Genomic DNA, 57,671 nt, shown 5'->3' with positions numbered 1-57,671 from the left:
ATCGAGCAAATGGACTTATGGGAGAAAACGTTTACACACATTTTCATTTTGATGGAGCGGTTTTAATAATTGAAAGCCTTAAAAGGAGATAAGCCATGCGTTGTTTAAGTTGTGGTGGAGAATTTAAAGAAAATAAAGGTTCTCTTTTGTTAGACAATACAATTATTGGTGGATTTAGTGTTCATGGCATTGAATATAAAAAATGTAACCAATGTAATAAACTTCGTTTTTCAGCTAAAGCGGCAAAACTAATTGAAGAAACTAAGAAGAAAATAGAAAGAAAATTAATAGGAAATTTACCGATATCTGATTTTATTGGTGCAACTGCGGCAGCAAAAATTCTTAACATATCCCGACAGGCAATGCACAAGCACCGTCGAATAAGAAGAGGCTTTATATATTATGTAAAACTTGAAGGAAAAATTTTATATAATATAAAATCGGTAAAACTGTTTAAAGAAAATGGAGATGGCCGTTTTCAGTTACACAAACAAACAACAAAAAAAGAAGTGAAATATCTTTTTGTTCAGAAAGGGCCACATAAAGACCTGCTCTGGGATATCCATCGAGACAAATCCTATGATAGGTTTTCCAATATTCTTCCTTCTGTTAAAACAAAAAAAATCAAGAGAACTTTACGAATTTATGGAGATAGAAATGGCTGAAAAAAAAGAAAATGATCAAAAAGAAGAAGTACAAGAATTAATAATTAATCCAAAACTACCACCCATATGGATAGACCTTATTGACCCATCTATTAGGACTGATGGGATTAGCCTTATTCGATTTGCAACCACATTACCAGAAGGAACAATAGAGCAAGCCAGAATAATAACGAATGAAGATGTACTTAAAGAATTTGTTGATAACATCTGTTTCGCATTGGATCATTATCCCAAAAAGCCAAAAGGAAAAACGATTAAAAAACTTTCTAAGAAATAACATATCGAACTTTTTATAGTAGGGGAGAAACTCCCCTACTTAATATCCTTATATTCAATTAACATTTTAGACTAATTTCACTTTGGACCATTCCCACTTTTGCCTTGCCCATGCCCATGGGAAAAGCCCTTTCAAAACCCCACCAAAACACAAACTCGCTAACTTATACATAATAGTTAGCGAGTTTTATATCCAATAAAATACATCTAAAGCCTTTATTCACAATGGTTTCCAGCATTACAGAAAAATAAGCTCTTGATTTGCACAAAATATCATGCTAAGTTTTAATTTCATACCATTAAAACTTAACAAGATCCAGGGAGGAACCACATGGCAGGCCAGAACCCAAACCACCCAGAGAAGGGCACCACCATTTCAGTCGAACCGATACGGAAAATAAAAGATGTGAATTTGATTAAGACCATGCTGAAAGATAAGCCCAGGGATTACGCTTTGTTTATTACCGGGGTCAATACCAACTTGAGGGCCAGTGATATCTTGAATATCAAAGTCCATCAGGTGCATGGAGCTAAACCAGGCGATGAACTGACCCTGAATGAGATCAAGACAAAGAAGCCAAGGCGTATCAACTTAAATAAAGCCGTTATTGATGCCATACAACCCCTTTTAAAACACATGCGGGACAATGGCACCCTTGAACTGGATGGGCCACTATTCAGGGGGCAAAGAGGTAATACTTTGTCTGTGCCGTCATTGTCCCGGTTGGTAAAGAAGTGGTGCCAGGATGCAAACTTAAAAGGGAATTTTGCATCTCATAGCTTAAGAAAGACCTGGGGTTATCATCAGCGGGTGACGTTTGGCGTGGGCTTGCCTGAACTCATGGTATGTTTTAATCATTCTTCTCAGCGGCAGACATTGGATTATTTATGCATCCAGCCGGAAGAGATTAAAAGCGTTTATGAGAATGAATTATAATGGTGGTTAATAATATTAGCATTTATCATATATCGCTTAATATAGATTTGATTTCCCTTTGTGCCGGAACATCCAAATATCGAAAATAAGGAACGGTGCCTGCCTGGCTTTCACTGTCCGCAATTTTACGGGCAGTGAAAGTCGTCCTACGGCCAACGCCAGTCATTGGATTATTTATGTAGCACTTTTCGTTTAGAATAAAAGAACATAGCTTCATCAAAATTACAAATTTCATCCGGTGTTTTTGGTGGACGAAGTTCTGAGGTGAATTGTTCTATTGATCTTCGTATTAGTTTTCTTGTCTCTGGATTTGGAAGATCTTCTATGGCTGGGACAATATGTTCATTTATATATTCAGCACAAGCCTTACGTTCACAAATGTCAGGATCAGACAGTCTTTTGATTAAATCCATAGTAAAGTCTTTCTGGGCCTTATCGAGCATTAAGGCGATTTTTTCCATCACGGCAACTTTCTTTTTCTTGCGGTTTTTGAAAAACGAAAACATTAGAACCTCCTTGGAAAAAGTGTGCAAATTGGAGTAGAAAATAAACTGAATACTGAATTGTTTATGCCTGCCTTATTAAAATTGCAACAATAAATATTTTTTGGCCAAAACCACCCACGCTTCTATTACTTACAGACTTTCATTACTTATCATAACGTTAGATTTTGAGTATTAAAGGCGCCGTTTTAGCCCGATACATATACAACCATATCAAAGAAAGGCTTATAGCTCTTAAACAGGCTAAAAAGTGTCTTAAATTGGATGCATGCTATTTGCGTGGAGGGTTTTGGGAAATGTTCCTTTTTTTTATTAAATCGGCGGAGTTTTTGGCGAAGCTTTTGGCGGAACTGTTCCCAAGAATTTTTCCAATTTGAGGTGTGATTCTGAATTGAGAAGGGAATACTCGGCCACAGGTTGGAAAGTAAGTGGCCGAGTAGGGCAGGGTGTTTAAGAATATCGCCGCAATGTCTGGGCTAACATTGCGGCGCTGTATGGTTTGCCTTTCGCATTAACCACGCCATCATTTTTTAATATTTCGGCAATTTGGGGAAAGGTCATCTTTTCAGCACGCATATTTTCCATTCTTGCAACCATAAGAATTTTGACGGCTTTTTCTGGGTATGGGTGATATAATGGAGTTCTTACCATATCCAATCCAGTGCCAGAAATCATTTCATCAAACTTATCTGCTTCCGGATCGGTGCCGGTTGAATCTGATAAAATATAATATCCAAAAAAGGGAGAGTACCCTATTTCCTTAAAAACCCCACTATGGAAATTGATACAAAATGCTCGACTATCCTTACCTTCTCCATTTATGCCAAGGGGATAAACGTCTATACTTTCCACAAGCAATTGAATTTTATGTCTCAGCTTATGTCGAATATGCTCTTTGTCGCCGTCAAGTAGCATCTCATAGAGCCCTTTTATATCTGAAATGTGCTGCCGAGTATCGGCACCCTGGGTTTCCAGTTTGAAAAGTTCGCTTTCAATCTGGGCAAGCTCTTTATTCAACCCTGTAATTTCAACGTCTGTCTGCGCCATTTTTTCCGTGAATCTATCAGCCAGGGCAGGGGTTTTTCCCATTTGATCATACAGGGTATTAAAGAAGATTTCCTTTTTATCAATTTGAGCCGTTATGACCTGTTTTTCTGCTCTTTTCCCTTCAATCAAGGCGTTTGTGTCACTATCAGGATTGATAATTGCAAAGAGATCTAATTCTTTGCAATATGCAAGGAAGGCATGTTCAAGTTCTTTTAAATTAAAGGACGCGTATGGCTGATTACATTTTCCTGTTTTAAAATATAAATTAGTGCAAACCAGACTTCTATATGTTCCGGTTTTCTTTCCGGTAGTATTGATAACCAATGAGCCACCGCAGTATGGGCATTTTACCAAACCGGTAAAAAGGTTTCTGTTTTTGCTTCCAGGTTTTGCCGTTGATTTGGCACGCATAGACCTAATTCTTTGAACCCGGTCAAATTGTTCTTTTGAAATAACGACAGGATAATAATTCGGTATTGTTTCCTTTTGTGGAACTCTTTTACCGTTAATCAATTTTGATGGAGTGTATTCGCCATAAACAGACTTGTTTTTAAATAATTTTGTAATATAACCTCTGTACCAATCGCCTTTACCCCATGGTTTAATTTTATTTATATTAAGGTGTCTTACTATGGCAGTTTCTCCATAGCCATCCTCTGAAAGCTGGAATATTTGTTGAACCACTTTCATCCTTTCAGGAATTGGTTCAATGATATCATTTTCAACTTTAAGCCACATTGGAACGAGACTTGTCATTAATTTACCATCCTTAGCTCTTTCTCTTTTATTATGCCAGGCGGCATTGGCCAATTCAGTTTTCCGTTTACTTTCTTGATTGGCCCTGGATATTTCACCGGTAAATACATAAAAAGTTCCCATGTTGTCATCAATATTTTTTTTTGAAAATGTGAAGTCCTGAGACGTTACGTGAATGTTAATACCAGATCTAATAATATCTAAAAATTGGCTTGTCGCATCAGTGACTTTCTGTCTTGATAATCGGTCAATATTTTCTACAACAATGACACTACCCACCGGTATATCACCATTCTCTATACGAGCAAGTAAGCGGCCTAAAGCACCCTTTTTAACATGATCGCCCTTAAAGCCGGAAAAACCTCTATCAATTATTGTTTCATCAAATTCAAGGCCATGCTTATCAGCAAATTTTCTGGCTACATTTGTTTGCCGTCTAAGAGAATCGCCCTTTGCCTGTTTTGCTGAACTGAACCGGGAGTATGAGATGCAAAGCTTTTTCATGGTATCGACCTCCGTGTTATTCAAATATGTTGAGGCTTTTGAATAACACGGAAAACAAAAAGCGTCAATGGTTATACATAATGTAATTTATAGTGAGGTGGATGACACGTGTCCCTGTGATTCGGATATTTGTATCATTAAGGAATGAAGGTGAGGGATCTGGGGAAGGGTACCCTTATTCAGGATGGGGTTTGTTCAGCAGCTTGTCCAGATAAAAGCCGGTGTAGGATCGTTTGTTTTCAGCGATTTGTTCAGGCGTACCCAACGCAACAATTTCACCGCCTTTATCTCCGCCTTCCGGTCCAAGATCAATAATATAATCTGCGCATTTTATAACATCCAGATTGTGCTCTATGACAACGACGGTATTTTCGGCATCCACCAGCCGATTCAAAACAAATAATAATTTTTTGATATCATCTGAATGGAGTCCTGTGGTGGGCTCATCCAATATATAAATGGTTTTTCCGGTGCCTTTTTTTGACAATTCCTTGGCCAGTTTTATTCGCTGGGCCTCTCCCCCTGATAAGGTTGTGGCCGCTTGCCCCAGCTTTATATACCCAAGTCCCACATCCACGAGGGTTGCCAGTTTGGTTCGGATGGATGAAATGTTTTCAAAAAACCGCATGGATTGATTGATGGTCATATCCAGAATCTGGGCAATATTTTTACCTTTATATTTGATATCCAAAGTTTCCCGGTTATATCGTTTCCCTTTGCACACATCACAGGCCACATAGACATCGGGCAGAAAATGCATCTCAATTTTAATGATCCCGTCACCCGAGCAGGCTTCACACCTGCCGCCTTTAACATTGAAACTGAACCGCCCGGGCTTGTAGCCCCTTGCTTTTGATTCCCGGGTTTTGGAAAATAATTCCCGGATCGGGTTAAAGACCTGGGTATACGTTCCCGGATTGCTTCGGGGCGTTTTTCCAATGGGGGATTGATCAATGTGAACCACTTTATCCAGGTGTTCAAGACCTTTGATGGATTTGTGGCTGCCGGCCGTTTTCCTGGACCGGTTGATATGGTTTGCAAGAATCTGATACAGGGTATTTAATACAAGGGTTGATTTTCCAGATCCCGACACACCGGTTACACATGTAAAACAGCCCAGGGGGAAAGAGACATCAATGTTTTTAAGGTTATTTGAGCTGGCCTGGAAAATCGTTAATGTATTTCCCATTCCTTTTCTTCTCTTTTCAGGGAGGGGAATCCTTTTTTTTCCGGACAGATAAAGACCGGTTAATGACGTGTCATTTTTGATCAGGTCTTCGGGTGGGCCGGAAAAAATCACTTGACCCCCGTTCACCCCGGCTCCGGGTCCAATATCAATGACATGATCGGAGGCAAGGATGGTTTCTTCATCATGCTCGACCAGCAATACGGTATTGCCAAGATTTCTCAGCTTCATTAACGTGGTCAACAACCTGGCGTTATCTCTTTGATGAAGCCCGATGCTGGGCTCATCCAGGACATAAAGAACCCCGGTCAGTTTAGATCCGATCTGGGTGGCCAACCTGATCCTCTGGCTCTCTCCTCCGGACAGGGTTGCCGCGGACCGGTGGAGGGTAAGGTATTCAAGGCCGACATTTTGTAAAAATCCCAACCGTTCCGTTAATTCTTTGGTAATTGCTGCGGCAATCAATTTGTCTTTATCTTTAAGGGTTAACGAAGCAATATATTGACTTGAGTGCAGCACGGAAAGACAGGTGATCTCCCAAATGGTTTTATCGCCTACCCGCACAGAACCGGACGCTTTATTCAGCCGGGTACCATTGCATGCCAGGCAGGTTTTATAATTCATGAATTTTTTTATGTCGTCTCTCACGTAAGTGGAGTCGGTTTCATGGTACCGTCGTTTCAGGTTTGGAATCACGCCTTCAAATGGTTTTTTATAAACGATTTTTTTTTCCATTTTTTCAATATAAAAGGGGATCTCTTCTTTGTTGGATCCAAACAGTAACACCTGTTGAAATTTAGGCGTAAGGTTTTTGAAAGGCGTATAAATATCGGCTTTATAATGGGTCACCAGTGCATCAAGAAATTCCATAAATTGGACCGAATCCCTGTTTTGCCAGGGAACGATGGCACCCTGTCTTAACGAAAGCGTTTTATCCGGGACAATCAGGTCCGGGTCAAACTGGGTGATGGATCCTAATCCGTCACATTTAGGGCAGGCCCCCTGGGGCGAGTTAAATGAGAAAGACGCCGGGGTAAATTCCGGGTAGCTGATACCACAGTTAACACAGGAGGCTTTTTCACTGAACAGGGTTTCCTGATTTTCAGTGAGGTCCATCAGGGTGACAAGTCCCTCGGATAAAGAGAGCGCAAGTTCCAATGAGTCTGCCAGGCGTTTTTCAATGCCGTCTTTAATGATCAGGCGATCAACGACTGCAGCAATGGTGTGTTTTTTGTTTTTTTCCAATTTGGGAAGATCGTCCATTAAGTGGATCTTCCCATCGACCCTGATCCTGGCAAACCCTTCCTTTTTTATTCTTGCAAACAGGTTTTCGTGGGCGCCTTTCTGACCGGTTATCAAAGGGGCCAGAATCATTATTTTAGACTGGTCCTTCAGCGCCATCACCCGGTCCGTAATTTGATCAATGGACATGGAGGAAATCGGTAACCCGCATTTATAACAATAGGGTTTGCCAATTCTTGCAAATAATAACCGAAGATAATCATAAATTTCCGTGACCGTACCCACCGTTGATCTGGGATTATGGCTGGCGGTCTTCTGTTCAATGGCAATGGCAGGACTCAGCCCGATGATGGCATCCACATCCGGCTTGTCCATCTGGCCTAAAAATTGCCTGGCATAGGTGGAAAGGGACTCAACATAGCGTCGCTGACCTTCGGCATAGAGGGTGTCAAAGGCCAGGGTGGATTTCCCTGAACCCGAAAGCCCTGTAATGACCGTTAAACTGTTTCTGGGGATTTCAACATTGATATTTTTCAGGTTATGTTCCCGGGCACCTTCAATGATGATTTTATCGATATCCATGGATCAAATTTGTTTTTTAAGGTCTTTTTTATTATGGGCCTGGAATGCGGCCATGCGAATGGCTTCTATCAGGCTTGAAGGATCTGCAATTCCCTTCCAGGCAATATCATAGGCAGTGCCGTGATCCACAGAGGTTCTGATAATGGGAAGGCCCAGAGTGGTGTTTACCCCATCCTTAAAATGGATGAGCTTAAACGGAATCAGACCCTGATCATGATACATGCAAATAACAGCATCATACTTTCCCTTGACAGCCTGGTAAAAAACAGTATCCGGTGGCCGGGGGCCGTCTACCATTATGCCTTCCATTTTTGCCATCCTGACAGCCGGTGCGATGATGTCTTGTTCTTCGTTCCCAAACATGGCGTCCTCGCCGGAATGGGGATTGAGTCCTGCAACGGCTATCCCGGGGGTCTTAATATTGAACCGTTCTTTTAAAGCGGTATGGGCCAGTCGTATTTTTTTAAGAATTCCTTCCCGGGTAAGATGGGCAGATACCTGGGATAATGGAATATGAATCGTTACCAGGATAACCTTGAGCCTGTCGCCCGTCAGCATCATGGCATACTCTTTGGCATTTGTCCGGTGTGCCAGCAATTCTGTATGACCATGAAATTGAGATCCCGCAAGTTTCATGGCCGTTTTTGTGATGGGGCAGGTGACAAGACCGGAAATACGGTTCGTTAGGGCAAGATCAATTCCGGTAATGATATAGTCCTGCATGGCAGTACCGGTTTCAATGGTTGGCCCTGAAAGAGCGGCGGCATTTATATCCAGATGGGAGATATCCATGATATCCAGTGTACGGAACTGGTAATGACCCTGTGCCGGGTCCTCTATTATATGGATAGGAGGGGTGACAGGTAACAGGGATAATGCCTGCTTGATAATGTGTGCATCCCCAATGATCAGGGGCTTGCATACGTCATAAAGCTGGGGATCGGTTAATGCTTTTACCAGTACTTCCGGGCCGATCCCCACAGGATCTCCCATGGTAATGCCGACAATTGGAAGCTCGTTTGATTGTTTCATGTGAATATCTATAACATTAAGGTTAATGGATATAAAATAAAGTGCAATATACTATTGGAAAATGAAAGTGTAAATATAATTTGTGTCATGGTATTGTGAAACTACTGTAAATGTCAGGTTTACAAAAAAAGCAAAAATTTATGTTAAATTCAGAGTAATGAAGCGTAAAAATGAATAAATAAGAGTAAATTTTTTTTTAAGGGAGTTAAAAATATGGCTTAAAAGGGTAGAATCTCTTGAAAAAAGAGTTGGTTGTCGAACTGATTGTAATGTTTGGAAAAAATTCTGTTCCACAAAAAAAAAATAATAAAATCAGATAATTAAAAAATTATGCCAAACAAAAAAATAATATTGAGCTAACACTTCTCATTCGATTTGACCAATAAAAGAGATTCCCATAAAAAAAGCATATTATTTTTTGATATCAATTTTATCCGTCATCAATTATTGAATTTGTGCTATAAACCTGTATTTCAACTCGCCATTGGAAGAAAGAGGACCTTTATTGAAAAACATCGAATCATTCTGGAAAGAAGTAAAACACCAAATCAAAAGGACACTACCCGATCACAGCTATCGGATGTGGATAGACCCGGTCGAGCTTCTTGAGGTGGATCATGATTATATTAAACTGTCCAGCCCGAATGATTATTTTCTCAAACGATTAAAAGAGAATTACCTTCCTGTATTTAAACAGGAATTTTCAAAATTAGGCCATAATGATATCCGTATTGAATTCAAAGTATCATCCAAAACCACATCCGATTCAGGGGAAAAAGACAAACCAGCCGGCGCATATCCGGGTATTCCTTTAACTTCAAAGCCGTCAAAGCAAATGAATCTTCCCGGACTGGACGTAAGATTCAACAATGGACGAATGTTCAAAAAAGGATATACCTTTGATGATTTTGTCGTGGGAGACAATTCGAATTTTGCCTATTCTGCATCCCTGTCCCTTGCCCAGGGAAAGAATAATGGCTCAAGCATTCTCTATCTCCTGGCTAAAACCGGTCTTGGGAAAACACATTTGTCCCAGGCCGTTGGATACCATATCATCAACAATAACCTTTCCCAAAGGGTCTATTATGTAACGGCTGAAGACTTTACCAATGAAATGATTTTTTCCTTGAAAAACAATACTATAGATAAGTTCAAAGAACGATACAGGAAAAAATGTGATGTTTTGATTTTAGAAGATATTCATTTTTTATCCGGAAAGGAAGCCACACAAAAAGAACTTGCTCTGACATTGGATTATCTGCTTGACGCCGATAAAAAAATTATTTTTTCAGGGTGTGCGCTTCCCGATGATATCCCCAAACTCAATGATCAGTTAAGATCTCGGTTAACCCTTGGACTTGTCACTGAAATTGATGCGCCGGATTATGCAACACGGGTCAGGATTTTAAAAAAGAAATCAAAAGCGTTTGGCTATAAAATTCCCGATCCCGTCACCGAGTATATTGCTCAGGAATTGTGTGACGATGTTCGACAGCTTGAAAGTGGGCTGTTTGGTGTGGCGGCAAAAGGGCAGTTATTGGGGTATAACATTGATATTGAGCTGGCAAAAAGTGTTTTGGCCAACATTACAAATATAAAGAAAAGAATTACCGTTGAATCGATTAAAAAATTGATTTGCAAAGAGTTTTCAATTTCTGAAAAAGATATTGTATCGCCTTCCAGGAAAAAAAGAATTGTTAAACCACGGCAAATGGCCATTTTTCTTTCCAGAAAATATACGGATCAACCCATAAAAAAGATTGGGTCCAGTTTTAATCGATACCATGCAACGGCCATATATTCCATCAACGCAGTGGAACGGGAGTTGAAGCAAAAAGGGGTTCTTTTTGAACAAATGACTTATCTTTCCCGAAAAATTGAAACAGGAAAACTCTAAATGGGATTTTCCGGTTCTATTTACAGGCAGCTGCAACAGATATCAGGAAAACAAAACCTGACCAGGGAACGAGAAGAATGCCTGTGTTATGCCTATGATGCTACGGGAACGTGTTTCCTTCCGGATGCCGTTATTTTCCCCGGTTCGGAAAAAGAAGTTTCCCTGATTTTGAAACTGGCATCAACAGAAAACTTCATCGTGGTTCCCCGGGGGGCAGGTTCCGGAATGACCGGCGGCTCTGTGCCGGTTAACGGCGGGTTGGTGCTGGTGACAACCCGTATGAATCAAATCCTGGATATTGATGAAAATAATTTTATCGCAAGGGTTCAACCCGGTGTTATTGTCTCTGATATCCACAACCGCGTTGAGGAAAAAGACTTGTTTTACCCGCCGGATCCTTCAAGTTCCTCGGTTTGTACCATCGGCGGGAATATTGGGGAATGTGCAGGCGGGCCCAGGGCTGTAAAGTATGGCGTAACCCGGGATTATGTCTTGGGATTACGAGCGGTACTGCCGTCCGGTAAAGTGATTCAAACAGGTGTTCGCACTGCAAAAGGGGTTGCCGGATATGATCTGACGCGTTTGATTGTGGGCTCTGAAGGGACATTGGCAGTGGTCACGGAAATTACACTAAAGCTTTTGCCAAAGCCTCAAACCGTTAAAACAATGGCTGTTTTTTTTGACAGCATGCAGAAGGCCGCCGAAACCGTCTCCCACACGATGCGACAGGCCGTTGTACCAAGATGTATTGAATATTTGGATGACGCCAGTCTTCATCTGGTAGAATCGTCCCTCAGCTTTGCGTTGCCCGAAGGTGTGAAAGCCCTGTTGATCATCGAACTGGATGGCGATGGTGATAAAGTTGAAAAAGATGCAAAAAATATACAAAATCTGTGTTTTTCCCATGATGCGTTAGAGGTGATGATTGCAAAAGATCAAGCAGAGGCGCAAAAATTATGGAATGCCAGAAAAGCGTTGTCTCCGGTGATGTATAAAATCGCCACCAATAAGATGAATGAAGATATTGTCGTGCCCATTGATAAAATTCCTGACATGGTCCGGGTAACCCAGGAAATACAGAAGACATCCGGGTTAAAGGTGGTCAGTTTTGGCCATGCAGGGGATGGAAATATTCATTGTAATATCATGTATCACAAAGCAGATAAAGATGAGTTTGAAAGGGCAGAAAAGGCTGTAGATGATCTTTTCGCAGCTACGCTGAAGCTCGGGGGAACGATTACCGGTGAACATGGCGTCGGTATGACCAAAGTAAAATACCTGCCCCAGGAGATCGGTGGCACACAAATTGAGTTGATGAAAGGGATTAAACGGGTATTTGATCCCCAGAATATATTAAACCCGGGTAAGATTTTTCACTGAAGGTTAAAAAAAGTATCGCCTGACGTTTCAAGTTCGCATAGTTTAAACACAAATTTAATGGGGTTTTGTGGCATAATGGTTATGGATTAATAGTTTTTCCAATATATCAATCTTTGGATTTTTATTGTGCAGAACGCAGCATCGGATACAGACGGAACAATAGTTTAAGCAAAGTTTGTTTTTTTTATTGTATTCTCCAAAACAATCGGGTATGTCGATGGAGTCCTTTTTAATCGAATCATTGATCAGTATCTGGTCCAGCTGTTTTATTTCCATAATTATTCCATATCCATTCCATAGATAACTTATTTTTTGTTTTATTTAGTGCAAAAAAACCGATTGGTCAATATCTAATTTTTTATAAAGTAACCATGGATTCCAGTTTTTCAACCAGGGGCGCCAGGCTTTGTTTCTGGGTTGCAGAAACGAGAACGCCCTGGTTTAACAACCATTTGTCCTCAAAGGAATCCAGATCAACCCGATCCATTTTGTTAAATATATAGAGGGTCGGGATATGGTCCAATTCCAAGCGTTTCAGAATTTTTTCAACCGATTCTTTTTGCTGCTGGTAACGGGGGTTGCTGATGTCGACCACATGAAGGATGATATCGGCCTCGGTCAGTTCTTCCAAAGTGGCATGGAATGCTTCCATTAGTTCTTTGGGAAGGTCCTGTATAAACCCTACGGTATCCGTGATGATGACCTCCGTATCCCGGGGAAATCGTAATCGTCTGCTGGAGGGGTCCAGGGTGGCAAACAGCCGGTTGGCTGCCACTATATTGCTCTGGGTCAAGGTATTCAAAAGGGTTGATTTCCCGGCATTTGTATATCCGACGATGGAAACAATCGGCAACGCCTTTCGTTTACGTTTGGATTTTTGCTGTAGGCGCTGTTTGCGGATTTTAGAGATCTCTTTTTTCAATCGGGTTATCTTTTCCCTGACCCGTCTTCGGTTGAGTTCAAGTTTTGTCTCCCCCGGTCCCCTGCCGCCAATTCCCCCTGTCAACCGAGACATGGCGGTGTTTTTAGTGATCAATCGCGGCAGAAGATATTCCATCTGCGCCAGTTCAACCTGATACTTGCCTTCCCTTGATTTTGCCTGCTTGGCGAAAATATCAAGGATCAACTGGGTGCGGTCAATGACTTTTATTTCAACAAAATCAGTAATTGAACGAATCTGGGATGATGACAATTCCCGGTCAAACACCAGCAGGGTGGCATATTTTTGAATTGCCTGGATAATCAGGTCGGAGAGTTTGCCCTTACCCACGACAAATTTTGGATCAATGGTTTTTCTTCTTTGGACGGCCGTCCCAATCACATTGATCAGACTGGTTTTACACAGTTCTTTGAGTTCTTCAATAGAGGCATAGGCGTCTTTGGGGTCTGCGGTCGTTGCATTGATTAAAAACGCGTTTTCTCTGCCGGTTTCAGGTTTGTACAAAGAATTTTTCCGGGTCAGTTCCGATTCCAGGGCCAGGATCTGGGACAGGCAGTCCACATCCGTTTCATCCAGGGTAGTTGGATCAAGAACCTGGTATGGGAAGGCATCTTCATCCGGCAGGATATGGCCGGAATAAACGGTTCCCGGCTGTCCATCGGTTGTGATGCAGATGGCCGTGATATAGTCCAGGCGTAACAGCGCAAGGTCAGTTAGATCATCCCTTGTCAAGGGTTCGTCTTTTAAATGGGTATGCACCAGGCGAAGCCCCTTTAGTTTGCCGGGAATGGCCATATATTCAGGGGTTACCGGGATGACAATCTTTTGGGGTTCACCGACAATGACATAGATGATCTTTCCGCTCCGGTCGATGAGCAGACCGATCTGTCGCCTGATCTCATGGGAGAGGTCGACCAAAAGGCTTGCCAGTTCAGGGTCGGTAATATATTCGGGCGGTGTGCTGTGGTTGTAAAGTGTTTCGATTCGTTTGATCTGAGTGTTTCTCAGGCCAGCGGTGTTGCCGTGCAATTTTTTCTTCATTCAAATTCCTGGTATGACTCCGGTGCCAGCTCTTCAAACCGGGTATATTGACCCATAAAATGCATAAAAGCCGTACCGGTTGCACCATTTCTGTTTTTGGCGACAATGATTTCCGCCGTGCCTTTCTTGGGATTGTCAGGTTCTTTATTATAAACCTCATCCCTGTAGATGAAGGCAACAATATCTGCATCCTGCTCCAGGGCACCGGACTCACGCAAGTCAGACAGCATGGGACGTTTATCAGCACGTTGTTCCAGCATTCGGTTCAGCTGGGATAACGCAATGACCGGCACCTCAAGTTCCTTGGCAAGCGCTTTTAATGACCTGGAGATTTCAGCAATTTCCAGGTCTCTTCGATCGGTCCTGAACGGGGGCCGCATCAACTGGAGATAATCCACGATAATCAGGCCGATGTCATTGTGCTGTTGATACAATTTTCTTGCTTTTGCCCTGACTTCCATTGCAGTAATATTGGGTGTGTCATCAATGAAAATGGGCAGTTCATTTAAAACACCGGCGGCATCCGTTGCATTTTGCCAATCTTCCTGGCTGATAAAACCGGTGCGAAGCCGGTTTGAGTCAATGCGGGCCTCAGAGGTCAAAAGCCTCATGGAAAGCTGTTCATTGGACATTTCAAGGGAGAATACGGCAACGGGTTTGCGCTCTTCAATGGCTACATTCCTGGCCATATTCAGCGCAAAGGCGGTTTTTCCCATGCTGGGTCTTGCCGCCAGGATAATTAAATCAGACTTTTGCAATCCCGATATAATATTGTTTAATTTGGTATACCCGGTGGAGAGACCTGAAAGCCCGCCGTCTTTTCCCTGTTGTTCTTCAAGTTTATCAATATTTAAATTGATCAATTCCCCTAAACTTTGAAAGGCTTTTTGTGATTTTTTTTCTGAAATATTAAAAATAGAGCTTTCGGCAAAATCAATAATATCTTCAAAGTCACCTTTGTCTTTCAGGCATCTTTCAATAATGCTGGAAGAGGCGGTTATCAATTGTCTTAAAGACGCCTTACCTTTGATGATGTTGGCATAATGAACAGCATTTACAGCAATTGGGGCTGCATCTGAAATAGCCGCAAGATAGGCCACCCCACCGATACTTTCAAGTTCTTCTTTCTCTTTAAGCCGATTGGCCACCGTAATAAGGTCAGCGGGTTCGTCTTTAAGGGCAAGTTCGATAATGACCTGGAATATTTTTTTATGGGCTCCTTTGTAGAAGTCATCCGGCGATAGAATATCGATAATATCAAGAAGGCTGTCATTGTTTATAAATATGGCACTGATGATGGATTCTTCCGCATCAATGTCATGGGGAGGCGTTTTGTTAAGAAGGGGGTCTGTGGCTATTTTTGTTTTAATGGGCACCATGGGATTTTATAACCCATCATCCGGGAAAATTAAATCCTTCCCGGATGATGGGTAACTATTATTTTTCTTTTTCTTCAGGAACAACGTTTACTGTAATTTCAGGTTCAACATCCTTGTACAGCCGAATGGGCACTTTGTACTCACCGATTTCTTTTATGGGCTCGGCAAGAAGGATGGAACGTCGTTCCAGTGTGATGTTCTGATTGTTTAAAGAATCTTTGATGTCATGGGTCGTTACGGATCCATACAGGCGGATATCTTCGTGAACTTTTGCTTTAATTGTACATACAACATTTTTGATTTTTTCAGCCATTTCCTGAGCGATTTTTCTCTCTTTGGCAATCTGAAGTTCAAGCTTCGCTTTTGCCTGTTCCATGATTTTTCTGTTCTGGGGTGTCGCAAGAATGGCTTTCCCCTGGGACAAAAGATAATTGCGGCCATAACCGGCTGCCACATCACATTCTGTTCCAGCGATGCCGAGCGTGTCAATGGTTTCTTTTAATATAACTCTCATTTAAACCTCCAAAAAGGTTCAGCCACTTTTTTCAATGCAGCCGACTTTTAGTTTATTTTTTATCACGTAGCCGTATCAAGTTTCCTAAAATTGATCCAGGTATCAAACAATCCAAATCCGATGACAAGGAACATAAAAAGCGGTTGGACTGCAATTAAGACGTAAAGAAAAAATCTTAATGCAAAAGGAGCGCTCTTTTTTTGAAAAAAAAATGATACCACTGCAATTCCCTGGAAAAAATATACAAACATTAAAATGATCAGGCAGTTTACAGCAAGTAATTTTAACACGCCAAGGGGTAAGAAAATGACAATAGATGCTGCAATTACACCAAATACGAGATAATCGGGTGCTTTCCATTGATTTAAATTTTCAATACTTTTAATGAGGATCCCTTTTTTCAACAACAACTTTTTAATTAATAAAATGTTCAACCATACCATGGTCAGGTATGAGTTGATAAATATTCCCGGGAAAACACCGACAAACAATGAACTGGCCCTTTCAAGCATTTGCGGGTCCATTTTCATTTCCGGATACAATTGGGCAGATTCTGAAAAAAGTTGGGATGACAAGGCCTGATACCTGGAAACATAATTTGAAATTATATATTCAATGCCCTGGTCTTGCGTGGCAGTATAAACAAACAAAACAACGACACCTGTTCCAAAAACGGCAACGATTGTGTATAGCATAATTCTTTCAATGCTTAAGTGTTGTTCGATAAATTCACCAAGGAAAAAACCTGTCATCAATAAGGAACCAAAGTAAAGCGTATTAAACGCAACGTTACGGGTCAATACAACCAGCAGAAACAAACTGGCAACCATGATAATACCACCGCCGTTTCTTCCTGTCTTCAGTCTGTAAAACAGAACCGGCAACGGAAGGAACATCCAGGCAAAGATACCGATCAATGGTATGATATATATGATGGCAATGATCAGCACACATAAAAGGATACCGGTTAGAATATCCTTTATCGCCCTCGGTTGTATGAGTGTACCCATCACCTGCGTTACTCCTGAAAAACGGTTTTAATACATGGGTCTGCCAACAAACGGTAATAACGCAAGCTGGCGAGATTGTTTGATGGCAACCGTAAGTTGACGCTGATGTTTGGCACAGGTGCCTGTGATTCTTCTGGGAATTATTTTACCGCGTTCTGTAATGAATTGTCTGAGTGCTTTCGGAGTTTTATAGTCTATTTCAAGATCTTTGTCCACACAGAATCTGCATACTTTACGGCGTTGATAAAATTTATTTTTACCGCCACCTCTTTGATTTTTACGGTCATACATGGTTATTATCCTTCCATCTTAATTATTCTGTTTTTTCTTCGGTTTCCTCAACTTTTTTATCTTCCCCGGAAGTCTCTTCCTCAACTATTGATTCTTCAGCAGGTGATTCCTCAACAGGCGTTTCTTCAGCAGGCGCTTCTTCTACGGGCGCTTCTTCTACGGGCGCTTCTTCTACGGGCGCTTCCTCTGCAGGCGCTTCTTTTGCCGCAGCGATCTGTTTGGCCAGCTCTTCTGCTTCCTGGACTTCTTTTTCAAGTTGTTCCGCCGTCACATCATCAGAAAGAAGGATTGTCATGAATTTCATCACAGCATCACTCAGTCGGAAATTTCTTTCAAGTTCTTTGACAAGATCGCCTGTTCCACCGTAGGTGGCGCATACATAATGACCTCGCAATTTTTTTTTGATTTCATAGGCCAGTTTTTTGTTGCCCCATTCATCAAAATTTAAAAGAATTCCCCCTTCTTTGGCAATGATATTTCTGACTTTCTCAAACAGATCTTTTCGTGTTTGATCCTGAAGGTCAGGGTCAGAAATAAAAATTGTTTCATACTTCCTCATAGGTTCTCCTTACGGATATAAAGCCCTGATAATAAATCAGAGCAAGGATTATTTCTAAGTACAACACCTGCCTTTCAAGCATTGTACAAAACCATTGTGTATATCATTTAAATCTATTTGGGTCAATATTAATCTTGCTCAATTGGCAGGGCTGCTGTCTTGGACGGAACGATATCCCCCCGGGGACGGCCGGGGGACGTTTGCTAGTTAAAGATCCAATAATTCGGGCAGATCAGAAATCGAATCAATGATGGCATCCGGATTTTTTGTCAGCAGATCCTGACGCGTTTCAAATCCTGTCAAAACACCGATGGTTTTCATTCCGGCAGCCCTGCCCGCTGCAATATCAATTCCCATGTCGCCCACGTAGACACATTGATCGGATTGAAGCCCCATTCGTTGCCTGCAACGGATCAACGGATCTGGAAACGGTTTTTTCCGTTCCCCGTCTCCGGCCGAAATCACCACATCAATGAGATCTAACAGCCCTGTTCGATCCAGGATTTTTAGCTTGTCGTGGATGCTTTTTTTTGGCGTTGATGTCACAATCCCGATCCTGATATCGTGTGCATGGAGCAGGCGGAGCACTGCCTCTGTATCCGGGAAGGGGGTGACATTTTTCAGGAACATCTCCGGATATATATTTTCTATTATCTGCCAGGCTTCCCTGATAAGTTCTTCCCTGGATCGGTCCGGGAGATCCGGCAGGATCATGTCCCAGTTAAACTCATCATTTTTGGCTGCGGCTAAGATGGTCTGCCGTGGAACCTTTGGTAAGCTCATTTTATCAAGGGTGGTTTCCACAATGCGGTAATAGGAGTCAATGGAATCGATCAGTGTGCCGTCAAGATCAAACAGAACGGCATCCACAAGCAGTTTCTGCGCCCGGGCGGCCATGGGCTCACCCATAGTAACCGTTACCATATCCCCGTCGGCTAAGCCCAATGCATTTCTCAGTTTTACCGGTGCCAGGATTTCGATCACCTGTTTGCCATGTATATTTACGTCTGACCCGGGCAGAATCAGTGCCCCTTTGATATGCCCGATGGAGACGGGCAAGACTTTTGATGAGCAGAAAGTTTTATCCGGCGGGACCAGCTCTTCCCATTTTCCATCACCCATGCTTTCCAGGAATTGAAGCCCTGAAGGGGTTATTTCAAGGTTAAGGGTTCCAGGGAAAGGGACAAATCCGAGTTTTTCATGGCACTGAAGTTTTACCCAATCCAGTCCTGTGAAAAAAGCGGCTTTCTGAGCCCCTTGAATCATTTTTCCGGTTATTTTTGACGGGTTATTCGGCTTCATGTTTTTGAAACCATTTCTTTTTTTGAAAATCATCCGGGGAACAGTCTTTTTTACTGCTGATCATTGCGTTGATCCTTTCCAGGAATTCATGGTCTTTTTCCAGGATTGCCGTCAAAGAACTGATCGCCCGATTTAAGGTCAGATCAAGGGAGGGCTGAACCTTTTCTAATATGTCGGATGGCAGATTCTCATAGGCATCAACCAGATTGCCGGTCCAGACATTAAGGGCTTTCATGTCCATTTCATCCACACTTTTTTTGTGATACACATACCCTTCAAGGGCACCTACGGATGCGGCAAATTCATAGAGTTGAGTATACAAATGCATTGGGGTCTCCTTTATCGGGTTTGACGATTAAATAGTGTTTGAACGAAAACTCACCCATCTGCTGCGTTGCTGCAAAATGCTGAAATCCTCATGTACATTAGTACACTCCGGTTTCAGCGTTTTTTGCGCCTTGCATATGGGCAACTTTTCGTCCAAACACGGGTTTCCGTTCAGGCATTAAATTGCCGTTGTTGTGCACACCTGTTTAAAAATATAGAATAAAAGAATACACAAATTTGAGAAATCGGTCTACGTTAAATTTTTTTTACCCTGGGATCATTTTTTTCACAATTCGTTCAACGCCGTTATTAAAGTCTTGTTATTGGCGAGAAGTTTTATTAATTTATACAAATACAACTGTAAAAAAAATTTGATAACCGCCAGACTGGAGAAAAATGGGGCCAGGCAGAGAAAAAATATTAAACCTTGAAAAGCGGATGACAACCTTGGGAATCAGAAAAGAGGATATTGAAGAAAAATTTATCAAGTCCTCGGGCAGGGGAGGGCAAAAGGTGAATAAATCCAACTCTGCTGTATTCCTTCGACATAAGCGAACAAATTTGTGGGTAAAGTGCGGAAAAGCAAGGTCCCAGCATTTAAACCGCTTCCTTGCCCTTAGAATGCTCATTGAAAAAATTGAAGTCCACATGACCGGAACAGCGGATAAAGCACATGAAAAAATAGAAAAAATAAGAAAGCAAAAACAAAGAAGAAAGCGAAAAGCCCAAAAGAAGCTGACTACACATGAATAATTTCAATCTGGGTGTCTGCTATCATGGCAAGTCCCAAATCATCGGCCATATTGATAACTTTATCCAATTTTGAGTTCACAAGCCGGGCATCATTTCCCGTAATTGAGAAACCGATTTCCGCCCAGTCATGGCTGTCATTCAAATCAGTTTCAGCAATCGAAATATTAAATTTATTCTGTATTCGATGAACCATTGATTTAACAATTTTACGTTTTGCTTTCAAAGAATGGATATCGTATAATCGAAATTTGATTTTGCCAGCACCAACTATCATGTTCAAGACGCTTTGGCTGTTTAAAATGCACCCAATTGACAGGGTTTTATTTTAAGGTTTTTTTTCTCACATGCAGAGCTGACATCTATCCGTTTGCATTTTAAATTCTTTGCAATATTCCAGCATTCCAAACACGATATCCTGCCGTCCTTGCTTGTTTTGTCCAGGTGTTCATTTAAGTCCGGTGTCAGTTCAATATCCGGGTCAATCCTTTTTTTCCCATCGCTGAACCCGTACAACCCCATCTGACATTCTATGATTTGATATTCCAATAGATCAATCTGGATACCGATTTCAGAAGGGGATACCTCAAATAATTTCCCGATCCGGTGGGCTGACGCACAGGTTATACCCTGATTAACGGCCTGGGCGCGTATCTTTTCAGCAATGCCTTTATTTATTTTTTTTCCCGTATGCTTTGCTGCAAAATGTCCTTTGTCCTCATGTCCCATAATACCATCCTGTTTGACTCTTGTTATCGGTTACTATATCTGTAATATATAAACGAATTTTGCACCATAATAAAGCATATTTATATCATTGCCTGGTGATTTTTCGGTGAAATCAACATTAAGGACGATTATTTGGATAGACGAAAAAAAATTGATTTGTGGGCCAGGGGGTTGTTTTTCCTGAATATCCTGGCAGGGATTATAGTGGTTTTTATGTTGCTTGCATTTCATTTTGCCCAACCTGAATTTGAAACCCTGTTTGATCGATTCTACCATTTGAAATTAAGGACGCAGTGGGATATGCAATATTTGTATTATCTCATTTGTCTGGTGATACTGGGAATCTGTATCAGTCTGAGCGGGCTGTTATTAGGCGCTTATCGGGGCAGAAGAGAAGATGATCCTAAAAAGGCATTAATAATAACCGGGATTATTTCCTTGATATTGCTGGGGGTTTCAATCATTGTGCGTTAAAAGGTCAAGATTGTTTCGGGAGTTGTCGATATCTCTTTTATATGAAACAATCCTTTACATATGGGGGGGGGATGAAAAAGTTGTTTGTCATCTGTTTGGTATTGACGGGTTTGGCCACGCCGGTTTTGGCCAGGGATTTTATTGTTGAATTTGTTGAAGAAAATTACAAGGAAACCCAGGTACCATATTCATATCAGCCGTTGATTTATCACTCCATCCAGGTCAATTCCAGTGCGGGTCCGAAACTATTAATCCTGACAGGGACGGATTACACCTATCGCAAATGGTTGCGACATTATATTGCCCAAGATAAAAAATTTATCACAAAAATTCCCGATGCGCAGTCAGATGAATTTATTTCCGCAAAAGCCTATGAGATTGACGTGACATCACTCCACCCCTTTAATGGAGAAAAATGGAAAACAAATCATTCAAAGGTTGCTGAAAAAATTACCCTTCAAGGGAATAACCATATTTTAATCGTTGATTTAAATGAAAAAAGAACGCATCTGATTGAAACGATCATCAAAGAAATGGGATATCGTGCCACCATTTTCAAAACAGAAGAACAGGCCCTGGATTTTTTTACATTACAGCCTGATAAATTTAAAATGGTCATTGCCCAGTATTCTGTTCAGGGAATGCCATCTGATCAGTTTGTTCAACAGGTATTAACCATTAACCCCATGATTCCGATTGTCGTTGATACCGGTTATAGAAATAACCTCATTAAAAACGACTTTTTATTGAAGTTTTCAGATGTCAGATCCGTGCATCTTCAACCGGTGATATTAAGAGAGTTACAAAAAACCATTGAGACCATCATTAAAAAGAATGCTTAGGCCTGTGATCAAGATTATCCCGCCATGGGTGATCCTCTTTTTGATTGTTTTTTTATCTGACGGGGTGATGGCCGATGAGGGTGACTTTAACCGACTGGAAATGAGTTTTAAAAATTTTTTAACCTGTGAATTGACCCGACTGGAAGCAACGGATCATTTTAACGGTCAGCCTTTGAAAATTACCATGATTGATATGTTTGATGTTCAAAATGAATCTGACCTGAAAATTATTACCGGTGCCGTTGGATGCTTTGCCGGAGATAAATTTTTGACCCTTTATGCGGCTGTTGGTATTAAAACCATTCTGGACAAGGAGCAGGTGGCATATTATGTCATCCGGGATAAAGATTTTTCCATTCTGGCCACCGAACTTTTCAAATTCCCCTACAAAGAAAGATGTAAATGGACTCAATACTGGATAGATGTTCAGTAATCAATGGCCTTTCATCTTGCTTATTATTTTCGGATATCGGCATAATACGAACTGCTGTTTATGCGATAAATCGATTTACAATACCCCCTGGCTTTGGTATATTTAATCATTGCTAACTCGTCTGGGTTCATTTTTTTCTGATTTCACTTATTTTTTTATATTCTGCTGGTTTTATTCGTAATTCTTTTTTCCATTGTCTGAAAATTAAGTTTTTATGAGATGAAAGGAGGAGATTATGACAGTTAAAATACTGATACCCTATAATTTTACCCCAAATGATGAAAAGGCCATTGAATTTGTCGGTCGGCGATATGGCAAACGAAAACACGTTGAAATTACTCTGTTTCACGCCTTTACGCCTGTCCCCGAGATCGATAATCGCAATAATCCCATCATGGATAAAGTCGTTCACAACACCACCTACCTTCATCGCCAGCAGGATGAACAAAAAAATGCCCTGGAAGTTGCCAGGCAAAAATTGATAAATTATGGGTTTGACGGCAATGACATAAAATGCCGTTACCTGCCGGTCAAAAAGGATGTTGCTGATGACATCATTCGGCTCTGGAAAACCGAGGCATTTGACGCGGTGGTACTCAATCGAAATCCAGGCAATATTATCAATTATTTTACAAGAAGTATTTCAAAAAGAGTTGCTCAGCAGGTACATGGAGGAATAGGGGTCCATATCGTTAATTAAAACCAACGCAGCGATCATGGCATGATACGATCAGGACAGGTCGTATGCCATCCATCAGCCAAAGGAGGAGTTTATGTCAAATAATGATAAGATAGACCTTGAACGCTATAAATTGATAATAGAAACCGTATTTGATGCGACCAATCCCACCATACTCGGGTCCCAGGTGACCCATCTACTGGTCTCTACCATGGGGGTGAAGGGTGCGAGCATTTTTGTGGTCAACCCGGGAACGGAATCTCTAGAGATCCTTGCCACAGAAGGATTGAGTATCGCATACCGTAACAAGGGACCCATCCTGGTTGATAAAAGTCTTAAACTGCAGTCAAATCTAAAGCCGGTTATCATTGCCGATACAAAGGGTAGTGATCGCCTGCAATATCCTGAAAAAGCGGCAAAGGAAGGTATACGATCCATTGTATCCCTGCCGGTTAATCTCCGGGGAAAAATTATCGGTGCCATGCGAATTTATCATTCAGAGCCCTGGGAAGTGTCAGAACTTGAGTTGTCTTATTTAAGACTGCTCACCTTGAATATCGGAATGGCATTGCGGTATTTCAGACTGTCCGCTGTTGTCCAGTGCACAAAAGATACCCTGGATGAAATTCATCCCATATGGCTCTAAGAAAAGTACTGATTTTTAAAGTCCTTGAGGTTTTGGTGACTTTTTTATCCTTACAAAAAAAGAAGTAATGGGTCTCAATACAGGTTGGATGTTTGTAACCCATCATTCATAGATTGAAATCTTCCTGAAAATAAAATATAAACTATCAGGCTCACCGGCTATGGTCTTGATGCGCCCATGCGGATACTTTGATACGATAAAAATAGAAAAAACAGCCGGGGGTATTCTTATGGTTTATAATTTATTGACACAATGGTATGGTATCGTGGTTAGACATAAAAAAGGAAACTGAACAATTAACAGATAAACGAATATTATGCTGAATATAGAGGATATCTCAAAAGGATTTGGAAACCATGTCTTGTTAGACCATACTGGTTTTCAGATCAATTCTGGTGAACGGGTCGGACTTGTCGGTAGAAATGGCCATGGTAAAACCACCCTGTTAAACATGATTTCAGGCAAAGATCATCCGGATGAAGGAAGTATTTCTTGTCCGTCAGGATACCGGATTGGTTTTTTATCCCAAAAAATAGTCTTCTCCAAATCCCGGGTCATTGACGAGGCCATGCTGGGACTTTTAGAACATGAAAAAGATCATTCCTGGAAGGCTGAAAAAATTCTGGCCGGGCTTGGATTTTCCCTGGATGATCTGACAAAAGACCCCATGGCATTTTCCGGTGGCTTCCAGGTCAGGCTCAATCTTGCCAAAGTATTGGTTTCTGAGCCGGATCTGTTGATACTGGATGAACCGACAAATTATCTTGATATTACCTCCATTCGATGGATTTCACGGTTTCTGGTCTCATGGCCCAGAGAAGTTCTACTGGTTACGCATGACCGGGGATTCATGGACAGTGTTGTGACACATATTGCGGGGATTCACAGGCGTAAAATAAAAAAAATCAAGGGGGATACCGCTAAGTACTATTTACAGGTTGCCCAGGATGAGGAAGTCTATGAAAAAACGCGGCAGAATGAAGAAAAACGAAAAAAAGAAATCGAGTTGTTTATCTCAAAATTCCGTGCCAAAGCCCGATTGGCAAACATGGTCCAATCTCGGATAAAAACCCTGGAAAAATCGAAAACAAAAGACAAGCTCCAACAATTGAAACAGCTTGAATTTTCTTTTAACAGCCTTCCTTTTTCCGGTAAGCAGGTATTATCCATAGAAAATGTATCCTTTGGCTGGAAAACGGATATGCCCTTGATAAAAAACTTTTCTGTTACCGTTTATCCGGATGATCGTATTGCCGTTATCGGTAAAAATGGTAAAGGAAAAACAACCCTGCTCAAACTGATAAGTGGAGCCCTTACCCCAGTTTCAGGTCGTATCCATATCAATCCGGGCGTAATACCGGGCTACTTTGAACAGACAAATGTGCAATCCTTGAATGATAATTTTACCATAGAAGATGAGTTGATGTATTCTTCACCCGATTCTGACCGACAGATTGCCCGGAATATCTGCGGGGCCATGATGTTTGAGCAGGATGCCGCCTTAAAAAAAATATCCGTATTGTCCGGTGGAGAAAAATCACGGGTCATGTTAGGTAAACTGCTCATGTCCCCCTTGAATTTATTGCTGCTTGATGAACCCAGCAATCATCTGGATATTGAAGCCTGCGATTCCTTTATCTGCGCACTGGACAATTTCGAAGGGGCTGTGGTCCTGGTGACGCATAATGAAATGTTTCTTCATTCCCTTGCCAACAGGCTTATTATTTTTAAAAATAATACCGTCCAGGTCTTTGAAGGAACCTACCAGGATTTTTTGGATAAAGAAGGGTGGGAGGATGAAGAGGAGGTGGTGGAGAAAAAATCCAAACCATCGGTTTTGTCAAAAAAAGAGCTTCGTCAAAAAAAATCAGAAATTATTACGCAAAAATCCAAGCAACTTAGCCCGGTAAAGAAAAAAATTGAACAATTGGAAAATGATATTGAAAAAAATGAACACTTGACTGCAAAAATCAATGATCTCTTGCTGGAAGCCTCTCAAAATAAGGAGGGTCAGAAAATTCCGGCGTTGGCAAAAGAACTTTCAGACCTTGAAAATTTAAATGACCGGTTGTTTGAAGATCTTGAGACCCAGATGGAATTGTTTGAGAAAATAGAGACCCTGTTTAATAACCAGTTGGAAGAAGTGGAAAGGTAATCGTATAAGATGGAGAAAAAAAAGAATTTTGGATTTTATTATGGTATCCTTCTGGTGGCGGTGGGCTTGGGTGTTTTTTACCGTATTCCCGAAGTCCTGCTGCAAGTAGAAACCATTGAATTTTTTCGACAAAAACTGTTTCTTGTCAGGCTAAGTTTTTATGTTCTAGGTGGACTTTTAATTTTAGCCGGTGGCATTAGAATCTATAGGAACTATAAATAAGTTAAGGGTTTACACATGCAAAAATCATCCAGCCTGAAATCAACCATAAAGGATCAATCCGGCGCAGGAAAGACAAGAATCGGTGAAATTCTTTCAAAAGAAGGGCAAATTACCAGTATGCAGCTGGATGAGGCATTAAGTATTCATAAGAAAACCCATGAACGACTGAGCAGCATCCTCTTAAATAAGGGGTATATTGATCCCGATACCATCGTCAACGTCCTGGGGCGAATCTATAATTACAATGTGATCAAATTTTCCGACATCAAACCTGACCCTAAAGTGCTGGCGCTCCTGCCCTATGAAATGGCCAAGCCCGCAATGGTGATTCCCCTTGCATTAAAGGGAGAAAATTTATCCATTGCCATGGTTGAGCCAACAGATACCACTATTGTTGAGGATCTTCAAAAGAAAATCGGAAAAACGCTTCAGGTTTTTGTATCAACTGAAAATGATGTGATTCAAGCCTTTCGTGATTTTTATAAAATCAGTGACCAGGAGTATAAAACCTTTCTTCATTTTGACGAGGATGTTGAAGATGAGGAACCGGTTACGTCGGTTGAAGATTTTGGTTCCCTGGTCTCGGAAGCGGCAGGAGAAATTGAAATCGGATCTGATGCCGAGGATGACTACCAGGACGAATTCATGGCCTCTGACGCACCGATCATCAAGCTTGTAAATGGTATTCTTACCAAGGCCATTAATGATGGTGTCAGTGATATTCATATTGAACCCTTTGAGAAGACCTTCCAGGTGCGATACCGGTTGGACGGCAGCATGTATAAAGCCATGAATCTTCCCATCACCATAAAAAATGCTGTGATTTCAAGAATCAAAATTCTGGCGGAACTTGATATTGCAGAAAGAAGAGTTCCCCAGGACGGCAGAATAAAACTTCGATTGGGGAAAAAAAAATCCATTGATTTCCGGGTGTCCACCTTGCCCACTTTGTTTGGTGAAAGTATTGTCATGCGGATCCTTGATCAAAGTGCCCTGAGCATTGATTTGACCAAGCTGGGGTTTGAAGCGTCCACCTTTGACAGCCTGAAACGGTGTATTTCCAGACCCTATGGTCTGTTATTGGTAACAGGTCCCACCGGCAGCGGAAAAACAACCACACTGTATTCCGTACTGAACCGGTTGAATAAAGATGATATCAAGATATTAACCGCAGAAGACCCGGTTGAATTCAACTTTAAAGGGATCAACCAGGTGCCGGTCAAAGAGGGCATTGGCATGACCTATGCCGCAGCACTGAAAGCATTTTTAAGACAGGACCCGGATATCATCATGGTGGGTGAAATCCGGGATATGGATACGGCTGAAATTGCCATTAAGGCTGCGATGACAGGTCACCTCGTCTTTGCAACCCTTCATACCAATGACTGTCCTTCAACCATCGGACGACTTGTTGATATCGGGATTCCCCCCTATATGCTGGCATCGGCTGTTACCCTGGTCTTATCCCAACGCCTTGCCCGAAGGCTTTGTCCTGAATGTAAACAGGTGGTTACCGGTTATAATCCCAAAGATCTGGAATTTCATGGGTTTTTAAAAGATGAAATTCCGGACTTGAAAATATATGGCCCCAAAGGGTGTACCCATTGCAATGGGACCGGTTACAAGGGGCGGGTCGGACTCTATGAATTAATGGAAGTGACGGATGATGTGGGAAAAGCCATCAGTGCGAAGGTTGCGGAAGATCAGCTCAGAAAAGTTGCTGTGCAGGAGGGGATGGTAACCCTTAGAGACGCGGGCCTTGAAAAAATCAGAACCGGAGAAACCTCTCTTGACGAAGTGCTAAAAAAGACGACCATTACCAAAGAGTCGTTGCCAGCCTATCTGATTAATCCGGATGTTGAACGCTATGAGGACAAAGACGTCATTATCCGGGAAGGCAATACCGACATTGATTTTTTTAAGCTGGTTCAAGGCGGGTTATATGTTGTGAAAGGCGGAAAGAAAATTGCTGAAATCGTACAGCCGGGCGATTATTTTGGTGAAATGTCTGCCATTACCGGTGAACCGCGATCGGCCTCCATCATATCCAAAGGACGCTCAATGGTTAAACGGTTTCCAGGAGACAAATTGTTTGAGGTCATTGAAAAATATCCTGAGGTGTCAAAACACTTGTTTGGGATTCTTGCTGCAAGACTGGACACTACCAACAAGCACTTCGTGAAAATGCTCAAGCAGATTAAAAGAACCCAACCCAAATAGTGTTGTGGGGGTGTGGTTGTGTCACCTTTGTTTTTTAAAATACCGCTCTTTTTCACTGTAGATGCAGCCACAATACTGTTGACGGTAAAGGCCAAGCTGCCTGGATGTTTCAATCCCCGATTTCCAACCTTCTCTGAAATCATGGTAGAAAAATTTTATATCGTATTTCCGGGCAATGGCTTCCCCGGTTTTTATAATGCGATCATGGTTCTGGAATTTACTGTATAACAGCGTGGTGGAAAAGGCATCGAATTTCCCTTTTCTGGCGACCTGTGCCGTTGCTTTAAGTCTGTCGTAATAGCAGTACCGGCAACGATCCTTTTCCCGGAAAACAACGGATTGAAGAAATTCTTCCATTTTGTAATCCTGTTGGTAAATCACCTTTAGCTCAATGGATTGTGCATATTGTTTTAATGTCTCTTCCCTTTTTTGACACTCTTGAAAGGGATGGATATTATGCCGATAAAAAAATCCCATGACATCCATATCCATCTGCCGTAAAATTTTTACAGGATAAATAGAGCAGGGGGCACAGCAGGTATGGAGTAGCAGTTTCACTCTCTTGCCCCGAATATGGATGTGCCGATCCGCACCATGGTGGACCCTTCTTCTATGGCCACTTGAAAATCATTGCTCATTCCCATGGACAGGCATTCCATGGATACATTCTCCAATTGAAGCGCCATGATTTGGCCTTTTATCTGTACCATTTGTTTAAAATAGATCCTGGCCTGTTCCGGTTCTGAAAAATAGGGCGGCAGGCACATCAATCCGTGTAAGGATACATTTTCAAATGTACTGATCTGCTCGGCCAGCTCCACCGCCTCTTTGATACCGGTTCCGGACTTCGTATCTTCTTGCCCAATATTGATTTGCATAAGGATGTTTTGAATTTTATTGATTTTCTTTGCCTGTCGATGGATTTCCTTTGCCAGTTTTAATGTGTCAACCGTATGAATATAATCAAAATACTGCACGGCAAATTTTGCTTTGTTGGATTGAAGATGCCCGATAAAATGCCAGCAGGCGCGGTCTTTTCCAATGGCATCAATTTTTTCAATGGCCTCCTGAATATAATTTTCTCCCAGATGGCCGGCACCGGACTTAATCCCTTCCAGCACAGTTTCGATCGATTTTTTTTTGCTCACGGCAATCAATTGAACGGAATCAGGCTTGCGGCCGCAGGACACTGCCGTATCCATAATTTCTTTGTTTATTCTATCGATATTATCTTTAATGGATGACATGATGAGTTATAAATCCTTAAATTGAATGATATTAAGATGCTTCAATGTTTCAACAACCTCACAAACAGGCAGACCCACAACATTCGAATAGGAACCTGAAATTTGTTTGACAAGAAATGCCCCCACTCCCTGTATCGCATAAGCACCGGCCTTGTCAAACGGTTCCCCGGTATTGACATACCAGTGTATCTCCTCATGGCTTAACCGTTTAAAATAGACTTTTGTTTCAACCGATTGTTTAACAATGGCGTTTTTTTTCTGATTGATCACACAAAATCCAGTATAGACACTGTGTTCACAATTGTTTAATTTGGTGAGCATCTCAACGGCATCTGCTTTAGATTCCGGTTTGCCAAGGAGTTGATCGCCAACGACCACTATCGTATCCGCTCCCAGGATCCAGGACTCAGGATATGCGACGGATATGTCGGTTGCTTTTAGAAAAGAGAGTTCTTTGACATAGGCTTCCGGGTTCTTGAGAGACACAGTTGCTTCATTAATTGTTGAAGGAAACACTTTAATGTTGACCCCGATCTGTTCGAGCAGCTCTTTTCTTCTTGGAGATTGGGAGGCCAGGATTATTTTTTCAGTATTGATAAATTTCATGGTCTTGTTTTTATCAGAAATTGTTCAAAGTGACAATCTTATGGTTTTAGGCTTGCTAAATTTTAAAAAATGATATAAAAAAATCATCAATTACGCCTGGGTGGCGGAACTGGTAGACGCAAGGGACTTAAAATCCCTCGGAGATAATCTCTGTACGAGTTCAATTCTCGTCCCAGGTACCAGTAAAAATCAAGGGGTTAGCTGAATTAGCTGACCCTTTTTTTATTCATTTAGAGTCGTCTGTTTAACTGTGGAAGAGACTGGATGGGACTTACCAGATAAACAACAGGAATTGATAATGGGACCGATAGCAAAAAAAGTGATAGATGGATTAAAAAAAGCTAAGAATCAAAAAATTATAGACTTTAAAGAGCTTAAAGAAGCAAAAGCATATGCACAAGAACTGGATAAAACAGTCATTTCTGAAGATGATCTATCAAAGTATGATCCTCTCCACGCAGTTTATATTTATGCACAAAACAAGGTTTCAGTCCTTGTCGAACAATTATCAGATTTGCCTGCTTTATCAAAATTGACAAATACTCTTGAACAGGCAGATGATATTTATTTACCATCCTTCCCTCCAAAAAGCCCACATACTCAGTCTTATTTTTCATGCTGGGGATTTTTCGACCTATGTGTTGGAATTAAAAAAGAATCTTTTGGAACAGTCATTCTTGATCTGTTGAAACATTTAAAAAGCGATCCTGGATTGATCAAAATTATCGAATGTATGCAAAATTCCAGAATGGGAATCTTTGTCCATAAGGGGCACTTGGATAGATATATAATTTTAGAGGAAATGGTTACAGGCAAAGAATCTAAAGTGATTGTTCCAAGCGGTTATCAGGGGAAAAAAGATGAAATATGGTATGCCCGGGTGATGCCAGAACCATTTCCAGAACTGAACTATGGATACTCTGTTGTTTTCACAACCCCTTATATTCTGATAGACCTAAATGGCAATATAGGATCTTCAGCAAAAAGGGGTGATTGGGAAGCATTCTTTGATCGGCAGTTAAAAGCAACAGGGGGAAAAGACAAAACCAAAGCGTATGAATTCTTTATGAGATATGGGAAAAATAAACATTTTTGGAATGAATATATTTTTGAAGGTTTTGTGAATTATCAAGCTGATATGATAATGCTTGCAGGATTTCCAGATAAGCCACTGAGCATGCCCCATTCAGAAGCAAGTCAGAAAGAGCGGGGAGAGATATAAAAATGAAAACCATAAGCAGAACAGCAATTACAATCATTCCAAAACAATCTTACATCGACTGGGCCAATTTATTAATTCCTTTATCGATAAAGTCAACGAGGCCATTCAGGAATATAATCCGGATAAATGCTTAACGCACATTCAAAAAACTGGATTGGATTTTGTATCATGTCTGTTCTTATGACCAATACTCATCAGTACAAATAAAAATAAGCCCACCGAATTATATAATGAATAAACCAATAATTGGTTTATTCATTGACAATGTCCTGGTATCTTATATAAATAATACCAAAGGTAACCGGTTACAAACTCCGTTTGTGGATAAGAGCATTATTAGGTAGAAGAGGCATAAAAAATGTTAAAAAAAGTTCGCCAAGTAAAACTGTACGAAGACATTGCTAATCAAATTGAAGAGGAAATTATCTCAGGTGAATTCAAACCAGGGGATAAATTGCCTTCTGAAAGGGATTTAGAAGAGATATTTGGTGCCAGTCGGGGAACCATCAGGCAGTCATTTCGCATTTTGGAGCAAAAGGGCATAATAGAAATCAGGACCGGAGCTCAGGGTGGCGCATTTGTTCGAGAGATAACTCCGGATGAAATCTCCAAAAGCATTGCTCTACTAATCCGGTTCAATTTTGTCACTCCTGATCACATTGCAAAATTTCGTGAGGGCATAGAAGGCAGTTTGATAGCTAATTTGGCAGCCCAAAATGCCGACCAAAAGGATGTACAGGAATTAAAGGCTATGCTTGAAGGGCTAATCCGCCTATATGGCCAGAAAAATGCAGATTGGCCTGCCTTTGATTCCCAAGAACAGGAGATGCACATCCTCCTTGGAAAGATGACAAAAAATCCTCTTTATGAAGCCCTGTCCGCTACCATCATGCAGAGTGTTAAACATTTTCCGGCTTTTATGGGCAGGAACCAAGCCGTGATGGAAGAAGTGATCAAAGATTGGAAAGAAATCATTGACTGCCTTAAAAATAATAACTCAACCGAGGCTGAGAAAAATATCCAGGCTCATATCCTCAAATGGGTTGAAAGCTATAAAAAAGGCTCTTATCAGCCATAATTGGACCAAATATCCCCTGAGATAGGTTTGTATATGGTCTATTGGTTACCAAAATCAATCTGCTTCACTGACTAAGATGAGGCAGCACCCATATTAATTCTAAAATTTGAATTCGAAAATCTTATTCTTCGCTATCACTTTTATTTTTTTGCTTGACTTGCATTTTGATTTGATTTAATCCTGGTTCATTGGATGAACCATTAAATGGTTTCTTTAAATATAGTTTGGTTAAGACCCAAACCAGGCAAAAAAGAACTTGGTTGGGTCAATTAAATAATGATGAGGTATATGCATGAAAATAACAGTATGCGGAGCAGGCAATAGCGCAATGGGAATGGCTGCAGATATGGCCTTTATGGGACATGAGGTCAATATGTTTGAATTATCCAAGTTTGAGGCAAATCTTATTCCTATAAAAGAACAAGGGGGTATTATCCTAAATGGGCCATCCCAAAGTGGCAAAAATGGTTTTGCCGCGCTTGCCGAAGTGACAAGTGATCCATCGATTGCTTTTAAAGGAGTGGAACTTATCATGTTCGCCCTGCCGTGCTTTGGGCACGAGGCGTTTATGGAAGTTATTACACCTCATCTTGAAGATGGACAGATAATGGTTTTCAACACAGGCTATTGGGCTTCCATTCGCTTTCAACAATTGCTTAAAAAGCATAAAAAGAAGGTGACTTTAGCAGAAACCAGCCTTCATGTTTATTTATGCCGGAAAACCGGTCCTGCAGAAGCAACCGTGGATGCTGTAAAGCAAAAGATGCTTTTCTGTGCGATGCCGTCAAACAAGACAGAAGCGGTTCTGGCCAAACTTAAGCCAATTTATCCTCAGTTCGTGGCCGCAAAACAATTTTTTGAAATTCATTTCAATAATTTTAACCACATGGTTCATGGGCCGATTGCTCTGCTCAACACCGGTCAGATTGAAAACCTGAATGAAAAACCGTATTATTTTTATCGAGACGGGGCTACCCCAAGGGTATGTAAGGTTGCAGAAGCGATAGACAAAGAACGACTGGCCGTGGCAGAGGCGGCAAAGGTTGAAACCAAGTCGATACTGGAAGTCCAAACTGAAATGTACGGCCACATGGGAGCAGTGGGCGATACCATATACGAAGCCATAAAAGGCAACAAAGCGGATCATTCATTCAATTTCGATCCGGCAAGTTTTGTTTTTGGTCTGGCCAAAGAAGATGTTCCTTATGGATTCATTCCCCTCATTTCTATAGGAGAGAAGCTCGGTGTTGACTGTACCATGATGAAATCCATCGTTAACCTCCAGTGTGCTGTTTGTGACACTGATTTCTGGACACAGGGAATGACCATGGAAAAATTGGGTTTTAATGGAATGAGCATAGATCAGATAAAGGAATATCTGGAAACAGGTGAGAAGTAAAATTAAGTTTTTTATTAATCTCCAGGTAGAGGATCAACTATCCAGATTATTATCATTAATTTTTAAGCTTTTTTAACATCTTAAAGAGGAGAAGTAAAATGGGGAAAAAATTTTTAAAAGTAATCTCTCTTACAATTATGGTCACACTATTCGCAATATCTCTTGCCTCTGCGAAAATGACGGTTAAATTTTCGGCCATGACACCTCCGGATCATCCAGAGACACTTCGGATTCAAAATATTGCCAAATATATCAACGACAAGACGAATGGTGAGATAAATGTCAGGGTTTTCCTTTCTAATCAGCTTGGCGACTATGTAACCGTCTATGATGAACTTATCAGGGGCTCTATTGAAATGGCGTGCATCAGCGTTCCCAGCCACTTGGATCCGAAGCTGCAGATATTATATGTCCCCTTTATGACAACCGATTACAAACAAAATATCGATTTCTATGCAAAAGGCAACTGGCTCTTTACTAAGTTTGAACAAATCAATAATGTCAAGGGTATCAAGGTGTTAGGGTTTGATACCGACGGATTAGGTGGTTTAGGATTGGCTAAGCAACCGGCCAAAGTCCTTGACCCAACAGCAAAACAGAACATCCTCATCAGGGTTCCCGGTATGGAAATAGCTAAAACCATCATGGAGGGTATGGGCTACAACACAGTTTCTGTTCCATGGGCTGATCTTTATTCTGCGCTACAGACAGGGGTAGCAGATGGTTGGTACGGAGGTACACCCACTATCAACTACCTGGCTTTTCGGGATGCAATCAAATACTACTACCAGCTCAATATTTATAATGAAGCCCATCTGTATGCCATGAGCAATAAATTTTGGAATAAGTTGACAGACGAACAGAAAAAAATTTTTGAAGTTGCTGTTGCAGCGGCTCAAAAGGAGGCTTTCGAAACCTGTGAAGCTGCCGATGCAGAATATTTGAAAAAAATGACTGACGAGGGCGGAGTTCAGGTATTCACATATACTGCTGAGGATCTGGCGCCGATGGCGGACTATATCCGTAAAAACACTTGGCCGAAATTGGCCAAAATGATTGGTGAGGACCTTTTTGAAGAGCTTAAAGAAAACTTAGGGATCAAGTAATTGATAAGGGTAAGGTAACGCAGATAGGGGAGAATACCCCCTCCTCTATCTTTACTCTAAAGTATGATTTAGGTGTTAAAATATGAAAAAAATATTTTCCGCTTTACTGATCTTTGAACGAGCTACTGTTGTCCTGTGCGGACTGACAATAGCAGCACTTATAAATATTACAGTTTTCCTAAGATATTTTCTTGAAACAGATCTCTATGGTATCGAAGAGTTGGAACTGGTTTTAGCTTTTTGGCTTTATTTTATCGGAACTGCCTATGCAAGCGCCACCCGGAAACAGGTAACCGTTAATTTTTTGGATGTAATGATAAAAAGTCTGACAATTAAAAAAGCACTTAAGATTACGAGTGCATTTATCACCATGGCGGTTTGCACTTTTTATGCCTGGTGGAGTTTTGATATGATCGGTTTTGCCCTGGAAAATTCACCAAAATCAAGTGTCTGGAAAATTCCCACGCTCATTAATTACGCGGCAGTGGTAGTGGGTTTTCTCCTAATGACACTTTATTGTGTCAGAGATCTGGTTGAAGCAATTCAAGGACGGGTAGTAACTTTGATCACTACCAAAACAGGAGCATAAAAATGATTTATCTTTCTCTTGCAATTCTTTTCATTACCATGCTCAGCGGCGTTCCCACAGGGTTCGCCTTTCTTGCCGCGTGTAGTGTTTTTCTGATTGACGGAGTCTATACACCCGATTTTATGCTGCCTTACGGTGTGAGCAAGGTCAGCGCCGTTGTTATCTTCGCCGTGCCACTATTTATAATGGCGGGTAGCCTCATCGAACGTGGTAATATCGGTGATAAGCTGACCGATTTGATAAGTTCACTAGTCGGAAGGATAAGAGGAGGAATGGGTGTTGTGACAATCTTGTCTTGCGCCGTATTTGGTTCTATTACCGGGAGCGCAGCGGCAACGCTTTCCTGTATTGGCTCCATAATGTTTCCAAAGCTGGCGCAAAATGGTTTTTCCAAAGCGTATTCAGCCTCTTTGATGGCTAACGCATCTGTTCTTGGGTTGCTAATCCCACCCAGTGGGATCATGATCATTTACTCCTGGGTTGGCGGTCAGTCTGTTCTGGCCTGCTTTTTAGCGACAATAATCCCGGGAATAATACTGACGATTCTGCTTTCTGTTATTAATATTTTTTTACTCCGAAATGATAAAAACATCAAAGTTATAAGCAAAGAAGAAGCGGTAAAGGCCAGGAAAGATTTCGTGCCTAATTTTTTTAGAGCCATACCGGCTCTTCTTCTGCCTGTATTAGTTCTCGGGGGTATTTACAGCGGTGCTTTTACTCCCACCGAGGCTGCAGCAGTTTCGATTCTTTACGCGATTCCGGTAGGGTTTTTCATATATAAAGGACTCACTCTTAAAGGTCTATTCGAAGGTTTTGCCGAATCTGCCATGACCACGGGTGCAATTATCATCATGATGCTGTCCGTGGCCATTATCAGCCGTTTTTTTACCATGGAGGATTTACCAGGACAGCTTTTGAGACTCATGCAGGCAGTCTCGTCAGACAAGCTTGTGATGCTTTTAATGATAAATTGTTTCCTGGTGGTCATGGGAATGGTAATGGACGACATCAGTGCCATTTTGCTCTGCACCCCTATCCTCATACCCATCGCTATAAAAATAGGCGTAAGTCCTGTTCAATTGGCAGCCATCATGGGCGTTAACCTGGGTATGGGAAATATCACCCCTCCCTGTGCCCCGCTTCTATATATCAGCAGCAGTATCAACGATGCGCCTATCAACAAAATGATGAGGCCGGCAATGGCCATGATCACTTTTGGCTGGATCCCCACATTGATCTTGACAACCTACTTTCCTTCTGTCTCTTTGTGGCTGCCACGGCTTATCCTGGGGATTAATTAAGTAAATGAAATTTGGAATTTGATCCTTCCCGATATTTTGGGCACCAGTTAAGCCACTTTTTATATCATGTGGCAGAATTTTTCCGATTCAACGATATCGCCAATAAGGGGGGGGCGTGGTTTAATTTATTATGTTTGGTTAAATATAATTGAATATTTCTTTACGCTAATTCGAAACTCTGATGATTAATTCGGTTATCAGAATTTCAAATCATTTCGTACTGATACTATACTCTTTTTGATAATGTTCAGATCTGTATACTTCTTTGTAGGGGCGCCTTTTTTTGATTTTAAAAAAAGAAAGGAGAATTATCCTGGTACTTCAAGTCATGAAATGGGACATTTACCCTGATAAAGCAGAAGCCTATTCGGCCGGGAAAGTAATTTCATCATCAGCATTAAGACAACAGCTCCAACAAATTGAAATATAAAAAGGGCGGCCCAACAAAAAGAATGAAGCTGGTAGGAATTCGTGATCGGTTTTATTTGTTTTGTTTATCGGTGCCGCAAGTACCATTTAAAATATATTGTACTCCCTGATCCCACCCGTCAACTGTTCCGCTGATGATGCCGTTTTGTATCGTAAGGCTACCAAAGCTTCCGGGAAAATTTGGATCTGGGTAGGGACAGGTAAATGTAATCCCATCCTGCGATGTTATATCATACTGCTCGGAGTAGGGGGAAGAAAATACAGTAAGGTGGCCTTCATATTTGGTACCGGCATATACATACCCAAGACGGAAGTGTCCTGTCGCCTGGGTACTGGAATCGGTAAAGGTCCCTGTGCAGCTTGTGAGTTCTCCACCATAAGTTGTCCCGTCAATATTTGCAGCTGTCAATTCGTAAATACCACCGTTATCTTCATAGCAATAGATTTCTTTTACCACTCCAACATTTTTTGCATAATAGTACAATGAAATCCCGGATCGATCGCTACGGACCCTGCGTATTTTTAAACAACCTTGAAAGGTTCCAGCTGGCGTAGCGACGTCTTCAAGACCTAAAAACGTATATTCCCGGATAACGGGAGGGTTGCTATTATTTGTGGCGAAAGCAGTCGTAAAGGCATCTCCCACTTTCATTTGGGTGCTGCCTATTGCATATGGTGGGGAGTATGTTGTTATGGTCGGTGGGTTTTGGTAAAAATTTTCCTCTTTTATCTTAACGATCACTGAGTTAATAACGGAAAAATAGTATACCCAATCTCCCCAGTCCTGAACATAGGTTATCTGTTCGCCTGTCGATTCTGTTGTGGTCTTCACGAAATAATCAGATTCTGAACTATTGTATGTTCCATCATTACTTTTGGAGGTCCAGACTTCATGGTAAAGGTATTCAGCGCCATCAATATTAAAATATTCACTGAAATTATACGTGGGGATGTTTGTTGATAACGCACTCCTGGTTCCGGTCGAAACTTGCAGCGCACTAATGGCCTCTGGCATTCCAACAACACCATCACCGTTCACATCCCCAACAGCTTCTGCCCAGACGACAGATACAGAGACGATTATCCCGACAATGAAAATCATCATCAATACGACTTTTTTCATAGAACCTCCTCAATAAAAAAATGGATCACCTATTCTGTAACCCGGTTGTCATTCAGACCCGTGGCTTTCCATCCCCACTTCTATAAGGTCTGGTTTTGTCATGGATTTTTGATTTCTTACAATCACTTAGTAAAGCTGAAGTAGTTTGTCAATTAGGTAAACCCCTGAATTTTTAAAATATGATTTGGGCTACCCAGTCTTTAATTATAGTATAGACATTACAAAAACGAACCTTTCTCCGGACTATCTGTGAATCTAACACGTTATCGCCTTCTTCTGGATTGCACTCAAAAAATTACTTGCTAAAAATTTTAAGGATACCTTTTGAATATTTGAAGAATCCAGATTCATGTTATTTGTAATTTTTGGAGTCATAAAAACAGGACTGGTTTTTCTAAGGCTCGCCCTAAAGTATGAGTGTGAAACGCCAGCCTTGCTTCATGCCGGAAGAAAGCCTTTCAGCCACTGTGATCTTAATGCTTTTTATTCAGGGATGCCAGCATCTCGAAGTGCATCTAAAAGTAAATTTAATGCTTCTTGATCAGTCATGACTACTTTTGATCTCCTCATGGGTCAAGAGCTTATTTTCATAATTTTTCATAGAAAACCTGATTCAATATCTTTTGCTGGAAAAGGGTTAAGTCTTGAACAATCAGATTACAATATATGACCCAGGACTATGAATACAGGTCGTTTCTCAAGAGAGTAGTTTTCTGCAGTTTTATCGTCTCCATAAAGCATTTGAATGGATGTTCCATTCTTGAAATATACATCCATAGTCTAGCAGGCAATAGGGCAGAGCAGTTGCCTAATGGAAAATTTTTGTTATTGGTTTAGATAAATACTTAGGCTGCCCTTGAAATGATTTGAACTATCCCGTCTGCTCCATTTATCCGGAGGAGGTCCCCTTCATTAATAATATTCACGCCATGTAGAATCCCTGCCACAGCAGGCAGGTTATTCTCTCTTGCAATAGAAGCTGCGATGGACATGACACCACCTTTCTCAGTAACGATGCCCTGGATCAGTGAAAATACAGTTAAATAAACAGGGGATAGGTAGGGGCAAACCAGAATGGTATTCCGGTCGACTATCCCGAGATCCGCAGGTCTTTGAATGACGGCGGCAAATCCCTCTGCAATTCCCCCTGCCACTGGTAATCCCTGAAGTGACATTTCACAATCTTTTTTCATAACCTTTCCTCCTACTCTATTGGAACCTGTTGTTTTTATATCAACACGTATAAAATTTATTATAAATAAGACCATTTCAATGGTTGCGCTTAAAAAATAAGGATAGAAACAAATTTGAAAACCGGTTGTGAAGTACGTTCAAATTTTTTTTATTCGGTTATTTTTGAAAATGCTAACCATTATTTTTTTCTGATGCAGAATTAATACCCCGCTTCAATCAGCGGGGTATTAGACCCAATCCGGATCGTAGTAATCTGCGCTTTTATGTCAGTTGCAAGATTATTTCACTGCCTGGCTTTCCGTTTCATGCGTCAGTTTATCCCGCAACTTATAGCGCTGAACCTTACCGGTGACTGTTCTCGGCAATTCATCTACAAAATTGATTCTTTGAGGGTATTTGGCGTGATTTGTTCTACTCCGTACAAAGTCTGATACTTCTTTTTCCAAATCTGGTGTGGGCTTATGGCCATCTTTAAGTACAACAAAAGCGACCGGTTTATCCAGACCAGACTCGTTCCCCTCTGTAACGACTACTGCCTCACTAACATGTGAATGCTCCAGCAAAACATTTTCCATCACCAATGGGGACAGCCACAACCCACCGGGTTGATTTTTAATTAATTCATATAAATGTTCAGAAGCCAGCGTCCCAAAGGCGGGGTCATTAATGTCCATATCAACTTCGACAATTGAGTCTTCTTTTACAAATGTCTTTAGACAGTTTATGAATGCCGGGTTCATTTCGGGATCATAGTAATCTCCACCTTTTTTGCCAAAATAAGACCATGCATCTAAAGGAATTAAAAACTTTGTGTTTTTTGGATTTGTCTTTTTGTAAATATTGCCAATCCATTCCGTTGCTTTTATGACTTCCTCTTTTTTGGACATGGCGCCCCATCTAAAGTCATGATTGACGTGCTTTCTTCCTTTAAAAAAAGGAGCGTCCGGGTCATAACGTTTATTAGTCCCGGTAATGGACTCGAATCCGCCGGGACAGATGATCGTTGGAACGTCCATGGAAAAATATGACGCAACCCTGTCTTCGGTGATGTTTCCATAATCGCCACCTCCGATATGATCCATAATATCGTGGGGACTCACATCCAGGACACCTGCGAAGTAGCCCTCACGGATCATTTCCGCCATTGCCATCGTGCCCTCTCCGGTACCATGGAAAGGCACGAGATAGAAGTCTTTATCTGTCCAGAATTCATCTGCTGCTTCAACATAACCAAAACAAGCGCCGACGCTCGTTATCGCAATAGCGGGTCGATCAAATTCCGGCATTTTGTAGTGCATTGCAGCCAAAATGCCGGTGCCCACCTCAAGGACTCCCTTTACGGCCGGGTTCAAGGCGCCAGCAAAGTCAAAGGGGGTTTGAAGGTACACGATGTCTTTATAGGATTCAAATACGTGGAGACTATTGGCGATCATTGTTGATATCATAACCTTGGGCAGAAACAAGGGGAGATCCCCCATCAGACTCAGCCCCATATAGAGACCTGTTCCGCCGCCGATTGAGATCGCTCCTGAGATCGGTCTATTTGTGACAATTTCTTTTAGCTGTTCCCTGCATTTTACAATCGTTTCATCAATGACTTTCCCTCTATCATGAGATTGTATGTTCGTGCCTAGGTCAAGTTTAATGGCTTTATGTGATCTTTTTTTAAGTTCCTTGCAGATGTAATCAAGTTCCTGCTTTTTTGTATTCCACGCCCCCATAACGATAAAATCACCCATTGTACGCCTCCTGTTTTTCTTATAAGTAAACTATTATCATGAAGAAAACGATCACTTAAAGGAATCGTTTTCGATTTTATTATCTCCTTTTCATTATCTCAATTATTTTTTAAGAATGCTTTTTTTAAAGTCATTGCCAAATTTTCGCCTCTTTCCTCAGGTGAGTCTCCTTCTATGAAACTGCACTCCCTTTCCATGTTTGGCGGTGAAGTCAGAGCCAGAATTTCAAAAGGGTTTAATTCCTGGGTATCAATTTTAAGGTCGTCAGACTGCCAGACTTCTATGGGGCGCTTACGAGACTCAAGAACCGTTCTTAACGACGGAACGCGCATCTCTCCAACCTCGTTACTGATTGTAAGCAATACCGGCATGTCGCCTTTAACCCGCTCATATCCGCCAGGTATCATTCTTTTGACAGAAACGCTTCTGTCTTCAATCGTCACACCGCCGACCAGATTAACGATGGGAATCCCCAACATTTCTCCAAGGATTAAGCCCGTCTGCCCTGAATCCCAGTCACTGGCTTGCCTTCCGGTAAAGACCAGATCGTATTCTCCGATTTTTTCTATGGCCTTGGAAAGAACATCGGCAGTGGAACGGCTGTCGAGATCTTTGAAATCGGAATCATCCACAAGAACAAGGTCGTCAACGCCTACAGCCAGGGCTTTTCGTAAAATGCTCTGGGAAAGTTTTGATCCCACACTTACGACCGTAACCTTTGCCCCCGTTTTTTCTTTAATTTTCAGGGCCGCCTCAATGGCGTTCTGGTCATAGCTGTTGATTCCAGGAGGAAGACCCTTTATTTTAACCATTTTTGTATCAGAATCAATTTCAACCAAATTAGCAGGGGCTTCAGGATCTGGGACCTGTTTTGCGCAAACGATAATTTTTATTGGATTCATTATACTCCCCCCCATTTCTTTTTAAAGGCTGGTAGAATTTCCCTGTAATCACCAACTACACCGTAATCGGCTAAATTAAAGATGTTGCTATCTTCGTCTTTATTGATGGCAACGACAGTCTTGCTCTTGGACATTCCGGCGATGTGTTGGATGGCGCCGGAAATACCGACGGCGATATAGAAATCCGGTGCAACCATCTCACCGGTCAAGCCGATCTGGCGGTTGGATGAAATCCATCCGGAATCTATGGCAGGCCTGCTCGCACCTATAATAACGTTTGCAAAAGATTCTTTAAATAGAGGCACCAAAGTTGCTAACTCTTCGAATCCTTCAATACCCCCTATGCCTCTGCCGCCGGAGATGATGACATCCGCTTTATTGAGTGCTACGACGTCTTCCCGAACGACCTCCAGGGATTGAATTTTAACAATGGATTCATCGATATCCGGTTTGATGTCTATAATTTTACCCAGTTCTGCCCCTCTCTCGGCCAGCTTGTTCGCTTTTTCCCTGACCGTCGCCATCTGCGTCGCGCCTTTTTGTTTGAAGGTAGCAACGACGTTGCCACCGTATATCGCTTTGGTTTTAATGAGGCTGCCGTCATCCGGATCTATCTTCAGATCGATACAATCGGTTATGATTTCACAATCCAAACGAAATGCCAATCTTGGTGCAACCTCTATTCCTACAAAAGACTGGGACGCCAGAAAAACCCTTGGCTTTAGTTCCTTGAAGAGTTTTTCAAGAACATCGACCCATATCTCGCCATTAAACCGATTTAATAAAGGACTCTCGACCTTATAAATTTTATCAGGGCCAAAACCGGCAAGATCCTGGGCGACGGGATCAAGGTTGTCGCCCATTAAGACGATTGCAAGCTCTTCATCCAAGTCTATGGCCAGTTTTTTTCCCATGGTCAATAATTCAAGAGTCTTTACATCTAACTCTCCATCGGTTACTTCCCCATAAATCCATACATCCTTATTGGATTTTTTGCTCATACGCTTCCTCCTATACTTGGTAATAAAAACGTTTTCGGCGTGATCATTTGCGCTCATTGCTTTTTTATATTGCCCCTATTATTTAAGAGACAGACAAATTAAACAACGCAATGATCGGTTTTTATACTCACTGTCCTTGGTACATTGTTATCTGCCACTAAATTTTTGAACTCGGCAACCACTGCCTGAGCAAAGTCATTGTCATTTATATGGACGTCGTATTCTATTATATCTGTACGTCCATTAAGATGCGTTTTTAGGGCTTCCAGAAGTGCTTCATCCGCCTTTGTATCCCGGAAGGGCTTTCCCTGACTGTCAAGAGTGGAAAGGCCTTTCTCAGGCCAGAGAAGCACGACCGGGCCCTGAGATTGATTTAACTTGTCTGCTATTGTTTTGCCGAGCAGTGTATTTTCCTTCTCATTGGTTCTGACCAAAAAGGCCTGGGGGTTATGGCTATGAATCCTTCTGCCGCTATATCTGGGAGGTATGGTTTCAGGACCCAAAAAATTAATGAAGTCTGCGCTCCCCGGGACAATAACCTGTGGAATGCCACGTTTTCCAGCCGCTGTGAGACGATCAGGACCCGCAGAGGCAAGACCACCGGTAAGGTCGTTGACAATTTCATTCACTGCCAGTTCAATGACCCCCTGCACGTCATATGATTTTACATATTCCTCAAGAGCAAACCCACCGGTTCCGATGCTGTGAAAAACCAATACCGCATAACCCTCAGATTCAAGAATGTTTTTAATCGTCAATCCGCATGTGGTTACAGTCCCATTCATACTTAAAACAACAAGCGGTCTGTTCAGATCCTTGACTGGAGGAGTTTCTACCATGCCAACCATGGCCCCAGCCGCGTTGTTGAGAACCTGTCGTGTTAGCCGATTGATTCCTGCCAGATCTGCCACAGGCGGAACGATCATTACATCTTTGGCGCCGATGTAAGGCCATACGCCAGCCTGGGAAATCTTGGTAGAAATCAGCATTTTGGGTAAGCCCAAAGGTAAGGATTTAAGTGTTGGTGCGGCTATTGTCGAGCCTTGACCACCGCCGATGGCCAATATCCCTTGTATCTTTTTTCCTTTTAACATGGAACTTATCGTCTTTTTTAAACCTGCTGCCATAATTTTTTGGGCATAGGACTCATCACCTTTTTCTATAAGGCTCTGGATATCCCCACCACCAGCCAAAGCAATTTTATTTTTGCTGACATCGGCTTGGATTTGTGGCTCGTGAAGAATGCCGGTATCTATAACGATGACATGATGCCCTCTTTTTTTAATTAATGATCTCAGGAGATCCACTTCATCCCCTTTAGTATCCAGAGTCCCAACAATAACAATGGTTTTTTTCATTTGTTTTTCCTTATATCCGTGAACCAATTATTTAAACGCCTAATCGCTTGAATATTTTTAAATTTGAATATGTGAATAATTTCAGATAATTAAAAACTAGGCAAATGACTTTTTTTAATGACGTAATAAGGCAGGGTTATAGGTAAAAAAAAATGCTTAAAAATGAAAAGGTTTGACTATTATTTGTAGCATTACGAAAAAATTAAATAAGGAGTTTAAAAAGGTCAGGAGTAGGAAAAGCAACACCATATAGATAGATCCGGGGAAATTGCAATCTTGGGTAAGGCTTCAAAATCTGAAATAATTAGTTGGTTTTGCCAATCACATGAAAGGACAATCTTTAGGCCAAGACGAAGCCAAATGAGGAAAGTGGGGTGATCCTGGAGCCACTTTTGACAAAATATTGAGGAAGGCAATTGCAGGAAGAGAGAAGTGACGATCTTTTAAATATACGATATGGATAGGTAAAAAAATCTTATGTTCCTCTATGGGGATTGAAACCAATTTTCCTTCTGAAATCTCTCGGGATACTGTATATTCCACTAAAAGGGAAACGCCATGCCCTCTCTGAACCATCCGTTTGATGGATTCGGTATCACCAAGTTCAAAAAAAATATTAGGAGTGATGTGATGTTGCTTGAAGAAGTCAGCAACAACTTTCGCCGTTCCAGAGCCCGGTTCCTTCAAGATAAGTGGCTCCCTGGATAGATCCTCCAATGAAGCGACACCTTTTAAGGCCAACGGATGATCAGGATTCACTACAAGTATGACTTCCGGATTATCCAGATGAATAAAATCGACATCAGTGTACTCCTTAACCATTGGCATTATTGCAATTTCACTATGCCCCATACGCAGCATATTGATGCTGTCCTCTGATCCAATGTGATTTAACTGGACTTTTATATGGGGATATTTTTTTTTAAACTTATTTGTTAGAAATGCCATAAAGTTCGGCACATATGTTGTAGTGGATAAGCGAAGGACACCTTGTTTTAATCCTCTAATATCTTCTACCGCCATTTCGATCTCTTTTTCATAATCAAACACCTTTTTTACATAATCAAAAAGGTATTTTCCTTCCTCGGTAAGGTAAATCTTCCCCCGGGAATTTTCAAAAAGTTTCATCTCCCAAAGATTCTCAAGAACCTTTACCTGCCTTGTTATAGCGGGTTGAGTAACAAAAAGATCTTCGGCTGCTAAGGTAAAGCTGAGATTCTTTGCTACGTGATAAAAGGATCTAAGATAATTGTAATTAATCATTAAATATCTACTCCTTTAGGGTAAATCCTTTTTCGTCCGCACTGTCAATGCAAATGGTCGCATCTCCTGATATTTTTTTAAAACCGTCTAACATATTCCATGTAACACAACCTGCCTTCTTTTTATAGTATTTATTCTGAATCGTCATATGGTCAGAAGTGAGTTATCTCCCACCGACCAGCGTTAGCGCTCCGGTGGGGCACCACCTTACACATTGTGGATCGCCACGACAAAAATCACACTTTAACGGCGTCTTCCCATCCAGTTCCTTGAATACCGATTTAACCGGGCAGGAAGCCCTGCACACAACGCACTCGTCCACCTCATGACCGTTGTACATGACCATATCTCCTTTTGAATCGCATACGGCCTTATAATTCCTGGCAATGACCGGCAGACAGAACTCCTCGCCGATGAACACCCTGATTCTAGATCTCTGAACATTCACGGCGCCAGTATGGTTTAAGGAACACGCAACCTCACAGAGCTTGCACCCACTGCATTTGGTATGATCTATATTGATTTTCATTGCACCTTTACCTTCCATTCGCTTAACCCTAGTTCTTCAAGCTTTTCCGGTTTAGGAACGCCTTTATTATCCCAACCCCGAATTCTGTGATATTCTTCCAGCAAGGGAGGTAGATCCACGACGCGTCCTCCCCTGGGGGGAGCTTCGGTCAGCATCCTCTGTGGCAGCCCGTCATCCTCTGAGCTTAATCCGGCGGCAAGGTTAAACAGCCGTTCCATGTTCCAGTTTTTTTCGCCAATCATCATAAGCTTGTCCTGGGAGTAGGAGACCCCGGTCACCAGCTCAAGCCATGAGGAGGCCTTGTCTTCCCACATGGGGCCGTGATAGATAATCCAGCACAATACCCCGGCGTCCACGATGGACACATAGTCCTGATAATGTTTGGTCCAAGCGACCAGAGGAGTAAGATCGTCGGACTGGGAGTGAAATGTCATCACCGATTTTGTATGACTGGCACCGACTGGGCTGGTTGCATACTGAAGGCCGATGACCTCAAGACCTGGAAAACGTCCCTGGGGGTGCCAGGCAGGGAAACCTTGTTTTTTCACCCCCATAAAAAGCTCGGGATGCCCGGCCCGTTCCGCCACAGCGTACCCCCCATCCGCCAGCTGGTCCCCGAAATCCTTCCTGAAAGCGGTTTTTTTTAGAAGTTCCAGTATCGCTGTTCCATTACCGAAGTTTAATGGATAACCGATTGTTTTTCCGGTTAAATATCCAAGTTCATAAAGTTCCATGGCGCAGGATATTGTGGCCCCCCCGGTAATGGTGTCCATTCCTAACTCATTGCACAAATAATTGGCTTTCCATATTTCATCCAGATCGGCAACGCCGCAATTGGAACCGAAAAGCCCCAAGGTTTCATGCTCCGGTCCCTTTGCCGTTCCAGGGTAGGCAGGATCGAATATCGTACTACGCTTCCCGCATCGAAATGGACACCCGAAGCACGCTTCGTCCCTGACACGAATTTTGTCTCGAATTGTAGCCGGATCCTCGTAGGGTTTGAATCCATCAAAATCCCCCTCCTTAAAGTTCAGGGAACATAAGGTTCCTGTTTTCTGGGCACGCCCGATCAGATCCCATGTGCCCCATTTAGACCGGTTTTCAAGCTGACCCGTCTCCCTGGCCTCGCCGATAAAATCAATTATTGCTTTTTGAAATCCCTTTACATCGGCAATTCGAACTTCTCCGGTTCCTTTTACCCCAATTGCTTTCAAATTTTTGGATCCCATGACTGCCCCCAGCCCCGAACGGCCCAGCGCTCTGCCCCCATCGGACATGATAGAGGCGAAGCTCACGAGATTTTCCCCTGCCGGTCCGATCAGGAGCACGCTCGGCGTATTTCTTCCCCAGGCATCCTTTGAATCGCTTAATTCAGCCCGAATAGCGTTTTCCGTCTCGGTGGCCCATTTTCCCCAAAGATGCTCCGCAGGTTTGATGGTTACCTGATCGTTGACGATACTCAAATATGCCGGTTCAGGGGATTTGCCCTCGATGATCAGGAAGTCGTAGCCTGCATACTTTAGATTTGCGCCGAAATATCCTCCGCAGCAAGGGTTAGCGATTCCTCCTGTCAGGGGGGATTTGGAAACTGCGATAAATCTTCCCCCCGCGGGCACTCCCGTGCCCGTGAGCGGTCCTGTTGCAAAAATGAGTTTATTATCAGGGCCCAAAGGGTCGACCATGGGGTCCATCTCGTCAAGCAGTATCTTATTTCCGGCAATTCGGCCTCCGATATAGTTTAGCATCAAATCATCGGAAAGATCCTCTTCACCGATTTTTCCCCGGGTCAGGTCGACTCTTAAAATTTTTCCCTTCCAACCACATAAACCCATATTCGCTCCCCCTTAAAGATGTTCGATCATACGACAACAGCGGCTACCATCCTTTAGTCAGTGTAAACACAATCTTTGACCCTTCAGTGGTATTTTCAGCGCCAAATTCGCGTAATACCCTCAAGTTCAGCTGAAAATTCGTCGGCGGTAACCAGAGGAAGTTTATTTCCGCCCCCAGGGCAAAACTTTTTTTGCGCTCGTCGGCAATTGTACCCGGACCGTCATCGCTATCATCGTCAATCTGCCAATACGCATAGCCGGCAATCCCGGGACGCACAAGCAATTTCTTATTGACTGGAATTTGTTTACCCAAACCATACTCCACAAGAAATTCTGAACCGGGAGTGACATTTGTGTCCTCTTGCTCAGTATGAACCAGCGTTCGTGTCAATGCGCTGATTGACCATGATTTTTCCTGGTCAAGGTATAAGGTTCCCCCCAGGGTAAATAAGCCCGTCCAATAGCCAAGGCCCGGCGAAGCCGGTTTGTTCGAATCGTACTCTCCGGTGGGTGCGAGGACTGCCAGGGCCAACGACGCATCCCAGCGGGACCCATGCCAACCCAGGCCAAGAGGTTGGATACAAATGTCGCCCAGCGATAACGATTGGCTGTCGGATACGCCCAAGGCTTTTATGTTGACATTAATATCAACCACCGGCACGATCATATCGAATGCGTAGTCAGCCCCCAGGATTTTTTTCTTTGTAACCCATACGAATCGATGCGCTATTGCAAAGGCGTCTGTATTAAAACCAACATTCATTTCATCTCCATTGTCATTTTTCAGCGTCGTGGGGTTATACCAGGAGGTGTAAGCACGGTAGTAAACTCCCGGTGGCGGTAACGTGGCCGCCATGACACCCTCGCAGCCGAGCGGGTAGTGAGAGCCTGATGTAGCAGCCTCAATTGAAAGGGCACCACCCAACGAAAATAAAAAACAACCCAGAACAACCAACATCCATTTTAAGCATTTTTCCATGAGATCCTAATCCTTTCTTTAATCCGTTGATGAATCGCCCAACCCCCTAAACAAAGACCATATGCCACAAATTTTTCTTCCTTGTCGGCCCTAATTTTACCATCATGGTAAAAGAGTGTTGTTTGGAAGTCATGGACATGGAATCGTGGAGACCGGGAATGTGTTAACCGCTCACTTCACAGTATTTAAGTGTTTCTTTCCTCCTTTTGATCAATTCTTCGTTCGCTATTTTTTTAGACAAAGGTAGAAAAAACCATTTCGATATATTTGATTCAAGTTGGTGAAACAGTTCCTGGGTTGTAAAATCACACCAATCCACTAAATTTAAAAAAGACACATCGTACCGTGAAAGTTTGTCGGCATCTTTAACGATTTTATCATTCATGGATAGTGCATCTTCTCTAGTGTCGTGACCGGATATAATTTCGAGGATTTCTGATATTTTTCGATGAGAGTTTAAATGTTTTTCAAGTATGCCCTCTGCTATTTTGACGCCTTCCTCTTCATGGACCCTAACGATGCTCTCATCACCGTTGGGGCCCATTGCTTTTCTTATGTTGTCCTCGGAGATTTTAATCCAACCAACGTCGTGCAAAATGGCTGCAGGTATCACAATGTCCCTGTCGCCTTTTTCTTCCTGTAACAGCTTAAATGCAAAGTCGATTACGTTTTGTGTGTGTATTTCGTTTCTTCTTATTGATAAATATGGTTTTGCTTCGTTAAAAAGTGTTTTTTCAATCGTATTCATTTCAATCATTTTTCACGCCTCATATAAAAGCAAATCAGTTAAATGGCGGGGCTTGATCCTAACTTCGCCCACTTGTCGTAATTGATGGTTCAACGGGCTCAGGCTTGTGTTATTGGAGGCTGAATCTTTTATCAGGCTCCATGCTTTTGATAACAGACTGTAATAGCAAATAAATTCAGCAAAAGCGTCAATAACGCAAGCCTGACTCCTTCTGGGTATTGGCCGAAACGATGATCAAGCCCAAATGGCGAATGGCTCTAACCACCATCAAGAAATTTCTCCAGAACACATATACATTCCACATCCGAACTTAAATGATGAATGACTTTATTGGTTTTTCCATCGATGACGAGTCCGCCAATAGGATCTTTGTAAGTATTTTGCAAAATTTTTTGTGCTTTCTCTCGAGATACTTCTATGGTTTCGCCACTGGATAGTAATTTGACCGTTACTATTCTCTCCATATTACCCTTTTGACGTTATTAAATTGATCGTGTTTTGTTCCCTGCCGATCTCTAAAAACGATTTTTTTTGAATCGGAATCGGCAGGGACAAAACAGTGTTTCTCCCACGTTTAAGGCTACTCTTTCTCACATTACATTTATTGTGCTGTAAACCGTCTCGTTTTTCGGCTAGTGCTATTATTCCTTGGGATTTGTATAAAAAGAGGCTTCTGATACCAGATTGGGATCCAGCGCCTTTTTTATTTTTTTCATCCAAAGGTGATAATTCATTGTTTCCGGTCCTGCGGTATCGTTAATTTCGTCATTAAACCCAATTCCACCTTCAAGCGGTCCGATACCGAGTTTAGAAGCAAGTTCTCTTTTACAGGCTTCTTCGTAATGTTCCCTGGCAACTTTAACCGCCTCTTTGTCACAGGGGTCAAACCGTACGGGAATTTCTCCATGTCCGCCGATCTGGCCTTGTTCGAAGGGCTGTAACCAAATGGGGTCTCCGTCGTCAAGCAATTTACCGGTCTTTACGAATTCTTCCTTTAACTCATTGGCCATCACTTGCAAATTCAGGAGAGAGTCCATGGTCTCTTCTGCTCCCGGTCCTTCATTGAAAGTACCGCCTGCCCGGAAAGCACCTTTGTTTCCGCCGATCCCCAACAAGCCATGAGCGTATTTGCCCCCATCTCTGTGAGAATCTTCGGTAAAGTAGGCGCCATTGGTTTTTTCCACAATCTTGTTTAACACCTTTACTCTGTACTCTAAGCATTCAGGGGAGGTAGAGTCCATGATCAGAACGATTGAATTAGCGCATTTTTTCTGGTAAATCCCTTTTTTCCATAACTCCCACATTTCTTCATTTGAACCCACCAGACCGGACGCGACGGCAAAGGGTCCCCGCCTGCTGCAAACATGTGATATTTCTTCCTCACTGATTAAATAAAGGGCATCCACAACATCCTCCCGAGTGGGGAATGTCATTGTAAATACCTTAAAGTTTTCCGGTAGATCATTGCTATATGAGGGAGGATTATTGGATGTTTCCAATACTTTCGGCCCATACCATGGGGTAAGCTTTACAGCCACCTTGGTGATGACACCCAAGCCCCCATTGGCTCCGACAACGCCCCTCATGGCGCCACGAAGGCTTGGACCGGGTCCGTCTCCAGAGAACCACCCGCAGCCGGCACCGAGAGAACCCAGCCTTAATAATTTCCCATCCGGCAAGATCCATTCGACGCCTAAAACGGAACGGCCGCCGACCCCTGTAAAGATGGATGCGTTTCCAATTCCGCAATGAGACGTTGAGCTGGCAACCACGGATGCACTGGGGCCAGCGCCCAGGGAGTAGCATCGCATTCCTTTTTTTGTTGCCTCGATGGTTAGCGCGCCTATCGAAACATAAGGCTCAACAACGCCGTACATGCTATCTTCATTAATTTCTATGATCTTGTTTAATCTTCTCAAATCTATGGGAAGAAATCCTTCGGCCGCCGACAAAGCAGTCGCCTCCCAGCCCGTTGCATGCGGTCTGAATTTAACATTATATTGATTGCAGACCTTTACAACCTCTTGAACCTCCTCGGCAGATCCTGGGATGATAACTGCAATGGGTCTTGCAGCAAATTTGTCCCCGAACATGACTTCATTTCCCCACACAAAACAATAACTGTCCATGATGACAGGATCCTGGGAAATATATTCAGGCCCAACAATACCTTCCAGTGCACGGTAAGCTTCTTTTGAAATACTCATATTCTCTCCTTATACCATTGCTTTTTGAACAAGCTGGATAATGTCTAAGACCTGGATGGAATTTCCGTTTTCTTTAACGGTGTCGAGAAAATTCCTCTCGCACCATGAGCACGCAGTTACGATAGCATCCGCTCCTGTGTTTTCAGCTTCCTTCAATCTTTCTGCCGCTGTCCATTGTGCGAAATCAGGGTAAGCGTCTATCACTCCGCCGCCAGCTCCGCAACACCATGCGTATTCCCTGATTCTATCCATCTCTACCAATTTAAGACCCGGAATGCTTTTCAGAACGTTCCTGGGTGCGTCATACACGCCATTGGCGCCTCGTCTATATGTCTTAGGTGGATCATGAACAATCATCTGACCCATAACCTTTTTCTCTTCACCTTCCCAGTGGATCCAAGGTTCAGCCAACCTGCCAAGATGACAGGGATCATGATAGGTCACTGTCATTGGAACCTCATTGTCAAGCTTCAACTTGCCTTCTTCGATCAATTGTTCGATAAATTCGGTGATGTGAAGAATTTTTACGGTAGGCTTTTTGCCGATCTTATCGTAAAGAACCTTAAACGCCTGGTAACATTCAGCGCAGGAGGTTACAACAGTTTTGACTCCTGCGTTTTTCCAGACGTCCAGGTTATGCTCAGCATATTTGGTGAGTTCTCCCTGATAACCCATTTCATAGGCCCGGCCGCCGCAACAAGCCTCGTCTTTTCCCATTATGCCCACATCAACACCCGCTTTTTTGAGAATCTTGATGGCCCCTCGGGAAATATCCCAAAGCGCTTCGTCGAAACTAAGCCGGCATCCGGCGTGAAATAAAACGTCGGCCTTTTCTTTTGTCAGGTCCTTGACGTCCAGTCCTTCAGCCCATCTGCCACGATCCGCCTTTTTCTGCTGCAACATATTGTCTTCTTTTTTCAGACCGTCAATTGCAAACATATGAGCAGGATGAAGCTGACCATCCTCGACCATTTTTGCCCGCAACGAAAGCATCATTTCCAGAGGCTCCAGATCCCGCTGGTTTTTGCAGGAAACATCACAGGCACCGTCCATACAGCATTGATAAACAATGTCCATCAAAGTATCCGAATACTCAATCCGACCCCTAAGAAGCGCCAGACCGGTAATCATTTTCCCCCCGGCCGACCAACTGTGAAAGTGATATCGGCTGATACTTGGACAAACCGCAGCAGTTTCATAATTTTTCCATTTTACATGGGGCACAAATTTGCAATAGGAACACCTGCTGCAGCGAGTCATATCACGTTCATATACTTCTAAGCTCATTTCATTCTCCTTATACGCACAGTTTTCCTGGATTCAGAATACCATCGGGATCAAAAATATTTTTAAGTCTCTTTATGGCATCCACACTATCCGGAGCGGCACCATAAGCGATGTCCGCCCAAGGCCCATAAGGACGGGAAAAGAACCCCCCCATATCGGCAATGGCTCGGCTGCTCTCCTTAAAAAATGCCTTTACCTTGTCCGTTTCTTCAACATTGCCCGGATCGTAGTTAAGGTTAAATTCACAATGGCAGTTGACGCCTTGAAAGGCCGGCTGAATGTATACACCAATATCCTCGTTTGAATATTGGTAAGCCCCTGCCAGCTCTTTCACTTTTTCAACGAAACCAGCAGTTTGTTTTAGTGTCGTTATGAAGAATATATCCTGACATCCCCCTTTGTATCTAAGTTTCCAGTAGTCTTGTCCGGATGATTTTCCCAATACATTTTCAACATCTTCGGCGGTGACACCTGCAATAGATTCTTCCGGTTTGAGGTCGAACCTTTCGGCTTCTTCCAGGAATTCCTTTTCCTGATACGCTACCCGATCCTCCGGGAACAACCCTCCGCCTTCCAGAACAATTACCAGTATCCACGAAGGTAGTTCTTGAGAAAGGGCCGTTATTTCTTCTTTTGTTCCTTTCATCAGGGAAGCTAAGTTCAGGCGGTTCAATATCAAGCACTGAGCATCATGCCGATTGTATATGCTTTTCCGCGCAAGGTCATAAAGTCTGACAATATCATCTGATCCAACCAGAAATGAGCGTTTCTCATCGGGAAGTACTTTGCATTTCATCGATATCCAGGTCACCAAACCCATAGTGCCCTGAGCCCCTTGAGCTAATTTGGCATAATCTACCTGGGAAGGACCGCCGGGTCTCACCTGGGCGCGACCGACTTCTAATTGTTCTTCTATTGAGCCCGGACCTGCGGCTGAGCCGGTCCGGAAAAGATCTCCATTTCCGTATACAACCTCAAGACACAGCAAAGGGTCTTGACCATCCCAATGATGCTTCGGCATTGTTATGGGATTCCTCTCAAGCCACGTAGTGAGGACTGATTTTGTGTTTCGTGGCGTCAAGGGCATAAAGGGAGCCAATTGCTCTTTCTTTAACTCCGGAATCAGTTCATCAAAAGTGACTCCAGGCTCGATCATGGCCACACGATTTCGACGGTCTATCCTGAGAATTTTCTTCATCCCGCTCATATCCAAGATAACCGCACCTTCCACCTCCGGCAAAGTATCACCATTGAAATGAGGCGCTCCTGAGCTAACCGGCACAAGAGGTGTCTTGTTGGCGCTTGCCAGCTTGACAATTTTCTGAACATCCTCCGTACTATGTGGTTTTACCACACACCGTGGCGTTTTGACTGAAGAAAAACTATTGTCTTGAGCGTAGCTTTCGAGCACTTCAGCAACCTCAAAGACATTTTCTTTTCCTACAATGGCTTTAAGTTCTTGTTCTAGAGTCATCTCTTCCTCTCTTCCTTTCGCTTAAAAGTGGTACATTTTTTCAGGACCGGTTGATAAAAATATTTAGTCCTTACTTATTAAAAATAATTTAGTGGTATTGGGTGTATGAATCGGAGAATCTATTTTTAAGAGCAGTAACCATGGTCTTTTGTAGGAAAATAATTCCATCAACCATTTTACCGACGCTGTATCACCTCCTCACACTATTTTCGCCTTTCCATAACCAATCAGTAGGGCTTAAGTTTTATTAATCTACCCTCTTCCGCAACATGTAACGCTGGATCTTCCCAGTTGACGTTTTGGGTATTTCTTCAACAATTTCTACCCAGCGAGGGTATTTGTATGGCGCCAGTCTTTGCTTAACAAAGGCCTTCAGTTCGGCAATAAACGCTTCATTCTGTTCATATCCATTTTTAAGGTTTACAAAAGCCTTGGGTTTAATCAGGCCCATTTCGTCTTTTTGAGGTACCACGGCGCATTCCGCCACAGCCGTATGTTCCAGAAGAGCTTCTTCTACCTCCAGGGGAGATACCCAAATACCGCCTACCTTGAGTGCATCGTCGCTTCTGCCGGCGTAATAAACGTAACCCTTCTTATCGACACGTATCCGATCCCCAGTCTTCATCCATCCATCTTGAAACGTATCCGCTGTTTTGTCGGGTTTATTCCAATAGCAGCTAGCTAAAGTGTTGCTTGATACCCAAAGTTCTCCTTCCTCACCATTTGAAAGCTTATTGCCATCTTCGTCTCGTACCTCCACCTTGTAGCCTGGAAGAGGGGTACCACAGCTTTTTTTCTTGACCTTGCCGGGACGATTGGCAATGTATACCCAACCCACCTCTGAGGACCCTATACCATCAAGAATTTCTATGCCGAAGCGGTTTAACCACCTCTCATACAAAGGAGCAGGTAAGGCTTCTCCAGCGGACATGCAATGACGCAGGGAATTTAAGTCCAGGTCGATTTTTTTTTCTTCCAGATAATTCAAGAGCTGACCGTATGAGGTGGGCACTGAGAAAAACAGTGTCGGCCGGTAGCGCTTTAATATTTTTGTTATGTTTTCGGGGAGAGGACGATCCTCGGTAAGGATGACTGATCCACCGTAGTAGAGCGGAAGATATAATCCATTGTTTAACCCATATGAAAAGAATAATCTAGAGATGCAGTACACGGTATCTTCAGGCGTAAATCCAACGACATTGTGACCCCAGGGCTCTACAGCGTATGCAAGGTCCCTGTGCAAATGGACCACTCCTTTGGGTTGACCGGTTGTGCCTGAAGTGTAAAGCCAGTAGGACTGATCGTTTTGTTTGGTTGGATAGACGGACAATTTTGATGAGGCGATTTGAATCATTTCCTCAAATGAGGTATGACCTGCAGTCGAACCTTTGACCACTACTTTCTGAAGTTCAGGGCAGTCTTCAAGAATAGGTTCGAGTTTGTTCAGAAGTTCCTGCTCCACTACAACAAATGCTGCTTTGCTGTCATTGATGAAATAGGCTAAATCTTCAGATGTTGCCATGACGTTGATGGGCACCGGTACGGCACCCACTTTCATAACTCCCAAAAAGGTGGAAAAAAACGTTGGGCTGTCATGTAGTAATAATATAACTCTTTGGTGCGGCTTGAGTCCCAATTTAGTCATGCCGTTTCCAGCTTTGTTGGTGAGTTCCCCAAGTTGATGATATGTGATTTCTTCATCACCACAATATATTGCGATGTTGTTCCCTCGACCATTATCTATATGGCGCTCAAGGAGCAGGGTCTCCATGTTAAACTGGTCAGGCAGAGTGAAGTGGGATTGCCAAGGTTGAATTTCAATGTTTTTAAAAGTCATAGATTTTTCCTCCTGTTGTGTCGAAATTAATCACATAGCCTTAAGCCGTTTGCAAATAACCTTTTATCATGATGTCATAAGATTAATTTATATGCCTTTTTACATGAATGATTTTAACTATTTGAATCAGTAGTACTACCAGGCTTTTCAAGGGTGATACCGTCACCAGAAAAATAGGGCCGGTTCAGGATTATTTTAAAAAAAAGTTATGATGTGTATAAAATTCAGCAAAAAAAATGATAATATACTTGCCGCAGGTGGCTGATACATCTGTTCGTGGAAAAAAGACATACATCACCGCTAACGGCATGAAAGTTAATCGGTTCCAATTATAAAACAGGCAGGACGGGAAGAAGTAATGTTGTTGGTCCTGGCCAGAGTTCTGGAAGCGCCTTATAACGTGTTATGTTGCGAGGGTTTTAATTTCTCGGAATACCAACATGTGGTGTTGCTCATACCCTTTTCAAAACCCAGACTTTGAATACTATATGTCACCAGATTGATTTTTATTGCGGTCCCTACTACCAAAAAAATTAAACGCCCTTTAGGTAAATAGCGTTACACTATTCCTAAATTCAGAGCTCCTGACATTAGCCAAATTTAAATGCAGCTTATGCAGCCTTAAATACCAGTTTCAGTTCTGTCCCGGGGTATAAAAATTTTTCCTTATTTACTATGTCACAAAGCTCCCCCAAAGACTC

55 protein-coding genes, 1 tRNA gene and 1 riboswitch (1 of these 57 running past the window's edge) are annotated in these 57,671 nt (G+C 42.3%); of the genes, 22 read left to right on the top strand and 34 right to left on the bottom strand.

Annotated features, from left to right (window positions below):
- From Q1Q15_RS20700 to Q1Q15_RS20685, 4 genes are all read left to right on the top strand, one after another.
- On the top strand, nt 1-92 hold the 3' end of the coding sequence (locus Q1Q15_RS20700; RefSeq protein WP_300464241.1) for a type II toxin-antitoxin system MqsR family toxin. 223 nt of this gene lie to the left of the window's left edge; 92 of the gene's 315 nt are visible here — the last part of the coding sequence; its start codon lies off the left edge, out of view; the stop codon is at nt 90-92.
- A 3-nt stretch (nt 93-95) separates the two neighbouring features.
- Complete coding sequence (locus Q1Q15_RS20695; RefSeq protein WP_300464239.1) at nt 96-665, top strand: hypothetical protein; 570 nt, start codon at nt 96-98, stop codon at nt 663-665.
- Nucleotides 658-942, top strand: a complete 285-nt coding sequence (locus Q1Q15_RS20690; RefSeq protein WP_300464237.1) for a hypothetical protein — start codon at nt 658-660, stop codon at nt 940-942. Before Q1Q15_RS20695 ends, Q1Q15_RS20690 begins: the two co-directional genes overlap by 8 nt.
- Nucleotides 943-1,272: 330 nt before the next feature.
- Nucleotides 1,273-1,878, top strand: coding sequence for a tyrosine-type recombinase/integrase (locus Q1Q15_RS20685; protein WP_300464235.1), 606 nt, complete (start codon nt 1,273-1,275; stop codon nt 1,876-1,878).
- Between the two features lie 170 nt (nt 1,879-2,048).
- On the opposite strand, the gene Q1Q15_RS20680 is transcribed toward Q1Q15_RS20685, so the two are convergent.
- The 4 genes from Q1Q15_RS20680 to pdxA all read right to left on the bottom strand — a co-directional run bounded on the left by Q1Q15_RS20680 (nt 2,049) and on the right by pdxA (nt 8,730).
- The gene (locus tag Q1Q15_RS20680) at nt 2,049-2,384 is read right to left on the bottom strand and encodes a hypothetical protein (protein WP_300464233.1); all 336 of its coding nucleotides are present in this window, start codon (nt 2,382-2,384) and stop codon (nt 2,049-2,051) included.
- Between the two features lie 447 nt (nt 2,385-2,831).
- Nucleotides 2,832-4,688: a recombinase family protein gene (locus Q1Q15_RS20675; RefSeq protein ID WP_300464231.1), complete on the bottom strand. Its 1,857-nt coding sequence runs from the start codon at nt 4,686-4,688 to the stop codon at nt 2,832-2,834.
- 175 nt (nt 4,689-4,863) lie between these two features.
- On the bottom strand, nt 4,864-7,698 hold the full coding sequence (gene uvrA, locus Q1Q15_RS20670) for an excinuclease ABC subunit UvrA (protein WP_300464229.1): 2,835 nt from the start codon (nt 7,696-7,698) through the stop codon (nt 4,864-4,866).
- A 3-nt stretch (nt 7,699-7,701) separates the two neighbouring features.
- Nucleotides 7,702-8,730, bottom strand: a complete 1,029-nt coding sequence (gene pdxA, locus Q1Q15_RS20665; protein ID WP_300464227.1) for a 4-hydroxythreonine-4-phosphate dehydrogenase PdxA — start codon at nt 8,728-8,730, stop codon at nt 7,702-7,704.
- Between the two features lie 505 nt (nt 8,731-9,235).
- On the opposite strand from pdxA, the gene dnaA reads away from it, so the two are divergent.
- Together dnaA and Q1Q15_RS20655 are read left to right on the top strand one after the other, a co-directional pair.
- Complete coding sequence (gene dnaA, locus Q1Q15_RS20660) at nt 9,236-10,627, top strand: chromosomal replication initiator protein DnaA (RefSeq protein ID WP_363321023.1); 1,392 nt, start codon at nt 9,236-9,238, stop codon at nt 10,625-10,627.
- Entirely contained in the window at nt 10,628-12,007 is a 1,380-nt protein-coding gene (locus Q1Q15_RS20655) for an FAD-linked oxidase C-terminal domain-containing protein (RefSeq protein ID WP_300464225.1), read from the top strand.
- Between the two features lie 54 nt (nt 12,008-12,061).
- Here the strand turns inward: Q1Q15_RS20655 and Q1Q15_RS20650 are convergent, their stop codons facing one another.
- From Q1Q15_RS20650 to Q1Q15_RS20610, 9 genes are all read right to left on the bottom strand, one after another.
- A complete protein-coding gene (locus Q1Q15_RS20650; protein ID WP_300464223.1) occupies nt 12,062-12,283 on the bottom strand; it encodes a hypothetical protein in 222 nt (73 codons plus the stop codon).
- 82 nt (nt 12,284-12,365) lie between these two features.
- A complete protein-coding gene (gene hflX / locus Q1Q15_RS20645; protein ID WP_300464221.1) occupies nt 12,366-13,988 on the bottom strand; it encodes a GTPase HflX in 1,623 nt (540 codons plus the stop codon).
- Nucleotides 13,985-15,367: a replicative DNA helicase gene (gene dnaB, locus Q1Q15_RS20640; RefSeq protein ID WP_300464220.1), complete on the bottom strand. Its 1,383-nt coding sequence runs from the start codon at nt 15,365-15,367 to the stop codon at nt 13,985-13,987. The genes hflX and dnaB overlap by 4 nt, the downstream gene beginning before the upstream one ends.
- A 58-nt stretch (nt 15,368-15,425) precedes the next feature.
- Nucleotides 15,426-15,881, bottom strand: coding sequence for a 50S ribosomal protein L9 (gene rplI, locus Q1Q15_RS20635; RefSeq protein WP_300464218.1), 456 nt, complete (start codon nt 15,879-15,881; stop codon nt 15,426-15,428).
- A 62-nt stretch (nt 15,882-15,943) separates the two neighbouring features.
- Entirely contained in the window at nt 15,944-16,891 is a 948-nt protein-coding gene (locus Q1Q15_RS20630) for a DUF2232 domain-containing protein (protein WP_300464216.1), read from the bottom strand.
- A gap of 27 nt (nt 16,892-16,918) precedes the next feature.
- Nucleotides 16,919-17,182, bottom strand: a complete 264-nt coding sequence (gene rpsR, locus Q1Q15_RS20625) for a 30S ribosomal protein S18 (RefSeq protein ID WP_300464214.1) — start codon at nt 17,180-17,182, stop codon at nt 16,919-16,921.
- A gap of 22 nt (nt 17,183-17,204) precedes the next feature.
- Entirely contained in the window at nt 17,205-17,741 is a 537-nt protein-coding gene (gene rpsF / locus Q1Q15_RS20620) for a 30S ribosomal protein S6 (RefSeq protein ID WP_300464213.1), read from the bottom strand.
- Nucleotides 17,742-17,948: 207 nt separating this feature from the next.
- Nucleotides 17,949-19,043 carry an HAD-IA family hydrolase gene (locus Q1Q15_RS20615; RefSeq protein ID WP_300464211.1) on the bottom strand — a complete coding sequence of 365 codons (1,095 nt, stop codon included), beginning with the start codon at nt 19,041-19,043 and terminating at the stop codon, nt 17,949-17,951.
- Nucleotides 19,030-19,371 carry a hypothetical protein gene (locus tag Q1Q15_RS20610; RefSeq protein WP_300464209.1) on the bottom strand — a complete coding sequence of 114 codons (342 nt, stop codon included), beginning with the start codon at nt 19,369-19,371 and terminating at the stop codon, nt 19,030-19,032. Before Q1Q15_RS20610 ends, Q1Q15_RS20615 begins: the two co-directional genes overlap by 14 nt.
- Nucleotides 19,372-19,766: 395 nt before the next feature.
- Between Q1Q15_RS20610 and Q1Q15_RS20605 the strand changes: the two genes are divergently transcribed.
- A complete protein-coding gene (locus Q1Q15_RS20605) occupies nt 19,767-20,123 on the top strand; it encodes a peptide chain release factor-like protein (RefSeq protein WP_300464207.1) in 357 nt (118 codons plus the stop codon).
- Here the strand turns inward: Q1Q15_RS20605 and Q1Q15_RS20600 are convergent.
- Nucleotides 20,110-20,397, bottom strand: coding sequence for a DUF503 domain-containing protein (locus Q1Q15_RS20600; protein WP_300464205.1), 288 nt, complete (start codon nt 20,395-20,397; stop codon nt 20,110-20,112). The genes Q1Q15_RS20605 and Q1Q15_RS20600 overlap by 14 nt on opposite strands.
- Nucleotides 20,398-20,417: 20 nt before the next feature.
- Complete coding sequence (locus Q1Q15_RS20595; protein ID WP_300464203.1) at nt 20,418-20,849, bottom strand: hypothetical protein; 432 nt, start codon at nt 20,847-20,849, stop codon at nt 20,418-20,420.
- A gap of 132 nt (nt 20,850-20,981) precedes the next feature.
- Between Q1Q15_RS20595 and Q1Q15_RS20590 the strand changes: the two genes are divergently transcribed.
- From Q1Q15_RS20590 to pilB, 8 genes are all read left to right on the top strand, one after another.
- A complete protein-coding gene (locus tag Q1Q15_RS20590; RefSeq protein ID WP_300464202.1) occupies nt 20,982-21,323 on the top strand; it encodes a hypothetical protein in 342 nt (113 codons plus the stop codon).
- A 71-nt stretch (nt 21,324-21,394) separates the two neighbouring features.
- Nucleotides 21,395-22,165: a response regulator gene (locus tag Q1Q15_RS20585; protein ID WP_300464201.1), complete on the top strand. Its 771-nt coding sequence runs from the start codon at nt 21,395-21,397 to the stop codon at nt 22,163-22,165.
- A gap of 4 nt (nt 22,166-22,169) precedes the next feature.
- Nucleotides 22,170-22,598, top strand: coding sequence for a hypothetical protein (locus tag Q1Q15_RS20580; RefSeq protein WP_300464199.1), 429 nt, complete (start codon nt 22,170-22,172; stop codon nt 22,596-22,598).
- A gap of 235 nt (nt 22,599-22,833) precedes the next feature.
- A complete protein-coding gene (locus Q1Q15_RS20575) occupies nt 22,834-23,298 on the top strand; it encodes a hypothetical protein (protein ID WP_300464198.1) in 465 nt (154 codons plus the stop codon).
- A gap of 73 nt (nt 23,299-23,371) precedes the next feature.
- Nucleotides 23,372-23,923, top strand: coding sequence for a GAF domain-containing protein (locus Q1Q15_RS20570; RefSeq protein ID WP_300464196.1), 552 nt, complete (start codon nt 23,372-23,374; stop codon nt 23,921-23,923).
- A 316-nt stretch (nt 23,924-24,239) separates the two neighbouring features.
- Entirely contained in the window at nt 24,240-26,078 is a 1,839-nt protein-coding gene (locus Q1Q15_RS20565) for an ATP-binding cassette domain-containing protein (RefSeq protein ID WP_300464194.1), read from the top strand.
- A 9-nt stretch (nt 26,079-26,087) separates the two neighbouring features.
- Entirely contained in the window at nt 26,088-26,300 is a 213-nt protein-coding gene (locus Q1Q15_RS20560) for a hypothetical protein (RefSeq protein ID WP_300464192.1), read from the top strand.
- Nucleotides 26,301-26,315: 15 nt separating this feature from the next.
- Nucleotides 26,316-28,520 (top strand): type IV-A pilus assembly ATPase PilB, encoded by a 2,205-nt coding sequence (gene pilB, locus Q1Q15_RS20555; protein WP_300464190.1) that lies wholly within the window; start codon nt 26,316-26,318, stop codon nt 28,518-28,520.
- A gap of 21 nt (nt 28,521-28,541) precedes the next feature.
- On the opposite strand, the gene Q1Q15_RS20550 is transcribed toward pilB, so the two are convergent.
- From Q1Q15_RS20550 to Q1Q15_RS20540, 3 genes are read right to left on the bottom strand one after another with little or no spacing between them, the layout of a single operon-like run.
- Nucleotides 28,542-29,078 carry an epoxyqueuosine reductase QueH gene (locus Q1Q15_RS20550; protein ID WP_300464189.1) on the bottom strand — a complete coding sequence of 179 codons (537 nt, stop codon included), beginning with the start codon at nt 29,076-29,078 and terminating at the stop codon, nt 28,542-28,544.
- Nucleotides 29,075-29,767, bottom strand: a complete 693-nt coding sequence (locus tag Q1Q15_RS20545) for a YggS family pyridoxal phosphate-dependent enzyme (RefSeq protein WP_300464187.1) — start codon at nt 29,765-29,767, stop codon at nt 29,075-29,077. The genes Q1Q15_RS20550 and Q1Q15_RS20545 overlap by 4 nt, the downstream gene beginning before the upstream one ends.
- Nucleotides 29,768-29,773: 6 nt before the next feature.
- On the bottom strand, nt 29,774-30,373 hold the full coding sequence (locus tag Q1Q15_RS20540) for a Maf family protein (protein ID WP_300464185.1): 600 nt from the start codon (nt 30,371-30,373) through the stop codon (nt 29,774-29,776).
- A 94-nt stretch (nt 30,374-30,467) separates the two neighbouring features.
- Between Q1Q15_RS20540 and Q1Q15_RS20535 the strand changes: the two genes are divergently transcribed.
- The 7 genes from Q1Q15_RS20535 (at nt 30,468) to Q1Q15_RS20505 (ending at nt 37,068) form a co-directional block, all read left to right on the top strand.
- Nucleotides 30,468-30,555 (top strand) — tRNA-Leu (locus Q1Q15_RS20535).
- A gap of 116 nt (nt 30,556-30,671) precedes the next feature.
- Complete coding sequence (locus Q1Q15_RS20530; protein ID WP_300464183.1) at nt 30,672-31,595, top strand: hypothetical protein; 924 nt, start codon at nt 30,672-30,674, stop codon at nt 31,593-31,595.
- Between the two features lie 358 nt (nt 31,596-31,953).
- Entirely contained in the window at nt 31,954-32,673 is a 720-nt protein-coding gene (locus tag Q1Q15_RS20525) for a FadR/GntR family transcriptional regulator (RefSeq protein WP_300464181.1), read from the top strand.
- A 292-nt stretch (nt 32,674-32,965) separates the two neighbouring features.
- Nucleotides 32,966-34,072, top strand: coding sequence for an NAD/NADP octopine/nopaline dehydrogenase family protein (locus Q1Q15_RS20520; RefSeq protein ID WP_300464179.1), 1,107 nt, complete (start codon nt 32,966-32,968; stop codon nt 34,070-34,072).
- Between the two features lie 98 nt (nt 34,073-34,170).
- Nucleotides 34,171-35,178 (top strand): TRAP transporter substrate-binding protein DctP, encoded by a 1,008-nt coding sequence (dctP, locus tag Q1Q15_RS20515; protein ID WP_300464177.1) that lies wholly within the window; start codon nt 34,171-34,173, stop codon nt 35,176-35,178.
- Between the two features lie 82 nt (nt 35,179-35,260).
- Nucleotides 35,261-35,767: a TRAP transporter small permease gene (locus Q1Q15_RS20510; RefSeq protein ID WP_300464175.1), complete on the top strand. Its 507-nt coding sequence runs from the start codon at nt 35,261-35,263 to the stop codon at nt 35,765-35,767.
- Between the two features lie 2 nt (nt 35,768-35,769).
- On the top strand, nt 35,770-37,068 hold the full coding sequence (locus tag Q1Q15_RS20505) for a TRAP transporter large permease (protein ID WP_300464174.1): 1,299 nt from the start codon (nt 35,770-35,772) through the stop codon (nt 37,066-37,068).
- Between the two features lie 481 nt (nt 37,069-37,549).
- Here Q1Q15_RS20505 and Q1Q15_RS20500 read toward each other — a convergent pair whose 3' ends face one another.
- The 16 genes from Q1Q15_RS20500 to Q1Q15_RS20425 all read right to left on the bottom strand — a co-directional run bounded on the left by Q1Q15_RS20500 (nt 37,550) and on the right by Q1Q15_RS20425 (nt 56,970).
- On the bottom strand, nt 37,550-38,620 hold the full coding sequence (locus Q1Q15_RS20500) for a hypothetical protein (protein WP_300464172.1): 1,071 nt from the start codon (nt 38,618-38,620) through the stop codon (nt 37,550-37,552).
- Between the two features lie 32 nt (nt 38,621-38,652).
- A riboswitch (cyclic di-GMP riboswitch) is annotated at nt 38,653-38,724 on the bottom strand.
- A 741-nt stretch (nt 38,725-39,465) separates the two neighbouring features.
- On the bottom strand, nt 39,466-39,813 hold the full coding sequence (locus Q1Q15_RS20495) for a PEP-utilizing enzyme (RefSeq protein WP_300464170.1): 348 nt from the start codon (nt 39,811-39,813) through the stop codon (nt 39,466-39,468).
- A gap of 279 nt (nt 39,814-40,092) precedes the next feature.
- Nucleotides 40,093-41,553 carry a Tm-1-like ATP-binding domain-containing protein gene (locus Q1Q15_RS20490; protein WP_300464168.1) on the bottom strand — a complete coding sequence of 487 codons (1,461 nt, stop codon included), beginning with the start codon at nt 41,551-41,553 and terminating at the stop codon, nt 40,093-40,095.
- Between the two features lie 98 nt (nt 41,554-41,651).
- Nucleotides 41,652-42,455 (bottom strand): electron transfer flavoprotein subunit beta/FixA family protein, encoded by an 804-nt coding sequence (locus tag Q1Q15_RS20485; protein ID WP_300464167.1) that lies wholly within the window; start codon nt 42,453-42,455, stop codon nt 41,652-41,654.
- The gene (locus tag Q1Q15_RS20480; RefSeq protein ID WP_300464165.1) at nt 42,455-43,456 is read right to left on the bottom strand and encodes an electron transfer flavoprotein subunit alpha/FixB family protein; all 1,002 of its coding nucleotides are present in this window, start codon (nt 43,454-43,456) and stop codon (nt 42,455-42,457) included. The genes Q1Q15_RS20485 and Q1Q15_RS20480 overlap by 1 nt, the downstream gene beginning before the upstream one ends.
- 98 nt (nt 43,457-43,554) lie before the next feature.
- Nucleotides 43,555-44,814: a Tm-1-like ATP-binding domain-containing protein gene (locus Q1Q15_RS20475; RefSeq protein WP_300464163.1), complete on the bottom strand. Its 1,260-nt coding sequence runs from the start codon at nt 44,812-44,814 to the stop codon at nt 43,555-43,557.
- Nucleotides 44,815-45,135: 321 nt separating this feature from the next.
- Nucleotides 45,136-46,077: a LysR family transcriptional regulator gene (locus Q1Q15_RS20470; protein WP_300464162.1), complete on the bottom strand. Its 942-nt coding sequence runs from the start codon at nt 46,075-46,077 to the stop codon at nt 45,136-45,138.
- Nucleotides 46,078-46,240: 163 nt separating this feature from the next.
- Nucleotides 46,241-46,606 (bottom strand): hypothetical protein, encoded by a 366-nt coding sequence (locus Q1Q15_RS20465; protein ID WP_300464160.1) that lies wholly within the window; start codon nt 46,604-46,606, stop codon nt 46,241-46,243.
- A complete protein-coding gene (locus Q1Q15_RS20460; RefSeq protein WP_300464158.1) occupies nt 46,603-48,438 on the bottom strand; it encodes an aldehyde ferredoxin oxidoreductase family protein in 1,836 nt (611 codons plus the stop codon). Before Q1Q15_RS20460 ends, Q1Q15_RS20465 begins: the two co-directional genes overlap by 4 nt.
- Nucleotides 48,439-48,481: 43 nt before the next feature.
- On the bottom strand, nt 48,482-49,417 hold the full coding sequence (locus tag Q1Q15_RS20455; protein ID WP_300464157.1) for a transporter: 936 nt from the start codon (nt 49,415-49,417) through the stop codon (nt 48,482-48,484).
- A gap of 163 nt (nt 49,418-49,580) precedes the next feature.
- The gene (locus tag Q1Q15_RS20450; protein ID WP_300464155.1) at nt 49,581-50,174 is read right to left on the bottom strand and encodes an HD domain-containing protein; all 594 of its coding nucleotides are present in this window, start codon (nt 50,172-50,174) and stop codon (nt 49,581-49,583) included.
- Between the two features lie 248 nt (nt 50,175-50,422).
- Nucleotides 50,423-50,629, bottom strand: coding sequence for a hypothetical protein (locus Q1Q15_RS20445; RefSeq protein WP_300464153.1), 207 nt, complete (start codon nt 50,627-50,629; stop codon nt 50,423-50,425).
- Between the two features lie 177 nt (nt 50,630-50,806).
- A complete protein-coding gene (locus Q1Q15_RS20440) occupies nt 50,807-52,372 on the bottom strand; it encodes an FAD-binding protein (RefSeq protein ID WP_300464151.1) in 1,566 nt (521 codons plus the stop codon).
- Nucleotides 52,373-52,381: 9 nt separating this feature from the next.
- A complete protein-coding gene (locus tag Q1Q15_RS20435) occupies nt 52,382-53,659 on the bottom strand; it encodes a (Fe-S)-binding protein (protein WP_300464149.1) in 1,278 nt (425 codons plus the stop codon).
- Nucleotides 53,660-53,669: 10 nt separating this feature from the next.
- Nucleotides 53,670-55,133, bottom strand: a complete 1,464-nt coding sequence (locus Q1Q15_RS20430) for an FAD-binding oxidoreductase (protein WP_300464147.1) — start codon at nt 55,131-55,133, stop codon at nt 53,670-53,672.
- A gap of 247 nt (nt 55,134-55,380) precedes the next feature.
- Nucleotides 55,381-56,970 carry a benzoate-CoA ligase family protein gene (locus tag Q1Q15_RS20425; protein ID WP_300464145.1) on the bottom strand — a complete coding sequence of 530 codons (1,590 nt, stop codon included), beginning with the start codon at nt 56,968-56,970 and terminating at the stop codon, nt 55,381-55,383.
- Nucleotides 56,971-57,671 lie beyond the last annotated feature (701 nt).

Origin of the sequence: Desulfobacula sp. (assembly GCF_030145145.1) — a bacterium.
GTDB lineage: Bacteria > Desulfobacterota > Desulfobacteria > Desulfobacterales > Desulfobacteraceae > Desulfobacula.
Note: the sequence above shows the minus strand (reverse complement) of the source record. Positions and strands in the feature narration are given on the sequence as shown.

Coding starts and splice junctions, on each gene's coding strand:
- Q1Q15_RS20695 (WP_300464239.1), top strand. CDS start 96: ATGCGTTGTTTAAGTTGTGGTGGAGAATTTAAAGAAAATAAAGGTTCT.
- Q1Q15_RS20690 (WP_300464237.1), top strand. CDS start 658: ATGGCTGAAAAAAAAGAAAATGATCAAAAAGAAGAAGTACAAGAATTA.
- Q1Q15_RS20685 (WP_300464235.1), top strand. CDS start 1,273: ATGGCAGGCCAGAACCCAAACCACCCAGAGAAGGGCACCACCATTTCA.
- Q1Q15_RS20680 (WP_300464233.1), bottom strand. CDS start 2,384: ATGTTTTCGTTTTTCAAAAACCGCAAGAAAAAGAAAGTTGCCGTGATG.
- Q1Q15_RS20675 (WP_300464231.1), bottom strand. CDS start 4,688: ATGAAAAAGCTTTGCATCTCATACTCCCGGTTCAGTTCAGCAAAACAG.
- uvrA (WP_300464229.1), bottom strand. CDS start 7,698: ATGGATATCGATAAAATCATCATTGAAGGTGCCCGGGAACATAACCTG.
- pdxA (WP_300464227.1), bottom strand. CDS start 8,730: ATGAAACAATCAAACGAGCTTCCAATTGTCGGCATTACCATGGGAGAT.
- Q1Q15_RS20655 (WP_300464225.1), top strand. CDS start 10,628: ATGGGATTTTCCGGTTCTATTTACAGGCAGCTGCAACAGATATCAGGA.
- Q1Q15_RS20650 (WP_300464223.1), bottom strand. CDS start 12,283: ATGGAAATAAAACAGCTGGACCAGATACTGATCAATGATTCGATTAAA.
- hflX (WP_300464221.1), bottom strand. CDS start 13,988: ATGAAGAAAAAATTGCACGGCAACACCGCTGGCCTGAGAAACACTCAG.
- dnaB (WP_300464220.1), bottom strand. CDS start 15,367: ATGGTGCCCATTAAAACAAAAATAGCCACAGACCCCCTTCTTAACAAA.
- rplI (WP_300464218.1), bottom strand. CDS start 15,881: ATGAGAGTTATATTAAAAGAAACCATTGACACGCTCGGCATCGCTGGA.
- Q1Q15_RS20630 (WP_300464216.1), bottom strand. CDS start 16,891: ATGGGTACACTCATACAACCGAGGGCGATAAAGGATATTCTAACCGGT.
- rpsR (WP_300464214.1), bottom strand. CDS start 17,182: ATGTATGACCGTAAAAATCAAAGAGGTGGCGGTAAAAATAAATTTTAT.
- rpsF (WP_300464213.1), bottom strand. CDS start 17,741: ATGAGGAAGTATGAAACAATTTTTATTTCTGACCCTGACCTTCAGGAT.
- Q1Q15_RS20615 (WP_300464211.1), bottom strand. CDS start 19,043: ATGAAGCCGAATAACCCGTCAAAAATAACCGGAAAAATGATTCAAGGG.
- Q1Q15_RS20610 (WP_300464209.1), bottom strand. CDS start 19,371: ATGCATTTGTATACTCAACTCTATGAATTTGCCGCATCCGTAGGTGCC.
- Q1Q15_RS20605 (WP_300464207.1), top strand. CDS start 19,767: ATGGGGCCAGGCAGAGAAAAAATATTAAACCTTGAAAAGCGGATGACA.
- Q1Q15_RS20600 (WP_300464205.1), bottom strand. CDS start 20,397: ATGATAGTTGGTGCTGGCAAAATCAAATTTCGATTATACGATATCCAT.
- Q1Q15_RS20595 (WP_300464203.1), bottom strand. CDS start 20,849: ATGGGACATGAGGACAAAGGACATTTTGCAGCAAAGCATACGGGAAAA.
- Q1Q15_RS20585 (WP_300464201.1), top strand. CDS start 21,395: ATGAAAAAGTTGTTTGTCATCTGTTTGGTATTGACGGGTTTGGCCACG.
- Q1Q15_RS20575 (WP_300464198.1), top strand. CDS start 22,834: ATGACAGTTAAAATACTGATACCCTATAATTTTACCCCAAATGATGAA.
- Q1Q15_RS20570 (WP_300464196.1), top strand. CDS start 23,372: ATGTCAAATAATGATAAGATAGACCTTGAACGCTATAAATTGATAATA.
- Q1Q15_RS20565 (WP_300464194.1), top strand. CDS start 24,240: ATGCTGAATATAGAGGATATCTCAAAAGGATTTGGAAACCATGTCTTG.
- Q1Q15_RS20560 (WP_300464192.1), top strand. CDS start 26,088: ATGGAGAAAAAAAAGAATTTTGGATTTTATTATGGTATCCTTCTGGTG.
- pilB (WP_300464190.1), top strand. CDS start 26,316: ATGCAAAAATCATCCAGCCTGAAATCAACCATAAAGGATCAATCCGGC.
- Q1Q15_RS20545 (WP_300464187.1), bottom strand. CDS start 29,767: ATGTCATCCATTAAAGATAATATCGATAGAATAAACAAAGAAATTATG.
- Q1Q15_RS20540 (WP_300464185.1), bottom strand. CDS start 30,373: ATGAAATTTATCAATACTGAAAAAATAATCCTGGCCTCCCAATCTCCA.
- Q1Q15_RS20530 (WP_300464183.1), top strand. CDS start 30,672: ATGGGACCGATAGCAAAAAAAGTGATAGATGGATTAAAAAAAGCTAAG.
- Q1Q15_RS20525 (WP_300464181.1), top strand. CDS start 31,954: ATGTTAAAAAAAGTTCGCCAAGTAAAACTGTACGAAGACATTGCTAAT.
- Q1Q15_RS20520 (WP_300464179.1), top strand. CDS start 32,966: ATGAAAATAACAGTATGCGGAGCAGGCAATAGCGCAATGGGAATGGCT.
- dctP (WP_300464177.1), top strand. CDS start 34,171: ATGGGGAAAAAATTTTTAAAAGTAATCTCTCTTACAATTATGGTCACA.
- Q1Q15_RS20510 (WP_300464175.1), top strand. CDS start 35,261: ATGAAAAAAATATTTTCCGCTTTACTGATCTTTGAACGAGCTACTGTT.
- Q1Q15_RS20505 (WP_300464174.1), top strand. CDS start 35,770: ATGATTTATCTTTCTCTTGCAATTCTTTTCATTACCATGCTCAGCGGC.
- Q1Q15_RS20500 (WP_300464172.1), bottom strand. CDS start 38,620: ATGAAAAAAGTCGTATTGATGATGATTTTCATTGTCGGGATAATCGTC.
- Q1Q15_RS20495 (WP_300464170.1), bottom strand. CDS start 39,813: ATGAAAAAAGATTGTGAAATGTCACTTCAGGGATTACCAGTGGCAGGG.
- Q1Q15_RS20490 (WP_300464168.1), bottom strand. CDS start 41,553: ATGGGTGATTTTATCGTTATGGGGGCGTGGAATACAAAAAAGCAGGAA.
- Q1Q15_RS20485 (WP_300464167.1), bottom strand. CDS start 42,455: ATGAATCCAATAAAAATTATCGTTTGCGCAAAACAGGTCCCAGATCCT.
- Q1Q15_RS20480 (WP_300464165.1), bottom strand. CDS start 43,456: ATGAGCAAAAAATCCAATAAGGATGTATGGATTTATGGGGAAGTAACC.
- Q1Q15_RS20475 (WP_300464163.1), bottom strand. CDS start 44,814: ATGAAAAAAACCATTGTTATTGTTGGGACTCTGGATACTAAAGGGGAT.
- Q1Q15_RS20470 (WP_300464162.1), bottom strand. CDS start 46,077: ATGATTAATTACAATTATCTTAGATCCTTTTATCACGTAGCAAAGAAT.
- Q1Q15_RS20465 (WP_300464160.1), bottom strand. CDS start 46,606: ATGAAAATCAATATAGATCATACCAAATGCAGTGGGTGCAAGCTCTGT.
- Q1Q15_RS20460 (WP_300464158.1), bottom strand. CDS start 48,438: ATGGGTTTATGTGGTTGGAAGGGAAAAATTTTAAGAGTCGACCTGACC.
- Q1Q15_RS20455 (WP_300464157.1), bottom strand. CDS start 49,417: ATGGAAAAATGCTTAAAATGGATGTTGGTTGTTCTGGGTTGTTTTTTA.
- Q1Q15_RS20450 (WP_300464155.1), bottom strand. CDS start 50,174: ATGATTGAAATGAATACGATTGAAAAAACACTTTTTAACGAAGCAAAA.
- Q1Q15_RS20445 (WP_300464153.1), bottom strand. CDS start 50,629: ATGGAGAGAATAGTAACGGTCAAATTACTATCCAGTGGCGAAACCATA.
- Q1Q15_RS20440 (WP_300464151.1), bottom strand. CDS start 52,372: ATGAGTATTTCAAAAGAAGCTTACCGTGCACTGGAAGGTATTGTTGGG.
- Q1Q15_RS20435 (WP_300464149.1), bottom strand. CDS start 53,659: ATGAGCTTAGAAGTATATGAACGTGATATGACTCGCTGCAGCAGGTGT.
- Q1Q15_RS20430 (WP_300464147.1), bottom strand. CDS start 55,133: ATGACTCTAGAACAAGAACTTAAAGCCATTGTAGGAAAAGAAAATGTC.
- Q1Q15_RS20425 (WP_300464145.1), bottom strand. CDS start 56,970: ATGACTTTTAAAAACATTGAAATTCAACCTTGGCAATCCCACTTCACT.